General features: G+C 67.3%; 49 protein-coding genes (1 of these 49 only partly in view). 35 read left to right on the top strand and 14 right to left on the bottom strand.

Annotated elements, in window-relative coordinates; all coding sequences use genetic code 11:
- The 9 genes from BLW48_RS31585 to cydX all read left to right on the top strand — a co-directional run.
- A partial coding sequence (locus BLW48_RS31585; protein ID WP_093179556.1) for an electron transfer flavoprotein subunit alpha/FixB family protein occupies positions 1-834 on the top strand: 834 nt, incomplete at its 5' end.
- A gap of 74 nt (positions 835-908) precedes the next feature.
- Entirely contained in the window at positions 909-2,699 is a 1,791-nt protein-coding gene (locus BLW48_RS31580) for an acyl-CoA dehydrogenase (protein ID WP_093179555.1), read from the top strand.
- Between the two features lie 79 nt (positions 2,700-2,778).
- Positions 2,779-3,741, top strand: coding sequence for an NAD(P)H-dependent flavin oxidoreductase (locus tag BLW48_RS31575; protein WP_093050722.1), 963 nt, complete (start codon positions 2,779-2,781; stop codon positions 3,739-3,741).
- 59 nt (positions 3,742-3,800) lie between these two features.
- Positions 3,801-4,913 (top strand): acyltransferase family protein, encoded by a 1,113-nt coding sequence (locus BLW48_RS31570; protein WP_093080249.1) that lies wholly within the window; start codon positions 3,801-3,803, stop codon positions 4,911-4,913.
- 156 nt (positions 4,914-5,069) lie between these two features.
- A complete protein-coding gene (gene cydD, locus BLW48_RS31565) occupies positions 5,070-6,758 on the top strand; it encodes a thiol reductant ABC exporter subunit CydD (RefSeq protein WP_093179553.1) in 1,689 nt (562 codons plus the stop codon).
- Entirely contained in the window at positions 6,755-8,467 is a 1,713-nt protein-coding gene (gene cydC, locus BLW48_RS31560) for a thiol reductant ABC exporter subunit CydC (RefSeq protein ID WP_093179552.1), read from the top strand. Before cydD ends, cydC begins: the two co-directional genes overlap by 4 nt.
- Positions 8,468-8,510: 43 nt before the next feature.
- The gene (locus BLW48_RS31555; RefSeq protein ID WP_093050710.1) at positions 8,511-10,130 is read left to right on the top strand and encodes a cytochrome ubiquinol oxidase subunit I; all 1,620 of its coding nucleotides are present in this window, start codon (positions 8,511-8,513) and stop codon (positions 10,128-10,130) included.
- Positions 10,127-11,281 carry a cytochrome d ubiquinol oxidase subunit II gene (gene cydB, locus BLW48_RS31550; RefSeq protein ID WP_093050707.1) on the top strand — a complete coding sequence of 385 codons (1,155 nt, stop codon included), beginning with the start codon at positions 10,127-10,129 and terminating at the stop codon, positions 11,279-11,281. The genes BLW48_RS31555 and cydB overlap by 4 nt, the downstream gene beginning before the upstream one ends.
- Before the next feature lie 20 nt (positions 11,282-11,301).
- A complete protein-coding gene (gene cydX / locus BLW48_RS31545) occupies positions 11,302-11,451 on the top strand; it encodes a cytochrome bd-I oxidase subunit CydX (protein ID WP_093050704.1) in 150 nt (49 codons plus the stop codon).
- 11 nt (positions 11,452-11,462) lie between these two features.
- Here cydX and BLW48_RS31540 read toward each other — a convergent pair whose 3' ends face one another.
- Complete coding sequence (locus tag BLW48_RS31540; RefSeq protein WP_093050701.1) at positions 11,463-12,044, bottom strand: GbsR/MarR family transcriptional regulator; 582 nt, start codon at positions 12,042-12,044, stop codon at positions 11,463-11,465.
- Positions 12,045-12,093: 49 nt separating this feature from the next.
- On the bottom strand, positions 12,094-13,119 hold the full coding sequence (locus BLW48_RS31535; protein ID WP_093179550.1) for an AraC family transcriptional regulator: 1,026 nt from the start codon (positions 13,117-13,119) through the stop codon (positions 12,094-12,096).
- A 111-nt stretch (positions 13,120-13,230) separates the two neighbouring features.
- Between BLW48_RS31535 and BLW48_RS31530 the strand changes: the two genes are divergently transcribed.
- The 7 genes from BLW48_RS31530 to BLW48_RS31500 all read left to right on the top strand — a co-directional run bounded on the left by BLW48_RS31530 (position 13,231) and on the right by BLW48_RS31500 (position 19,592).
- Entirely contained in the window at positions 13,231-14,790 is a 1,560-nt protein-coding gene (locus BLW48_RS31530; protein WP_093179549.1) for a long-chain-fatty-acid--CoA ligase, read from the top strand.
- 40 nt (positions 14,791-14,830) lie between these two features.
- Positions 14,831-16,015 carry a lipid-transfer protein gene (locus BLW48_RS31525; protein WP_093179547.1) on the top strand — a complete coding sequence of 395 codons (1,185 nt, stop codon included), beginning with the start codon at positions 14,831-14,833 and terminating at the stop codon, positions 16,013-16,015.
- A gap of 13 nt (positions 16,016-16,028) precedes the next feature.
- Positions 16,029-16,469 carry a MaoC family dehydratase N-terminal domain-containing protein gene (locus tag BLW48_RS31520; protein WP_093179545.1) on the top strand — a complete coding sequence of 147 codons (441 nt, stop codon included), beginning with the start codon at positions 16,029-16,031 and terminating at the stop codon, positions 16,467-16,469.
- A gap of 14 nt (positions 16,470-16,483) precedes the next feature.
- Positions 16,484-16,903, top strand: a complete 420-nt coding sequence (locus BLW48_RS31515) for a MaoC family dehydratase (RefSeq protein WP_093179544.1) — start codon at positions 16,484-16,486, stop codon at positions 16,901-16,903.
- Positions 16,904-16,928: 25 nt separating this feature from the next.
- Positions 16,929-17,759, top strand: coding sequence for an SDR family NAD(P)-dependent oxidoreductase (locus tag BLW48_RS31510; protein ID WP_093179542.1), 831 nt, complete (start codon positions 16,929-16,931; stop codon positions 17,757-17,759).
- A gap of 2 nt (positions 17,760-17,761) precedes the next feature.
- Complete coding sequence (locus tag BLW48_RS31505; RefSeq protein ID WP_093179541.1) at positions 17,762-18,550, top strand: enoyl-CoA hydratase-related protein; 789 nt, start codon at positions 17,762-17,764, stop codon at positions 18,548-18,550.
- 100 nt (positions 18,551-18,650) lie between these two features.
- Positions 18,651-19,592, top strand: coding sequence for a LysR family transcriptional regulator (locus BLW48_RS31500; RefSeq protein WP_176928711.1), 942 nt, complete (start codon positions 18,651-18,653; stop codon positions 19,590-19,592).
- Positions 19,593-19,604: 12 nt separating this feature from the next.
- Here BLW48_RS31500 and BLW48_RS31495 read toward each other — a convergent pair whose 3' ends face one another.
- From BLW48_RS31495 to BLW48_RS31470, 6 genes are all read right to left on the bottom strand, one after another.
- Positions 19,605-20,609 (bottom strand): isopenicillin N synthase family dioxygenase, encoded by a 1,005-nt coding sequence (locus BLW48_RS31495; RefSeq protein ID WP_093050676.1) that lies wholly within the window; start codon positions 20,607-20,609, stop codon positions 19,605-19,607.
- A 34-nt stretch (positions 20,610-20,643) separates the two neighbouring features.
- Positions 20,644-21,474, bottom strand: coding sequence for an ABC transporter permease (locus BLW48_RS31490; protein ID WP_093050673.1), 831 nt, complete (start codon positions 21,472-21,474; stop codon positions 20,644-20,646).
- Positions 21,471-22,304, bottom strand: coding sequence for an ABC transporter ATP-binding protein (locus tag BLW48_RS31485; protein ID WP_093051796.1), 834 nt, complete (start codon positions 22,302-22,304; stop codon positions 21,471-21,473). Before BLW48_RS31485 ends, BLW48_RS31490 begins: the two co-directional genes overlap by 4 nt.
- The gene (locus tag BLW48_RS31480; protein WP_093179537.1) at positions 22,301-23,329 is read right to left on the bottom strand and encodes an adenosine deaminase; all 1,029 of its coding nucleotides are present in this window, start codon (positions 23,327-23,329) and stop codon (positions 22,301-22,303) included. Before BLW48_RS31480 ends, BLW48_RS31485 begins: the two co-directional genes overlap by 4 nt.
- Before the next feature lies 1 nt (position 23,330).
- A complete protein-coding gene (locus BLW48_RS31475; RefSeq protein ID WP_256331032.1) occupies positions 23,331-24,461 on the bottom strand; it encodes an ABC transporter substrate-binding protein in 1,131 nt (376 codons plus the stop codon).
- A 179-nt stretch (positions 24,462-24,640) separates the two neighbouring features.
- Positions 24,641-25,573: a DUF2167 domain-containing protein gene (locus BLW48_RS31470; RefSeq protein ID WP_093050667.1), complete on the bottom strand. Its 933-nt coding sequence runs from the start codon at positions 25,571-25,573 to the stop codon at positions 24,641-24,643.
- Between the two features lie 174 nt (positions 25,574-25,747).
- On the opposite strand from BLW48_RS31470, the gene BLW48_RS31465 reads away from it, so the two are divergent.
- Both BLW48_RS31465 and map read left to right on the top strand, forming a co-directional pair.
- Positions 25,748-26,002 carry a ParD-like family protein gene (locus BLW48_RS31465; RefSeq protein ID WP_093080223.1) on the top strand — a complete coding sequence of 85 codons (255 nt, stop codon included), beginning with the start codon at positions 25,748-25,750 and terminating at the stop codon, positions 26,000-26,002.
- Positions 26,002-26,793: a type I methionyl aminopeptidase gene (gene map / locus BLW48_RS31460; protein WP_093179536.1), complete on the top strand. Its 792-nt coding sequence runs from the start codon at positions 26,002-26,004 to the stop codon at positions 26,791-26,793. Before BLW48_RS31465 ends, map begins: the two co-directional genes overlap by 1 nt.
- Before the next feature lie 130 nt (positions 26,794-26,923).
- Here map and BLW48_RS31455 read toward each other — a convergent pair whose 3' ends face one another.
- Positions 26,924-27,334, bottom strand: coding sequence for a nuclear transport factor 2 family protein (locus BLW48_RS31455; protein ID WP_093179534.1), 411 nt, complete (start codon positions 27,332-27,334; stop codon positions 26,924-26,926).
- Positions 27,331-28,959, bottom strand: a complete 1,629-nt coding sequence (locus tag BLW48_RS31450) for a bifunctional 3-(3-hydroxy-phenyl)propionate/3-hydroxycinnamic acid hydroxylase (protein WP_177142475.1) — start codon at positions 28,957-28,959, stop codon at positions 27,331-27,333. The genes BLW48_RS31455 and BLW48_RS31450 overlap by 4 nt, the downstream gene beginning before the upstream one ends.
- Before the next feature lie 149 nt (positions 28,960-29,108).
- Here BLW48_RS31450 and BLW48_RS31445 point away from each other — a divergent pair, with 149 nt between their 5' ends.
- From BLW48_RS31445 to BLW48_RS31410, 8 genes are all read left to right on the top strand, one after another.
- Positions 29,109-30,218 carry an alcohol dehydrogenase catalytic domain-containing protein gene (locus BLW48_RS31445; protein WP_093179531.1) on the top strand — a complete coding sequence of 370 codons (1,110 nt, stop codon included), beginning with the start codon at positions 29,109-29,111 and terminating at the stop codon, positions 30,216-30,218.
- Positions 30,219-30,227: 9 nt separating this feature from the next.
- Complete coding sequence (locus tag BLW48_RS31440) at positions 30,228-30,779, top strand: cupin domain-containing protein (protein WP_093081572.1); 552 nt, start codon at positions 30,228-30,230, stop codon at positions 30,777-30,779.
- Positions 30,780-30,785: 6 nt separating this feature from the next.
- Positions 30,786-31,505 (top strand): FCD domain-containing protein, encoded by a 720-nt coding sequence (locus BLW48_RS31435; protein WP_093179530.1) that lies wholly within the window; start codon positions 30,786-30,788, stop codon positions 31,503-31,505.
- A gap of 32 nt (positions 31,506-31,537) precedes the next feature.
- Positions 31,538-32,095, top strand: a complete 558-nt coding sequence (locus BLW48_RS31430; RefSeq protein WP_093179528.1) for a VOC family protein — start codon at positions 31,538-31,540, stop codon at positions 32,093-32,095.
- Between the two features lie 43 nt (positions 32,096-32,138).
- Positions 32,139-33,002, top strand: a complete 864-nt coding sequence (locus BLW48_RS31425; RefSeq protein ID WP_093179527.1) for a fumarylacetoacetate hydrolase family protein — start codon at positions 32,139-32,141, stop codon at positions 33,000-33,002.
- Between the two features lie 67 nt (positions 33,003-33,069).
- A complete protein-coding gene (locus BLW48_RS31420; protein ID WP_256331031.1) occupies positions 33,070-34,041 on the top strand; it encodes a tripartite tricarboxylate transporter substrate binding protein in 972 nt (323 codons plus the stop codon).
- A 10-nt stretch (positions 34,042-34,051) separates the two neighbouring features.
- The gene (locus tag BLW48_RS31415; RefSeq protein WP_093179525.1) at positions 34,052-34,630 is read left to right on the top strand and encodes an amino acid synthesis family protein; all 579 of its coding nucleotides are present in this window, start codon (positions 34,052-34,054) and stop codon (positions 34,628-34,630) included.
- Positions 34,630-35,646 carry a zinc-dependent alcohol dehydrogenase family protein gene (locus BLW48_RS31410; protein WP_093179524.1) on the top strand — a complete coding sequence of 339 codons (1,017 nt, stop codon included), beginning with the start codon at positions 34,630-34,632 and terminating at the stop codon, positions 35,644-35,646. The genes BLW48_RS31415 and BLW48_RS31410 overlap by 1 nt, the downstream gene beginning before the upstream one ends.
- A gap of 217 nt (positions 35,647-35,863) precedes the next feature.
- On the opposite strand, the gene BLW48_RS31405 is transcribed toward BLW48_RS31410, so the two are convergent.
- Together BLW48_RS31405 and BLW48_RS31400 are read right to left on the bottom strand one after the other, a co-directional pair.
- Positions 35,864-36,550: a Fe2+-dependent dioxygenase gene (locus tag BLW48_RS31405; RefSeq protein ID WP_093050628.1), complete on the bottom strand. Its 687-nt coding sequence runs from the start codon at positions 36,548-36,550 to the stop codon at positions 35,864-35,866.
- Positions 36,551-36,576: 26 nt separating this feature from the next.
- Positions 36,577-38,877 (bottom strand): TonB-dependent receptor, encoded by a 2,301-nt coding sequence (locus BLW48_RS31400; protein WP_093179564.1) that lies wholly within the window; start codon positions 38,875-38,877, stop codon positions 36,577-36,579.
- A 265-nt stretch (positions 38,878-39,142) separates the two neighbouring features.
- Here BLW48_RS31400 and BLW48_RS31395 point away from each other — a divergent pair, with 265 nt between their 5' ends.
- Genes BLW48_RS31395 through BLW48_RS31380 form a run of 4 tightly spaced genes read left to right on the top strand, consistent with a single transcriptional unit; the run spans position 39,143 to position 45,495 of the window.
- Positions 39,143-40,273 carry an AAA family ATPase gene (locus BLW48_RS31395; protein WP_093179522.1) on the top strand — a complete coding sequence of 377 codons (1,131 nt, stop codon included), beginning with the start codon at positions 39,143-39,145 and terminating at the stop codon, positions 40,271-40,273.
- Positions 40,270-40,722, top strand: a complete 453-nt coding sequence (locus tag BLW48_RS31390; protein WP_093179521.1) for a bpX5 domain-containing protein — start codon at positions 40,270-40,272, stop codon at positions 40,720-40,722. The genes BLW48_RS31395 and BLW48_RS31390 overlap by 4 nt, the downstream gene beginning before the upstream one ends.
- Entirely contained in the window at positions 40,719-42,578 is a 1,860-nt protein-coding gene (locus tag BLW48_RS31385) for a hypothetical protein (protein ID WP_093179519.1), read from the top strand. Before BLW48_RS31390 ends, BLW48_RS31385 begins: the two co-directional genes overlap by 4 nt.
- A complete protein-coding gene (locus BLW48_RS31380; RefSeq protein WP_093179518.1) occupies positions 42,562-45,495 on the top strand; it encodes a bpX6 domain-containing protein in 2,934 nt (977 codons plus the stop codon). Before BLW48_RS31385 ends, BLW48_RS31380 begins: the two co-directional genes overlap by 17 nt.
- A 1-nt stretch (position 45,496) precedes the next feature.
- Here the strand turns inward: BLW48_RS31380 and BLW48_RS31375 are convergent, their stop codons facing one another.
- The gene (locus tag BLW48_RS31375) at positions 45,497-45,919 is read right to left on the bottom strand and encodes a cupin domain-containing protein (RefSeq protein ID WP_093081559.1); all 423 of its coding nucleotides are present in this window, start codon (positions 45,917-45,919) and stop codon (positions 45,497-45,499) included.
- A gap of 80 nt (positions 45,920-45,999) precedes the next feature.
- Positions 46,000-46,953, bottom strand: a complete 954-nt coding sequence (gene pip / locus BLW48_RS31370; RefSeq protein ID WP_093179516.1) for a prolyl aminopeptidase — start codon at positions 46,951-46,953, stop codon at positions 46,000-46,002.
- Between the two features lie 105 nt (positions 46,954-47,058).
- Here pip and BLW48_RS31365 point away from each other — a divergent pair, with 105 nt between their 5' ends.
- The 5 genes in view from BLW48_RS31365 to aroC are tightly spaced (at most 47 nt apart) and all read left to right on the top strand, a layout consistent with a single transcriptional unit that may run on beyond the window.
- The gene (locus tag BLW48_RS31365; RefSeq protein ID WP_093179562.1) at positions 47,059-47,517 is read left to right on the top strand and encodes an ArsR/SmtB family transcription factor; all 459 of its coding nucleotides are present in this window, start codon (positions 47,059-47,061) and stop codon (positions 47,515-47,517) included.
- Positions 47,406-47,867 (top strand): SRPBCC family protein, encoded by a 462-nt coding sequence (locus BLW48_RS31360; protein WP_093179515.1) that lies wholly within the window; start codon positions 47,406-47,408, stop codon positions 47,865-47,867. The genes BLW48_RS31365 and BLW48_RS31360 overlap by 112 nt, the downstream gene beginning before the upstream one ends.
- Positions 47,860-49,431 carry an MFS transporter gene (locus tag BLW48_RS31355; RefSeq protein WP_371127581.1) on the top strand — a complete coding sequence of 524 codons (1,572 nt, stop codon included), beginning with the start codon at positions 47,860-47,862 and terminating at the stop codon, positions 49,429-49,431. Before BLW48_RS31360 ends, BLW48_RS31355 begins: the two co-directional genes overlap by 8 nt.
- Before the next feature lie 47 nt (positions 49,432-49,478).
- The gene (locus tag BLW48_RS31350) at positions 49,479-49,664 is read left to right on the top strand and encodes a hypothetical protein (RefSeq protein ID WP_093050601.1); all 186 of its coding nucleotides are present in this window, start codon (positions 49,479-49,481) and stop codon (positions 49,662-49,664) included.
- A gap of 32 nt (positions 49,665-49,696) precedes the next feature.
- Positions 49,697-49,931, top strand: the beginning of a protein-coding gene (gene aroC, locus BLW48_RS31345) for a chorismate synthase (protein WP_093050598.1). The gene runs 878 nt beyond the window's last position; the window shows 235 of its 1,113 coding nt (coding positions 1-235); its start codon is at positions 49,697-49,699; its stop codon lies off the right edge, out of view.

The raw sequence follows: 49,931 nt of genomic DNA, 5'->3' as shown, positions 1-49,931 counted from the left end.
GTGCTGGTGGCCGGTGCCAATGCAGCCGAAGCCGGCAAGGCCGCCGCACAGATCGCCGGAGTCTCCAAAGTCATCGTGGCCGACAGCCCCAGCCTGGCTGAGAACCTCGCCGAGAACGTCGCAGCTCAAGTCCTGGCCATCGCCGGCAACTACAGCCACATCCTGTTCCCCTCGACCGCCAACGGCAAGAACGTCGCGCCGCGCGTGGCTGCCAAGCTCGATGTGGCCCAGATCAGCGACATCACCAAGGTCGACAGCCCCGACACCTTCGAGCGCCCGATCTATGCCGGCAACGCTATTGCCACCGTGCAGAGCAGTGACGCGACCAAGGTGATCACCGTGCGTACGACCGGCTTCGACGCCGCAGCAGCCACGGGTGGCAGCGCAGCAGTTGAAACGGCCGAAGGCGTCGCAGACAGCGGCAAGAGCAGCTTCGTGGGCCGTGAAGTCACGAAGAGCGAACGCCCCGAGCTGACCGCCGCCAAGATCATCGTCTCGGGTGGCCGTGCCTTGGGCAGCGCCGAGAAGTTCACCGAAGTGATGGCCCCTCTGGCCGACAAGCTCAACGCAGGCCTTGGCGCCAGCCGCGCAGCCGTCGACGCAGGCTACGCCCCGAACGACTGGCAAGTGGGCCAGACCGGCAAGATCGTCGCGCCGCAGCTGTACATCGCAGCAGGCATCTCGGGTGCCATCCAGCACTTGGCCGGCATGAAGGATTCCAAGGTGATCGTGGCGATCAACAAGGACGAAGAAGCCCCGATCTTCTCGGTGGCCGACTACGGCCTCGTGGCCGACCTGTTCACGGCCGTGCCGGAACTGGTGAAGGCGCTCTGATCGCATTGCTGCACTGAGCCAGAGGGCATCGTTCGCGATGCCCTTTTCGTATCCGCTGTATCTGGAGACAAGACATGAGCTACACCGCCCCCATCAAGGACATGCTGTTCGACATCGAGCACCTGGCCAACATAGGCGAGATCGCGAAGCTGCCGGGCTTCGAAGACGCCGGCCTCGAAACCGCGCAGGCCGTCCTCGAGGAATGCGCGCGCTTCAACCAGGACGTGGTCGCGCCGCTGAACGTGGCGGGCGACCGCAATCCCTCGTCGTTCAAGGACGGCGTCGTCACCACCACGCCGGGCTTCAAGGAGGCCTTTGCGCAGTACGTGTCGGGTGGCTGGCAGGGCCTGCAGCATCCGGCGGACTTCGGCGGCCAGGGCCTGCCCAAGACCATCGGCGCGGCTTGCGGCGAGATGCTCAACTCGGCCAACATGAGCTTCGCTCTGTGCCCGCTGCTGAGCGACGGCGCCATCGAGGCGCTGCTCACGGCCGGCTCCGACGAGCTCAAGGCGGTGTACCTCGAAAAGCTCGTGAGCGGCCAGTGGACCGGCACGATGAACCTCACCGAGCCGCAGGCCGGCAGCGACCTCGCCATGGTGCGCAGCCGCGCCGAGCCGCAGCCTGACGGCACCTACAAGGTGTTCGGCACCAAGATCTTCATCACCTACGGTGAGCACGACATGGCCGAGAACATCGTGCACCTCGTGCTGGCCCGCGTGACCGGTGCGCCCGAGGGCGTGAAGGGCATCAGCCTGTTCGTGGTGCCGAAGTTCCTCGTCGGCAAGGACGGCTCGCTGGGCGAACGCAACGACGTGCACTGCGTGAGCATCGAGCACAAGATGGGCATCAAGGCCTCGCCCACTGCCGTGCTGCAGTACGGTGACCACGGCGGCGCAGTGGGCTACATCGTCGGCCAGGAGAATCGCGGCCTCGAATACATGTTCATCATGATGAACTCGGCCCGCTATGCGGTGGGCATGCAGGGCATCGCGATTGCCGAGCGCGCCTACCAGCACGCCGTGGCCTACGCAAAAGACCGCGTGCAGAGCCGCCCGGTCGATGGCTCCATCAATGCCAGCGCGCCCATCATTCATCACCCCGACGTCAAGCGCATGCTGATGACGATGCGCGCCTACACCGAAGGCTGCCGCGCGATGGCCAGCGTGGCCGCTGCCGCCTACGACGCCGCGCATCATCATCCCGACGCGGACGCGCGCAAGCAGAACCAGGCCTTCTACGAATTCATGGTGCCGCTGGTCAAGGGCTACAGCACCGAGATGAGCCTCGAAGTGGCCTCGCTCGGCGTGCAGGTGCACGGCGGCATGGGCTTCATCGAGGAAACCGGCGCGGCGCAGTACTACCGCGACGCCAAGATCCTGACGATCTACGAAGGCACCACCGCCATCCAGGCCAACGATCTCGTGGGCCGCAAGACCGCACGCGACGGTGGCCAGACCGCAAAGGCGATTGCCGCGCAGATCGAGAAGACCGAAGCCGAACTCGCCAAGAGCGACAGCCCCGCGGCGGCTGCCGTGCTCAAGCGCCTGCAGGCCGCGCGCCTTGCGTTCATCGACGTGGTCGATTTCGTGGCCGGCCAGACCAAGGCGTCGCCCAATGCAGTGTTCGCCGGCAGCGTGCCCTACCTGATGCTCGCGGGCAACCTCGTGGCAGGCTGGCAGCTCGCGCGTTCGCTGATCATTGCGCAGGACCTCGCCTCGCGCAGCTTCGACACCGACTTCATGCTGGCGAAGATTGCCACCGCGCGCTTCTACGCCGAACACATCCTCAACAAGGTGCCGGGCATCCGCGACAGCATCGTCGACGGCTCCGAGAGCGTCACGGCAATGGCGCTCGACGCCTTCTGACGCACCGCCGCTGTCGCCCATCTGACGGGCGATGGCGGCTTCTCTCTCTTATAAAACCGAACCCATCTCCGGAGACGACATGTCCAAGCTGCCCCCCGTACTCGCGAACCTGCCGCTGCCGATCATCGGCTCGCCGCTGTTCATCATCAGCAACCCGAAGCTCGTGATTGCGCAATGCAAGGCGGGCGTGGTCGGCTCGATGCCGGCGCTCAACGCACGCCCCGCGGCGCAGCTCGAAGAGTGGCTGATCGAGATCACCGAAGAGCTCGCGGCCTACAACAAGGCCAACCCCGACAAGCCTGCCGCCCCGTTCGCCATCAACCAGATCGTGCACAAGAGCAATGACCGGCTCGAGCACGACATGGAAATGGTCGTGAAGTACAAGGTGCCGATCGTCATCACCTCGCTGGGCGCGCGCACCGACGTGAACGACGCGGTGCACAGCTACGGCGGCGTGACGCTGCACGACATCATCAACAACAAGTTCGCGCAGAAGGCGATCGAGAAGGGCGCTGACGGCATCATCGCCGTGGCGGCCGGCGCTGGCGGCCACGCGGGCGTGAAGAGCCCGTTCGCGCTGGTGCAGGAGATTCGCCAGTGGTTCGACGGCCCCATCGCGCTGTCGGGCTCCATTGCCACCGGCGGTGCGGTGCTTGCCGCGCAGGCCATGGGCGCCGACTTTGCCTACATCGGCACGGCCTTCATCGCGACCGAGGAAGCGCGCGCGAGCGACGATTACAAGCAGGCCATCGTCGACGGTAGTTCGGACGACATCGTCTATTCGAGCCTCTTCACCGGCGTGCACGGCAACTACCTCGCGCCCAGCATCGTCAAGGCCGGCATGGACCCGGCCAACCTGCCCGAGGGCGACGTGAAGACCATGAACTTCGGCGGCGGCGAAGGCAGCAAGGCCAAGGCCTGGAAGGACATCTGGGGCTCGGGCCAGGGCATTGGCGCCGTGACCGAAGTGGCCAGCGCCGCGGCCTTCATCGAAAAGCTCAAGCGCGAATACCAGGAAGCAAGGCAACGGCTCGCGCTTTGACTGCCACTGCGAACGGCGCCGCGCCTGCTGCCGGCGCGCCGCCGTCATCGCTGGGGCGCATGCCGCTGCTCGACGCGGCGAAGGGCATCGCCTGTGCGGTGATCGTTGGACATCATCTCTCGCGCTATGGCCCGATGCCGGCAGGCGCGTACGCGCTCGCGCCTGACTTTTTCTCGTGGCTAGCCAACGAAGGCCGGCTGGCGGTGCAGGTGTTTCTCGTCATCGCCGGCTTTCTAGCGGCCGCCAGCCTTGCGCCCGACGGCATGCTGCGCGTGGAGCGGCCGGTGACGCGCATCCTGCAGCGCTATGGGCGGCTGGTCATGCCGTACCTCGCCGCGCTCACTGTGTGCGTGCTGGTCGCGGCGGTGGTGCGGCCGTGGCTCGATGAAGAGGTTGTGCCTGCGTCGCCGACCTTCGGGCAACTGGTCGCCCATGGATTGCTGCTGCAGGACCTGCTGGGCTACGAGTCGCTGTCGACGGGCGTCTGGTACGTGGCCATCGACTTCCAGCTGTTCGCGCTGGCGCTGGCACTGGTGGGCCTGCCCACGATGCTGCAGCGCTCCAGCGGCTCGCCGCCGCTGAGCGCACAGGCGCGCTGGATGCCCGTGGCGCTGGTGCTCGGGCTGGCCGTGGCTTCGCTGGCGCTCTTCAATCGCAATGCCGGGCTGGACGACACAGCCTTCTATTTCTTCGGCACCTACGGTGTGGGCATGCTGGTGTTCTGGATCGGGCGCGCCACGCGGTCCAGCACCTGGCAGAGCGCGATCGCACTGCTGGCGCTGGTGGGGGCGGGCGCGCTGGCTATCGACTGGCGCAGCCGTATCGCCACCGCGCTGTTCACGGCGCTGCTGATTGCCATTGCGCAGCGCCGCAACTGGCTGTCGCCTAAGCACTGGCCTGCCGTGGCCCTGCCTTTGTTGCGGCTGGGGCGTATGTCGTACTCGCTGTTCCTGATCCACTTTCCGGTGCTGCTTGCCATGAATGCGGCGGTTGCGAATTCCGGGCCGCACGGTGCGTGGTTCGACGCGGTCGGCCTCGTGGCGACCTTCGGCCTGTCGGTAGCTGCGGCGGCGCTGCTGTACCGCTGGGTGGAGGCGCGCCCGGCCTCGTGGCGCGCGGTGTTCACGCTTTTTGCTGCGCTGCTGGTTACCGGGCTAGTCGTTTCTCATTAAGGACAGGGGCGCCCGCGCAGGCGCACTGGCCGAATCTTCCTGAACCCGGTTGCGCTCGAGCGCCGGAGCGTGCAGTCTGCGGGCTCGTCAGCCGCTCGCATCTTCGGTATGATTGTGGAGATTTCAGTAATTACTGAAAATACACGAAACCAAGGAATGACCAAGCACTCGCCATCCCGATCGCCGCTGCGGGCTTTCGCGTCGCCTGACGTCGGCGGGGTGGTGCAGGGTGCCGCGGCGCTGTTCTGGCTGCCGCAGGCGGCGCTGCTGGCGATGGCGGTGCAGGGACTGGCTTCCGGGCGCGGTTTCGCGGCCGTGATCTGGCCCGCCGGCGCGATCCTGCTGCTTGGGCTGCTGCGGGCGGGTTGCGAGGCCTGGGGCGCTCGCCGGACCTTTGCTCGTGCACGTGCACAACTCACGGCGCTGCGCGAGCAAACGGCCACGGCGCTGGCCGGCAGCTCGCCGCTGGACCGCAGCCGCGCGCCTTCCGGCCTCGCAGCCAGCGTGCTCGCCGAGCAGGCCGAGGCTCTGGTGCCGTACCTCGTGCGCTACCAGCCCGCGCGTTGGCGCGCGACGGTGGTGCCGATCTTCATCCTGTGCGCGGTGGCCGCCTTTTCATGGGTGGCCGCGCTGGTGCTGCTGTTCGCGGCGCCGCTCATTCCGGTCTTCATGGCCATCGTCGGCTGGCGCGCCAAGGCTGCGAGCGAAGCGCAGATGGTGGAGATGGGCGGCATGAACGCCTTCCTGCTCGACCGGCTTCGCGGGCTGGCGACACTGCGTGCGCTCGATGCGGTGGAGACCACGGCGCAGCGGCTGGGCGATGCAGCGCACTCCCTGCGCCGGCGGACGATGGCGGTGCTGCGCATCGCGTTTCTCTCGTCAGCCGTGCTGGAGCTTTTCTCGGCGCTGGGCGTGGCGATGGTGGCCGCGTACGTCGGCTTTCACCTGCTGGGCTCCCTCGGCTTCGGCGCTTGGGGCCGGACGCTGAGCCTGGGCGAGGGGCTGTTCGTGCTGCTGCTGGCACCGGCGTTCTTCGAGCCGCTGAGGGAGCTGTCGGCGGTCTGGCATGACCGGGCTGCGGGCGAAGCGGCGCTGGAGGCGCTCGACCGCTTGCAGTGCAACGACCTGCCGCTGCCTGGTGCGAGCGCCTCGCTGACGCGCGCCGCGACGAGCGTGCCAGGCGGCGCGCCGACCATTGTCATCCACAACCTGCATTTCTCCTGGCCCGGCGAGCAGCAAGAGGTCTTCGAAGGCTACGAGCTTCGCATCGCGGCAGGTGAACACATTGCGCTGATGGGCCCCAGCGGCTCTGGCAAGACTGCATTGCTCTCAATACTCGCAGGCCTCGTGCCCGCCACGCGCGGCGAGATCTCGATCGGCGGCGTGGCGCTCACGGACCACACCGTGGCGGCGCTGCGCCAGCGCATGGCGTGGATGGGCCAGGCGCCGCACGTCTTCGCCGGCTCGGTCGAAACCAACGTCGCATTGGGGCGCGTGGGCGTGGACACCCCACAGGTCGCCGAAGCCATGCGCTTCGCATCGCTCGAAGCCGTGACGCAGGCGCATCCCGGCGTGACGCTAGGCGAGGGTGGCCATGGCCTGTCTGGTGGAGAAGCCGTGCGACTTGCCCTCGCGCGCGTCGCGGTGCACCCGCACGCCGACCTGCTGCTGGTAGACGAACCGACAGCGCACCTCGACACCGAAACCGCTGAGCGCGTCGCCGACGCTCTGGTGGCACTGGCGCGCGGCAAGACCCTCGTCGTCGCCACGCACGACCCGGTGCTGGCGGCTCGCATGGACCGCGCGGTGAACCTCGGCGCAGAAGCGCTGGAGAAGGCCGCATGAAGGCGACGCCAATCCACGCCACAAATTGGCGCGATCTGCGCCTGGTCCTGCGCCCCTTCCTTGCCGCGCAGCCACGTCCTCTTCTGCTCGGCTGCCTGCTCGCCGCAGTCACCGTGCTCGCAGGAATGGCGCTACTCGGCCTCTCGGGCTGGTTCATCACCGCGACCGCATTGGCCGGCCTGCACGCGGCCACCGCCTTCACCTTCGACGTGTTCATGCCCTCCGCCGGCATCCGCCTGCTGGCACTCGGTCGTACGGCATCGCGCTATGGCGAGCGACTTGTGACGCACGACGCGACCTTCGCCGTGCTCGCAGCGCTGCGCGTTCGCCTGTTCCGTGGTTGGGCAAAGGCGGAGGCGGCGCGCGAGTTGCTGATGCGCCCGGCCCGCCTGCTGTTCCGTTTGACGGCGGACATCGACGCGCTGGAATCGCTCTACCTTCGCCTGCTCGTGCCAGCCGCCGCAGCGCTCGGCGCGGCATTGCTGGCCGGCGTGGTGCTCGGCTTCATGCATGTCGCCATGGGCCTCGCGCTGATGCTCTGGCTCGTGACCGTCGGCTGGGGCATCGCGTTCGTCGTCGCAAGGCGAGCACGCCGGCCGGCCGTGCAGCGGGCGCATGCCGTCGAGGCGCTGCGCGCACGCGCAGTCGATCTCGTGGCGGGGCAGACCGATCTGGTGATGGCCGGCCGCATCGGCGCGCAGCGCCAGGCGTTGATGAACGCCGACATGCATCTCGCAAAGGCCGACCTGGCATTGAACAAGCTCGAAGCGGCGGCCGGCTTCGCCTATGGCAGCGCGGGCACCCTGACCCTCGTCGGCGTGCTGCTTGCCGTCGGCCTGCTGGTGGGCGAGGGCGTCATCGGCGCGCCGGCGGCGGCACTGGCGCTGCTGGTGGCGCTCACTGCCACCGAGCCCTTCGCGGCCTTGCGCCGCGGTGCGCTCGATGCGGGCCGCACGTGGCTGGCGGTGCGGCGTCTTGCACCGCGCATGAGCGAGGAGTCCGCCTCAACGTCAACGGCGAACGAACCCGATGCGACGCTCGCATTGCAACTGAAGCGCGTCACCGTGGTCCACGATGGCAGCCGCACACCCGTCCTGAGCGACGTGACCTTGACCCTGAACGCAGGCGAGCGCGTCGCATTGATCGGCGCGAGCGGCGCAGGCAAGTCGACGCTGCTCGCCGCCATTGCAGGCGAAATCACGCCGCAGTCCGGCAGCAAGAGCGCACAGCCCGCATGCCTTCTGACCCAACGCACCGAACTCTTCCAGGACAGCCTGCGCGACAACCTCCGCCTCGCCGCGCCCAACGCCACTGACGCCCAACTGCATGCCGTACTGCACGCAGCAGGCCTCGAAGACGAAGTGCGCTCATTGGCCACGGGCCTCGACACCCGGCTCGGCGAAGGCGGCCTGGGCCTCTCCGGCGGCCAGTCGCGCCGCCTCGCGCTGGCCCGCCTGCTGCTGCGCCCGGTGCCCCTCTGGCTGCTCGACGAACCCACCGAAGCGCTCGACGCCGCCACCGCACACGACGTGCTGCAACGCCTCGCCCGGCACGCAGGCCCACGCACCTTGCTGATCGCCACTCACCTGCGCCGCGAAGCCGCGCTCGCCGACCGCCTCGTGTGCATGCGCCAGGGCCGCATCGTCGCCGACCTGCGGCGCGGCACTGAAGCCTTCGACGCCGCACTGCGCAGCCTGCGCCCCGACTGAACACTTACAAAGAAAAACAGGCAACCCAAAAGGAAGAACCCCCATGGACCTCGACATCGTCGCGCTATCGCGCCTGCAGTTCGCCGTCACGGCGCTGTATCACTTCCTGTTCGTGCCGCTGACGCTCGGGCTTTCGATCATCCTCGCCATCATGGAGACGGTCTACGTGATGACCGGCCGCGTGATCTGGCGCGACATGACGAAATTCTGGGGCGTGCTGTTCGGCATCAACTTCGCGATGGGCGTGGCCACCGGCATCGTGATGGAGTTCCAGTTCGGCATGAACTGGAGCTACTACAGCCACTACGTCGGCGACATCTTCGGCGCGCCGCTGGCCATCGAGGGGCTGATGGCCTTCTTCATGGAGGCCACCTTCGTCGGGCTGTTCTTCTTCGGCTGGGACAAGCTCTCCAAGGTGGGCCACCTGATCTCGACATGGGCCGTGGCCATCGGCTCCAACTTCTCGGCGCTGTGGATCCTCATTGCCAACGGCTGGATGCAGAACCCCGTGGGCGCGGCCTTCAACCCGCAGACCATGCGCATGGAAGTGACCGACTTCTTCGCGGTGCTGACCAACCCGGTGGCGCAGGCCAAGTTCGTGCACACCGTGTCGGCAGGCTATGTGTGCGCCGCCGTGTTCGTGCTCGGCGTGTCGGCCTGGTATGTGCTCAAGGGCCGTCACCTCGAACTGGCCAAGCGCTCGATGACGGTCGCGGCCTCGTTCGGCCTGGCCGCCGCGCTGTCGGTGGCCGTGCTCGGCGACGAGAGCGGCTATCTTTCGGGCGAGCACCAGAAGATGAAGCTGGCCGCCATCGAAGCCATGTGGGAAACGCAACCCGCGCCTGCCGCCTTCACCGTCATCGGCTTCCCCGATCAGGAAGCGCGCGAGACGCACTACGCCATCCACATCCCCGCGGTGATGGGCCTGATCGGCACGCGCTCGCTCAACACAGTGATGCCCGGCATCGACGAGCTCGTGAAGCGCGCTGAAGCCCGCATCCGAGAAGGCCTCAAGGCGTACGACGCGCTGCAGAAGATCCGCGAGGCAGGCGGCACCGGCAAGGTGACGCAGGGCGTGCGCGGGGACTTCGAGGACAACGGCATCAACATGGGCTACGCGCTGCTGCTCAAGCGCTACGTGGACGATCCGCGCACAGCGACGGACGAGCAGATCACCAAGGCCGCATGGGACACCGTGCCGCAGGTGGCGCCGCTGTTCTGGCTGTTCCGCGTGATGGTGGGCATCGGCATGCTGCTGATCCTGCTGACGGGGACCTTCTTCGTGCTCTCTGCGCGCCGCAAGCTCGACAGCTACCGCTGGCTGCTGAAGCTCGCCGTGTTCGCGATTCCGCTGCCGTGGATCGCCATCGAGTCGGGCTGGCTGGTTGCTGAGTTCGGCCGCCAGCCGTGGGTGATCGAAGGCGTGCTGCCGACGGCTGTAGCTGTGTCGAACCTCGGCGTGAAGACGCTGCTGCTCACGCTCGCTGGCTTCATCGCGATCTACACCACGCTGCTCATCATCGAGATGAAGCTGATGCTCAAGGCCATCCGCAAGGGGCCTGAAGCCGAGCATGCACCGGACGAGGGCGACACGCTCTCGCACATTCCGCCGGCCCACGCAGGCGCGGCCATTCCTTCTCCTTCCACCGGGAGCGCAGCATGATCCTCCACACACTCCTCGACTACGACACCCTGCGCATCATCTGGTGGCTGCTGATCGGCGTGCTGCTGGTGGGCTTCGCCGTGACCGACGGCTTCGACCTGGGCAGCGGCATGCTGCTGCCCTTTGCCGCGCGCAACGACATCGAACGCCGCGTCGTCATCAACAGCGTGGGCCCGGTGTGGGAAGGCAACCAGGTGTGGCTGATCCTCGGCGGCGGCGCGATCTTCGCGGCGTGGCCGCAGTTGTACGCCGTGTCTTTCTCGGGCTTCTACCTTGCGATGTTCGTGATTCTCACGGCGCTGATCCTGCGGCCCGTGGCCTTCAAGTTCCGCAGCAAGCGCGAGTCGCCGCAGTGGCGCGCGCGCTGGGACTGGGTGCTGTTCTTCAGCGGCTTCGTGCCAGCGCTGATCTGCGGCGTGGCCGTGGGCAACGTGCTGCAGGGCGTGCCGTTCCGCTTCAGTGCCGACATGCACATCTTCTACGACGGCAGTTTCTTCGGCCTGCTGAATCCGTTCGCGATCCTGTGCGGGCTGGTGTCGGTGGCGATGCTCGTGATGCACGGCGCGGCATGGCTGTTGCTGAAGACTGCCGGGCCGGTGGCCGAGCGTGCACGCACCTACGGCATGGTTGCCGCCGTGCTCACCATCGCGCTGTACGCGCTGGCCGGTGTGCTGCTGGCAACGAGCATCGGTGGCTACCGCATCAGCAGCGTGGTCGATGCGGTGGGGCCGTCGAACCCGATGCTGAAGACCGTCGAGCTGCACGCCGGCGCGTGGACCGTCAACTACGCGGCGCACTCGTGGACGCTCGCCGCACCGGCGGCCGGCTTCGTCGGCGCGCTGGGTGCTTTGCTCGGGCTCGCGCTGCGCCGCCCGGTGCTCGCGCTGCTGACTGCGGCGCTCGGCATCGCCGGCATCATCCTCAGCGTGGGAGCGTCGATGTTCCCGTTCATCCTGCCGTCGTCGATCGATCCGCGCGCCAGCCTCACGGTGTGGGACTCGTCGTCGAGCCACCTCACGCTGTTCATCATGCTGGTGGTCACGGCCTTCTTCATTCCGCTGATCGTGGCCTACACCAGCTGGGTCTATCACGTGCTGTGGGGCAAGGTCGACGAGCAGGCCATCCGCGACGAGAGCGGCCACGCCTACTGAACGAAAAGAGGAGAAAAAAGATGTGGTACTTCGCCTGGATCCTCGGCCTGCCGCTGGCAGCCGCTTTCGCCGTACTCAATGCGATGTGGTACGAACTCATGGACGACGAGGCCGTGCGCAAGGCCAAGCTCGGAACGCCCGAGCCGCCGGCGGGGCAGGAGCGGCTCTAGAGGCTCCAGGCCTATTCGGCGGCCTTCTTCTTCGACGCTGCGCCGCCGGTGATGCGGTCCTTGAGCGTCAGCACCTTCGTCACGGTCGCGCCCATGCCCATGAGCTTCATGGCGGTTTCGGGCGCGAGCCGCTGCACGTCGTCGAACCATTTCATCAGCCGGTCGATCAGGTCGTGCATTTCGCGCATGCGCTCCTGCGCGTGGCGCTCGGCGTCGCTCGTGGGCGATTCGAGCAGGGCGTTGCGCAGCATCGAGAGCGTGGGCTCGATCTCGCGGCGGCGGCGCTCCTCGGCCAGCACGCGGAAGATTTCCCACACGTCCGAAGGCGCCTCGAAGTATTCGCGCCGGTCGCCCGGGTGATGCCGCAGGTGCACCAGTCGCCAGGCCTGCAACTCCTTCAGGCCCATGCTGACGTTCGAGCGCGAGAACTCGAGCAGCTCGGCGATCTCGTCGGCGTTGAGCGCGCGCTCCGACAAAAAGATCAGCGCGTAGATCTGCCCGACGGTGCGGTTGATGCCCCACTTGCTGCCCATCTCGCCGAAATGGGCGACGAACTGGCGGTTGAGGGGAGGGAGATCGGAGGAAGTTGCCATGCGCCGGATTGTCGCGCGGATGGCTGTAATTTCGGAAAGTCCTGAAAACTCAATCCACTGGCGCGCGCCTCCGGTACGACCCAGGTGCACCACCAGTCCATGCCTTGAAGGCCCGCTGGAACGCCGCGCTGTCGGCAAAGCCCAGCTCCTCCGCCAGCACCGCGAGCGGCACGGTGCTGGTGTTGAGCCGCACGATGGCGAGGTCGCGTCGCAACTGGTCTTTCAGCGCCTGGAACGAGGTGCCCTCGGTCGCCAGGTGCCGCTGCAGCGTGCTGACCGACATGTGCAGCACGCTCGCCGTGGTCGCGAGGTCGGCCCATGCCGGGCGGTGCTGCTGCAGCACCGCCCGCACCCGCGCGCTCACGGCCTGCTCGGCGAGTCGGGGCAGGATCACGTTGGCCGGCGCGGCCGCCAGAAAAACCTGCATCTCCTGTGCGTCGCGGTGCACCGGCGTGTCGAGCGCGCTGGCGTCGAACCACACGGCCGACAGCGGCTGGCCGAACTGCAGCGGCCCCGGGAACACCTTGGCGTAGCCGTCCGCATAGGGCGGCAGCTCGAAGCCGAAGTCGAAGCGGCGCGCCACCAGCCGGCCGCCGTGCAGCCATGCGAAGAGCCGCCAGTACACCCGCAGCATCAGCTCGTGCAGAAAGTTCTGGTGCGTGGCGGGCTGGATGTTCAGCCTCACGCCGAAGCCCGCGAGCGGGCCTTCGTGCAGCAGCACCAGCGAGAGGTCGTCCTGCAGCAGGCTGAAGGTGTGGGCCACGCGGCGCAGCGCCACCTCGAAGGTGCGCGCGCCCAGCGTGGAGCGCGTCATCAGCGCAAAGCTGCCGCGGCGCAGGCGCCGGGTGAGAAAGCCCAGTGCCTCGTCGTCCATCCGGTCCATCAGCAGTGCGAACAGCGCAACGTACTGTTCGGCCGTGATGCGCGCGCCGGTCTCGTCGAGCAGGGCGGGGGCGATGCCCGCGTCTTCCAGTGCCGTGTCGATATCGACCAGCGCCTCGCCGCCGCGCGCACGAATGCCCGACAGCATGCCGTGGACGAAGGCGATCGGAATGGTGACGGGCGGTTGCAGCATGAGTCCTGTCGATTGACGTTTTCTGCCATGCGATCGAAGCGAAGTGCAATCGCCGGGCAGCCGCCGGATTTCTACCATGCGGCTACACAAGAACGAGACGGAGACAAACCCATGTACCTCACCCAGGGCCTTCACCGGGCCGTGCAGCAGCGCCCCGATGCCATTGCCGTGCGCTTTGCCGGCCGTGCACGGAGCTTCCGCGACTTTGCCGAACGGGTCGCACGCCTGGCCGGTGCGCTGCAGCGGCTGGGCATGCAGGCGGGCGACCGCGTTGCCATGCTGTCGCTCAACTCCGACCGCTATCTCGAATACCAGATGGCCGTACCCTGGGGCGGCGGGGTACTCAACCCCTGCAACATCCGCTGGTCGGCTGCCGAGATTCTTTACTCGTTGGAAGACTCGGGATCCAGCATCCTGCTGGTCGACGAGACCTTCCGGCCGGTGGTCGAGCAGATGCGCGGCCAATCGAAGAGCCTGCGCGAAGTCGTCTACTGCGGTGACGGCCCGGTGCCGCCCGGCATGCACAGCTATGAAGGCCTGATCGACGCCGCCCAGCCGGTGCCCGATGCCGTGCGCCGCGGCGAAGACCTGGCCGGCATCTTCTACACCGGCGGTACCACCGGTTTCCCCAAGGGCGTGATGCTGAGCCACACCAACATCTGCAGCTCGGCGCTCGCGGCGCAGGCAGAAGGGCTGGCCCCGGCGGGCGGCTGCTACCTGCATGCCGCGCCGATGTTCCACCTGGCTGACATGGGCCTGGCCACGCCGCACTGGTTTGCGGGCAACACGCACGCGATCATTCCGATGTTCACGCCCGAGGGCGTGCTCAACGCCATCGAGCGCGACCACGTCACCAGCCTGCTGCTGGTGCCCACCATGATCCAGATGCTGGTGGACCACCCCGCCATGCGGGAGCCGCGCGACCTGAGCAGCCTGAAGAACATCACCTACGGTGCCTCGCCAATCTCCGAAGCCGTGCTGAACCGCGCGATGGAGGCCTTTCCGGGTGTCGGGTTCGTGCAGGCCTACGGCATGACCGAGCTGTCGCCCATCGCCACGCTCAACCCCGCGTACTTCCACACGGCCGAAGGCCGCAAGCACGGCAAGCTGCGCTCGGCGGGCCGCGCTGCCGTGTGCATGGAAGTGCGCGTGGTCGATGCCGACGACAAGGAGGTGCCGCGCGGCACCGTCGGCGAAGTGGCCGTGCGCGGCCCCAACGTGATGCAGGGCTACTGGAACAAGCCCGAGCAGACGGCCGCCGCGCTGTGCGACGGCTGGATGCATACCGGCGACGGCGCCTACATGGACGACGACGGCTTCATCTTCGTGGTCGACCGGCTGAAGGACATGATCATCAGCGGCGGCGAGAACGTCTATTCGGCCGAGGTAGAGAACGCCATCAACCAGCATCCCGCGGTGGCAGCCTGCGCCGTCATCGGCATCCCGAGCGAGGAGTGGGGCGAGGCGGTGCATGCCGCGCTGGTGCTCAAGCCGGGGCAGGCAATCAAGCCCGAGGAGCTGATCGCGCACTGCAAGACGCTGATTGCCAACTACAAGTGCCCGCGCAGCGTGGCCATTCTCGACGCGCTGCCGCTGTCGGGCGCCGGCAAGGTGCTGAAGACAAAGCTGCGCGAACCCTTTTGGCAAGACCGCCAGCGAGGCGTAGCCTGAGCCTGTCTGTTTTCTTATTCGAACCTCCAAGGAGCCTCTCATGAGTCAGGACGTCTATGTCGTCGGGGTCGGCATGATCCCGTTCACCAAGCCGGGCGCGAACCAGCCCTATCCGCAGATGGCCGCCCATGCCACGAATGCGGCGCTGAAAGACGCCGGCATCGGCTACGAGCTGGTGCAGCAGGCCTACGTGGGCTACGTGTACGGCGACTCCACCGCCGGGCAGCGCGCACTGTATGAAGTGGGCATGACGGGCATTCCGGTCGTCAACGTCAACAACAACTGCTCCACCGGCTCGACCGCGCTGTTCCTCGCGCGCCAGGCCGTGGCCAGCGGTGCCGCCGACTGCGTGCTGGCGCTCGGCTTCGAGCACATGAGCCCCGGCGCGCTCGGCGCGGTGTTCAACGACCGGCCCAGCCCCTTCGACCATTTCGAAAGCATCACCGACGAGCTGGTCGGCAACGAGCAGGTGCCGCTCGCGCTGCGCTACTTCGGCGGTGCAGGGCTCGCGCACATGCAGCAGTACGGCACGCAGATGTCGACCTTCGCGAAGATCCGCGCCAAGGCCAGCCGCCATGCGTCGAACAACCCGGTGGCGCTGTTCCGCACCGTCGTCACCGAAGATGAAGTGATGGCCGCGCCCGTCATGTGGCCCGGCGTGATGACGCGGCTGATGGCCTGCCCGCCCACCTGCGGCGCAGCCGCGGCCATCGTGTGCTCGGCCCGCTTTGCCGAACGCCACGGGCTGGACCGCAGCGTGCGTATCAAGGCGCAGGCCATGACCACCGACCGGCCCATCACCTTCGAGAGCCGCGACATGCGCGAGGTGGTCGGCTTCAGCATGGCGCAGGAGGCCGCGCAGAAGGTGTATGACGCGGCCGGCGTCGGCCCGCAAGACGTGGACGTGGTCGAGCTGCACGACTGCTTCGCGCACAACGAACTCATCAGCTACGAGGCGCTGGGCCTGTGCCCGGTGGGCGGCGCCGAGAAGTTCGTGGTCGATGGCGAAAACACCTATGGCGGCAAGGTGGTGACCAATCCGTCGGGCGGGCTGCTGTCGAAGGGGCATCCGCTCGGGGCCACGGGGCTGGCGCAATGCACGGAGCTGGTCCAGCAGCTTCGAGGCACAGCCGACAAACGGCAGGTCGAGGGCGCGCGGATGGCGCTGCAGCACAACCTCGGGCTGGGCGGCGCCTGCGTGGTGACGCTCTACGAGCGCGTCTGAGAAAGGCCACCCGATGATCGACAAGAAATGGATCGGCCACGAGCTGCCGTCTTCGGTGCTGCCCATCGAGCGCAGTCGCCTGCAATTCTTCGCCAAGGCCATCGGCGAGACCGACCCCGTCTACACCGATGCCGCCGCCGCGCGCGATGCCGGCTACCCCGACCTGCCCGCACCGCCGACCTTCCTGTTCGCGGCCGAGCTCGACTCGGGTGCGTCCGACAGGTTGCTGGCCGACCTGCAGATTCCGCTGTCGAAGCTGCTGCACGGCGAGCAGGGCTTCAGCTATCACCGGCCGACCTGCGTGGGCGACACGGTGACGGTGCGCTCCACCATCACCGACATCTACGACAAGAAGAACGGTGCGCTCGAATTCGTCATCAAGACATCGCGCGCCACCAACCAGCGCGACGAACTGGTGGCCGAGCTGCGCACGGTGATCGTCTGCCGCCACTGAAGGAGCCCGCACCGATGAATGCCCTGACCTACGACGCCGTGAACATCGGCGACGAGCTGCCTTCGCTGCAGCTACCGCCTGTGAACCGCACCACGCTCGCGCTGTTCGCCGGCGCCTCGGGGGACCACAACCCCATTCACATCGACACCGATTTCGCGCGCAAGGCCGGCATGCCCGACGTGTTCGCGCAGGGCATGCTGGGAATGGCCTGGCTCGGGCGCCTGCTCACGCAGTGGGCGCCGCAATCGCAGCTTCGGCGCTTCGACGTGCGCTTCCAGGGCATCACGCACCTGGGGCATGCGGTGCAGTGCAGTGGGCGCGTGGTCGAGAAGCTCGAGCACAACGGCGAGCGCTGCGTGCGCGTCGAGGTGCTCAGCGCCAACCAGTATGGGCAGACGCGCATTGCGGGCGAGGCGCTCGTCGCGCTGCGCTGACATCAACCGAAGAAAGAACAGAGACATGACACTCAAGCTCGACGGCAAGGTCGCCCTCATCACAGGTTCGGGTCGTGGCATCGGCCAGGCCATCGCGCTCAAGCTCGCATCCGAAGGTGCGCGCATCGTCGTCAACGACCTCGATGCCGGGCCGGCTGAAGAGACCGTACAGGCCATCCGTGCTGCCGGCGGAGAAGCGGTGGCGTGCGTCGGCAGCGTGGCCGCACCGGACTTTGCCGAGCGCTTCGTCGGCACGGCGGTGAACGAATTCAAGGGCCTCGACATCATCGTCAACAACGCCGGCTACACCTGGGACAGCGTGGTGCAGAAGATGACCGATGAGCAGTGGTACGCCATGATCGACGTGCACCTCACGGCACCGTTCCGCATCCTGCGCGCAGCGCAGCCGGTGATCCGCGCGCTGTCGAAGTCCGAGACCGAGGCGGGCCGGCGCGTTGTGCGCAAGGTGGTCAACATCTCGTCGGTGGCGGGGCTGTTCGGCAACGCGGGGCAGGCCAACTATTCGGCGGCCAAGGCCGGCATCGTCGGCATGACGCAGACACTGGCCAAGGAGTGGGGCCGCATGAACGTCACCGTCAACTGCGTGGCCTTCGGCTTCATCCAGACGCGGCTGACCGCGAGCACCGCCGAGGCCACCACCGCGAACATCGAGGGCCGCGAGATCAAGGTGGGCATCAACCCGGGGCTGCTGGCGATGATGGAGCAGTCCATTCCGCTGGGACGCGGCGGCACGCCTGAAGAAGCCGCAGGCGCGGTGTACTTGCTGTGCGTGCCCGAGTCCGACTACGTGAGCGGGCAGACGCTGATGTGCACCGGCGGGCTCACGGGGGTCTGAGCATGAACATCAGCGAAGGCATTGCCTGGGACGTGGAGGAGGGCATCGGCCGCATCGTGCTGAAGCGGCCCGAGCGCGCGAATGCCCTTGGCTTGGCGAACGGGCGCGCGCTGGTGCGGGCCATCGACGAAGTGCTGGCGCAGAAGCCGCGCGTCATCCTGCTGACCGGCGAGGGCAGGGTGTTCTGCGCCGGCGGCGCCATCGATGAATTCGTGGCGGCCGGCGAGGCGTTGCCCGAGCTGGTGAGCGAGATGCTGGACAGCCTGCATCCGGCATTGCTGCGCCTGTCGAACAACCCGGCGCCGCTGGTCGTGGCGGTGAACGGAGCGGTGGGCGGCGCCGGCGTGGGGCTCGCGCTGTGCGGCGACTTCGTGCTCGCCGCCGAATCGATGAAGCTGCGCACGGGCTACGCGGCCATCGGGCTGTCGCCGGATGCGGGCGCCTCGTACTTCCTCGCGCGTCGCGTGGGGCCCGTGCGTGCGCAGCAATTGCTGATGCTGAGCGATGCCGTCGACAGCCAGCGCTGCCTGGCGTGGGGCGCCGTCGATGCGCTCTACGCGGATGCCGAACTCGCAGCCGCCGCCGAAGCACTCGTCACGCGGCTCGTCCATGGCGCGAGCGGATCGTTCGCGGCAATCAAGACCCTGTGCGCCGGTGTGCCGGGCCGGCCTTTCGATGAGCACCTGGCGCTGGAGCAGAAGCTGCTGCGCGAACGTGCCGGCAGCGCCGATGCGCGCGAGGGCGTGGCGGCGTTCGTAGCCAAGCGTGCGCCGCGCTTCACCGGTCGCTGAGGCACGGCGCCTGCATCGCATTCGCCGCGCCAGGCGGGCGGGATGCGTGCAAGAATCTCCGCGGCGCTCTTGCTTTGCGCCCAGCCCACGGAGTTTCTTCTTGAGTCTTGTCTCCACGACCTCGCTTCGGTACTTCGCCGAAGTCGTTCGCACCGGTTCGATCAGGGCGGCTTCCGAGAACCTGTACGTCGCGGCATCCGCCATCAGCAGGCAACTCGCCATGCTCGAGGACTCACTGGGCGCACCTTTGCTGGAGCGGCGCCAGGGGCGCGGCAAGGTCAAGCTCACGGCGGCCGGCGAGATCTTGATGCGCTATCACAAGAACGTCGTCAAGGAGTCCGGGCGGCTGCATTCCGAGATCGAGGCATTGCAGGGCCTCAAGCGGGGCCACGTCAATTTCGGCATGCCCGAATCGTTGACGCGCGACTTCATGCCGCAGTTCTTCTCCGGCTTTGCCAAGCGCTACCCGGGCATCTCGTTCAGCGTGAAGGTCAGCGGCAGTCCCACGCTGGCGGAGATGCTGCTCGAAGACGACCTCGACGCCTGCTTCACCTTCGGGGACATCGCGTTCCAGGATCTTTCGATGGTCTATACGCGGTTGCTGCCGCTCTACGTGCTGGTGCCCACCGGGCATCCGCTCGAGGGCTACAAGTCGCTGCGGCTTTCGGATTGCGCCGAGTACAGCCTGTCGTCGCTCGACTCGTCGCTGTGGGCCAAGCAGCAGTACGACGAGATGCTCGCGAAGGCGAAGATCCGGCCGCGCATCGCGCTGGAGACCAACTCTTACGAGCTCATGCGCAACGTGGCGGCAGAGGGCATGTGCCTCACGTTCACGACCACGCCGCTGGAAGACCCGTTCGGGCGTCCCAGGGCCGGCTCCTATGTGCCGCTGAAAGACCCGCGCGCCAGGCCGCAGCGCCTGGCGCTGTGCGTACACAAGGGCCGCAGCCTGCCGATACCGGTGGCTGCATTTCTCTCGGAACTCACGGTTGCGCTGGAAGAGGCGGAGCAGCGTGCCGAACAGGGCCGCCCCGCCGCTTGAGGCCCTGAAGCCTTACCCCGCGGCCAACTCCGCAGGCGTCCTGTACTTCTGCACGGCCGCGAACCGTCGCACCAGGTAGTCGCCCGACTTGATGGGCGCATGGCTGGGCTCGCCTTCGCCGGGCGCGAACTCGGGCAGGCAGGCCACGGGCGTGTCGTAGTCGAGGTTGAAGAATGTGGGAATCGAGTAGCGCTCCTTGCCCGTGCGGTTCGCGACGCGGTGCCTGTTGGACACGTAGACGTCGTTGGTCCACACCTTCACCAGGTCGCCCAGGTTGATGACCAGCGTTCCTTCAACGTAGGGCGCGGCCACCCATTCCCCACCGCGTGTGCACAGTTCGAGGCCGCCGATAGGGTCTTGCGCCAGCACGGTCAGCATGCCGTAGTCGGTGTGCGCGGCGGCACCGAGTTCCAGGTTGGTGAACGACTCCTGCGGCGGGTAGTGAAAGAGCCGCGACTGCACCATCGGCTTGGTGGCGTACTGCAGGAAGAAGCCTTCGTCCTTGCCGACGGCCGAGGCGAAGATCTTCAGCAGATTGCGGCCGAGCTCGATGGTGGCGTTGAAGTACGCCATGGCCGCGGGCTCGAGCCAGGGCTTGTCGGCGGGCCAGCGGTTGGGACCGTGCAGCGGCCGCCCGTTTGCCACGTCGGGGTCCGTCAGCGGCAGGTCCATGCCGAGTTCGTAGCTCTCCTTCAGGTCCGGCTTGTGGCCCGGATGCTGCGTGACGCCCATGGGCATGAAGCCGCGCCGGAAGCGCTCGTCGATGCGGTCTTTCAGTCGCTCCTCCATCGGCAGCGACATGTAGCGGCGGGTGGCGTCGAACACGGTGTCGATCACGGCCTGCGGCACCCCGTGGTTCCTGACATAGAAGAAACCGGTGTTGGTGCATGCGGCCTTGAACTGCTCGACCACCGGCCCGATCGGGCCGCCGGCCAGCCACGGGCCCAGGTCGAGAATCGGCATTTCCTGCGCGGAGGCCCTGCGGGGTGCCTCGAGCTTCTGTTCGTCTTGGATCATTGCGTTGCTCCTTTGTAGGGGTTGTGTTGTTGCTTCATGTGCCGCGAGACAGGTCGGTGAACGCGTCCGCCCAGAACACCACGCGCCGCGCAATCGCCTTCATCAGGCCGTGCAGCACGATGCCGATGGCCGAGAGAACGATGAGGATCGCGAACATGCCCGCCGCGTCCATCGAGAAGTTGCGCTGCAGGATGAGATAGCCCAGCCCGGCCTGGGCGCCAACGAACTCGCCCACGATCGCGCCGATCACGGCCAGCACGATGCCGATGTCCAGCCCCGCGAACACATACGGCAGCGCGTGCGGCAGCCGGACCATGCGGAACACATGCCAGGAAGACGCCGTGAATGCGCGCATCAGGTCGATCTGATCCCTGGGCGCCGAGCGAAGCCCCACGATCGTGTTGGCGAGCACCGGAAAGAACACGATGGTCGCGGTGATCACGACCTTCGACGTTGTGTCGAAGCCGAACCACAGCACGAACAGCGGCGCCACGGCCACCTTGGGCACGGTCTGGAACGCGACAACGTACGGGTAGAGCACCAGTTCGAGCAGCGCGCTCTGGCCGATCAGCGCGCCGAGCAGGAAACCCGCGAACGCGCCGAGCGCGAAGCCCGCAAGAATCTCGTAGAGCGTCACCCACAGGTGCGGCCACACCTCGCCCGACTGGAAGACGTCATAGATGGAGCGGGCCACGCCCGCGGGCCCCGGGAAGATCAGGTGCGAGATGCCCAGCGCGCTCACCACGAGCTGCCATGCGGCAATCACGGCCACGAAGACGGCCACGATCAGCGCCTTGCGCCGTGCGGGGGTGAGCCACGGCGCGGGCGGCTCGAAGTCGATGTTCTCGGTGTTCGCGGTGCTCATCCGTCGAGCCCTCCACTGGCGTTCAGGTTGGTCCGGATGTCGCGGACATGGCTGCCGAATCTCTCGGTGTTGATGAGCTCCAGCGTGCGGGCGGCTGGCAGGTCGACGTCGATGACCTTCGTGACGCGCCCGGGCCGCGGCGACATGACGATCACGCGGTCGCCGAGGAACACGGCTTCCGGAATGCTGTGCGTCACGAGCATGATCGTGGCGCCGGTGCGTTCGCGCAGCTTCAGCAGCTCGACGTTCATGGTCTCGCGCGTCATGGCATCGAGCGCGCCGAAGGGCTCGTCCATCAGCAGCAGCATCGGGTCGTTGACCAGCGCCCGCGCAATGCCCACGCGCTGCTGCATGCCGCCGGAGAGTTCGCCGGGGTACTTGGTCTCGAAGCCGGCCAGCCCCACCAGATGCAGGTAGTGGAGGGCACGTTCGCGCGCGACCTTGGGGTCGCGTCCCTGGATCTGCGCGGGCACCAGCACGTTGTCGAGGATGTTGCGCCACGGCAGCAGCACGGGCGCCTGGAACACCACGCCCACATCGCGGCTCGGCCCGGTGTGGCGCCGCCCGCCGAGCTCGACCGTGCCGCGGCTCGCGCGCTCGAGGCCGGCCAGGATGCGCAGCAAGGTGCTCTTGCCGCAGCCGCTCGGGCCGACCACAGTGACGAACTCGCCGCGTTCGACGCTGAAGCTCACGTCGTGCAGCGCGACCACATCCGCGCCATCCTTAGATCGGAAGGTCTTGTGCAGGCCTTCGAAGCGGAACGCCGGTACGGCGCCCGATGCTTCCTGCAGCGTCGTCCGTCTCGGCGGAAATTGAACGATTGCGTTCATGCCGGTGCCTGCCCCGCGCCGTGGGCCACCCATGCATCGATGGCGCGAAGCGCGGCGGAGCGCTGCTGCTGCGTGATGAAGGCAGCCTCGAAGCTGTTGCGCGCCAGGCTCACCATGTCGTCGCGCCCGAGGCCGAGCGCCTGTTGGCACGCGAGGTAGTTGTCGTTGACGTAGCCGCCGAAGTAGGAGGGGTCGTCCGAGTTGACGGTCACGCACAGGCCTGCGTCCATGAGCCTGCGCAGCGGGTGCGCGGCCATCGAAGGCACCAGCTGCAGCTTGAGGTTGGACAGCGGGTACACCGTGAGCGGAATGCGCTGCTGCGCGAGTTGTGCGACGAGCGCAGGGTCGTCGAGACAGGCGTTGCCATGGTCCAGGCGCTGCACCTGCAGCAGTTCGATCGCTTCGCGCACATAGGCGGCCGGGCCTTCCTCGCCCGCATGCGCCACCACCTTGAAGCCGCGTTCGCGGCAGCGGCGGAAGAACTCGGCGAACTTCGAGGGCGGGTTGCCCACCTCCGCACCGCCAAGGCCGAAGCCCAGCAGCCGGTCGTACCAGGGGCGCAGGTCGTCGAGAAGGGTGAGCGCCTCGTCTTCGCTGCGGTGGCGCTGCACGACGACGATCAGGCCCGAGCTGATGCCGTCTTCGGCCTGCGCGGCTGCCATGGCGCCGAGCACGCCTTCCATCACCACGGCCAGCGGCACTGCGCGGCTGGTGTGGCCTTGCACGCCCAGGAACATTTCCGCATGCAGCACGCGGTCGGCATGCGCGCGGCGCAGGTAGTCGCGCGTCACGTCGTGGAAGTCCTGCGGCTGGACGAGCACACGGCAGCCGTCGTAGTACAGGTTCAGAAAGTCCTGCAGGTCGGTGAAGCGGTAGGCGGCGCGCAGCTCTTCTTCCGTCTGCCAGCGGATGTCCACGCCGTTGCGCCGGGCCAGCCGCAGGAAAAGCTCGGGCTCGATCGAGCCTTCGATGTGCATGTGCAGTTCGGCCTTGGGCAGGCCCGCGACGAATTGTTCGGGCGTCATGTCACAGCCCCTTGCAGGCCTTGGCGGCCTCGATGACGGCGTTGCGGTCGAAGCGGTTGATGGCCTCGACGAAGCCGGGTTTCAGGTAGAGCATCGACTCGGGCGGCAGCGTGCGCTTGATCAGGCCGTCCTTGAGCATCGCGTCCTGCATTCGGCCGTAGGCGGCCGGGCTCATCGAGCCGATCAGCTTGCCGCCGTTCATGGTCTGTGCGTCGGCCATCGTCTGGAGTTGCGTCTGCAGGAGCGCAAGGTCCCACTTGGCGAGCGTGGCCTCGTCAGCACCCGTGGGCTTGGCGCCGGGAAAGTGCTTCCAGTGGATCTGGCGGGCGCACTCGGGATCGGTCTGTGCGAACAGCGTCGCCTTGGCCGCGCCGCGCGCGATGGCCTCGACCATGGCCGGGTCGGCGTCGATGGTCTTCTGCATCGTGGCGAAGGTGAAGTCGGGCAGCGAGCGCCACGTCGGATCGAACAATATGCGCATGTTCGCGCCCGCGTTCTGGAAGCCGGTGAGCGCGGAGCCCCAGAACATCAGCGCCTGCACGCGGCCAGCGCGCATCGCCTCCAGCGCCGGCGCGCCGGCACCGGTGGCAATGATCTGCACGTCGGTGTCGGGGTTGACGCCGTTGGCGCGCAGGTAGCCCTTGAGCAGCGGCATGCCACCCGTGCCCAGGCTGAAGATGCCGATTTTCTTGCCCTTGAGGTCCGCCACCGTCTTCACGGGGCTGTCCTGCGGCACGCCCACGCCCCAGTCGATCACGCCCGTGCCCATGAGCCCGCGCACGGCGACGTTGTTCTCGGTGTTGGCCTGGATCAGCCCGGTGGAGTTGATCTGCGCGAAATCGACGCCGCCGGCCACCATCTGCTGGATGCCCTGCAGCGAGCCTCCGGTGGTGACGATCTTCACGTCGTAGCCCTCGTCCTTCCAGTAGCCCAGCGCGATGGGCAGCGTCAGCCAGGGGTAGGTGACGTTGACGACCTGGGTGCCCAGCGCGATGGTCACGGGCTTCAGCGGCTTGTTCTGGGCCTGCGCCACGGTGGCAGACAGCAGGAGGACCAGGGCGGCGAGCGCGGCCGCAGCCCGTGCGGCAAAGCGTGCGGAGTGGGCGAAGGCGAGTTTCAGGTGGGGGGGCATGAACGATCCTGTGTTGGTCGGATCGTTGCGAGATTAGCCCTGGGAACCAATCGCTGTGGATCAATATTCCGTCAGCATTGTTCTGATTTTTCGCACATTGAATCGCCCGGTTCGCGTGCTGTTCCGGTGCGGCGTGCAGCGCCTCGTGCGGAGGCTCGTCCGCACGAGGCTGCTGTTTGCTAGTTGCTGTTGCGCTTGAACAGCTTCGCGATGCCCCAGAGCGCCGCGCCGCCCGCCACCACGGCCAGCTTGGCGAATTTGGCCAGGAAGGCCAGGGCGATGGCGAAGAGGCCCAGCTTCTTCACTGCCACGCCTGCCACCAGCGCGGCCAGGCCATAGGCGGCGACCTTGTCGGTCGAGGAGTTGAAGTCTGCGTACTTCTTGCCGTCGTCGTACTGGATCGCGCCGAGCAGCTTGCTCGCGTCGGGCTTGTACTTGTCGAGGTCCTTCGCGTTGGTGATGAGGTTCAGGCTCAGGTAGCCCTCGCGGCCCAGCGCGTAGGTGTTGTAGTTGACGCCCTGGTTGCCGTCGGTGCTGCCCTTGCGCTGGGACAGGGCCGACCACACGAGGCGGTGCGACGCAGCCTCGTACTGCGGCTTCTGCGCCCAGCCCGTGACCTCGATGGCGGGAATGCCGCGCTTGGCGCGCTCCTCGTTGGCGGCCTCGGTGCCCTCCTTCAGGCTCTTGAGCAGGTCGTCGGCGTTCCAGTCCTTCGCGTCGTCGTCCTTGATGTAGCCCTCCTTGACGAACTTCACGACGGCCATCCAGTCGGCGTCGTCGGCGGGGAAGACTACGCCGACGAAGGTGTCGTCGGTGCGGTTGCCCATGCTGCGCATCAACTGCGCGGCCGCGGGCGTCGGCACCCACACGTAGCCGGCAGGCAGCTGCAGGTGGGCCTGGTCGCGCAGCACGATGTCGGCGGGGCCGGCTTTCTGCACGGCCTTGGCGGCCTTGAATGCGGCGTCCTGTTCGGCTTCCAGTGAACTGGCGGTCGAAGCGGGGGCAGTGGTGGACGGGGTGGTTGGCGATGCGGCGTGAGCGGTGTTGTGCGCCACGAAAGCGGCGCACGCGAGCAGCACGCCGGCCGTCAGGCGGGCGGTTTGAATACGCAAGTTCTCTCTCCTCGGTTGTTGTCTGTTTGGCGAGCCGGGAGAGTTTAAGAGTTCAGGTATCGCTCCATTCATACGTCTGCTCGAGATGCCGGCGCTGGGTGGTGCTGTGCTCGATCAATTGCAGGGCCATACGAGACGTATATAATTCATATACGTTTCATATAGAGGTCGCCGATGGGCATCGTAAAAATTTCGGACTTGATGCACGAGAACCTGCGAGTGGCGGGGAACGCTCTCAGCAGGTCCATCAATGCACAGGCAGAGCACTGGATGCGGGTCGGCATGCTGACCGAGATGCACCCGGAGCTGGACTACCGGGAAGTCTGCCAACTGTTGATACAGGCTGAACTCGCGGGGGGGCTGGACATCGCTGCGGCTGTCACGACTCAACCCGGCAAGCCCCGCGCGTCCTCGAGCGGAAAACACTGATGGCTCACGGCGTTCCCATCAAGTCCGCCGAGGAGCTCGAAATGTCACGGCGTGCCGGCAGGCTTGCCGCAGAGGTTCTAGCCATGATCGAGCCCTACGTCGTGCCGGGGGTGAGCACGGAGACGCTCGACCGGATCTGCCACGACCACATCGTGAATGTCCAGGGCGCCATTCCAGCGAACGTGGGGTATCAGGGGTATCCGAAGACCGTTCTCACTTCCGTCAACCAGGTGGTTTGCCACGGCATCCCCTCGGCCGACAAGATTCTGAAGAAGGGCGACATCGTCAACATCGATGTCGCCGTCATCAAGGACGGCTGGTTCGGCGACACAAGTCGCATGTACTTCGTCGGAGCTCCCAGTGTGTTGGCTCGGCGCCTTGTGGAGGCGACGTACGAAGCAATGCTGGCCGGAATCCGGCAGGTCAAGCCCGGAGCGACTCTGGGCGATGTTGGCCATGCCATCCAGTCGGTTGCCCACCGGGAGCAATTCAGCGTGGTGCGCGAATACTGCGGGCACGGCATCGGCCAGATCTACCACGATGAGCCGCAGGTGCTGCACTATGGGCAGCGCGGGGGAGGGCTCAGGCTGGAGCCGGGGATGGTTTTCACCATCGAACCGATGCTCAACGCAGGCAAGCGCGAAACCAGGCAATTGCCTGACGGATGGACGGTGGTGACGAAGGATCGGTCTCTGTCCGCCCAGTGGGAGCACATGGTGGCTGTAACGTCCGAAGGCTATGAGGTGCTTACGCCCTGGCCTGGAGGCACAGGCGCCTACGCGCCGGTTTGATGCTGAGCCTGCTGCGCAGATCTTGAAGACCCGGTTCTCGTCAGCCAGCGGCCGAAGTGGAAACAGCCCAGCTACTCTCTCGGCGCACGCCTCTCGAAGTATTGATGCCGGTTGATCGGGCCCTCGTCAATCACGAGATGCTCATCTCCAGCGGCGTCGTCTGAAACGCCAACTGCCGCCAGCGATCACCCTCCTGGGCCCAGACCTGCATCACGCGCGAGTCGATGCGCACGGTGCCGCTGCCGTCCTTGCGCACGGCCACAAGCAACTGCCGACCCGTCATGAGGGCTGTGCTGCCCAGTACCTGGACCTTCAGTTCCGAGCGGTCGATCTGCCTGTAGTCGACGTGTGTGCCGCCCGAGCGGAAGTAGCTCTCGTAGCTGTCGGTCTGGCCCTTGGCGTGAACGTGAACAAGGTCTGGATGAAGAATCTCGCGCAGGCGCGCGAAGTCTGCGCGCTTCATGGCGTTGCATCGCTGTGCTTCGAGATCGAGCAACAGGCGTTCAGTGTCGCGGGACGGGGAAGAGGTGGCTTCGCTCATGTTGCGCTCCGGGCAGTGGGAGTTTTCGGATTCGCTCGAATTGGAGGCTGGATGCCGATGTCCCGGGAAGCTCGTTGCATCAGGACCCCGGCGTCCTCGACGCTGCATGCCACGCCATAGACCAGGTGATCCGGCCTCACCAGTGCGGCCTCGCATCCATGGCGTTCGAACCATGCGGCCAGAATGCCGTCGGCTTCGGCCAGCTTCACCACGCCCGGCGCCGTCGTCGCGGCATCGATGCACAGCAGCTGCGCGCCGAGGCTCGCCGCCGATGTCTTCAACGCCCGAAGCTCCGCCGGATCGGGCGCACGGCGCAGCACCAGCAGAAAGCCGGGCTGCAGCAGGTCGTCCATCATTTGCGGCGCAACGCCGGGCTCGATGCATCCCATGGCCTGAGGAAAGGGCGTGCCCGCGGGCAACTCGTCGCGTTCGATCAGTCCGTGGTGCACGCCGGGCAGCAGGCTCTGGCGCAGTTGCATCCGCACCTGTCCGCCTTGCTGTGCGCGCAGGCGAAGGTCGCGTTCGGCGGCGCGCACCGGGTCGCGTTCGCAGATGATCTGGCCCAGCCGCTTGACGGTCGCCGTCACGTCCTCCACCTGGGGTCCACGCTCGTCGCCATAGCTGTCCAGCAGGCTTTCGGGGGCGCGCTCCTCGAGCACCCATTGAAGCTTCCAGGCGAGATTGACGGCATCGCGCAAGCCCTGGCACATGCCCTGGGCCAGGAAGGGAGGCATCTGGTGCGCGCTGTCGCCCGCCAGCAGCACACGGCCGTTGCGCCATCGCTCGAGCACCACCGCATGAAAGCGGTAGGCCGCCGCGCGCCAGATGCGTGCGTCAGCGGGCGTGAGCCAGGGGGCGAGCAGCTGCCAGATGGCCTCGTGCGGCATCTCGCGCTGCTCGGCCTCGTCGGCAAGCAGCAGGAACTCCCAGCGCCGGTGGGTGCCCGGACCCACGACGTAGGTGCAAGGCCGTGACGGGTGGCAGTACTGGACGTTGGTGGCGGGCAGCCGGTCGAGCTTGTCTTCGTCGACATGCATGTCGACCACGATCCAGGGCTCGTCGAAGTCGAGGCTCTTGAGCGTCAGGCCCATCTGCTTGCGCGTGGGGCTGGTGCCGCCGTCGCAGCCCACGACGTAGCGAGCGCGCAGTTGTGCCTGCGTGCCGTCGGGCCTGCGAATGCCGAGCTGCGCATGGGTCTGCGACTGGCTCAGCTGCAGCACCTCGTGCCCGAGATGGATCGACACGCCGGGGAGCTTGCTGACCGCCTGGCGCAGCGAGGCTTCCAGCGCCGGCTGGTTGAAGGTGTACGACGGCGCCCACGCGAGCGGGTAGGGCGACGGCCCCATGTCGAAGTGCTGGATGGGTTCGCCGTCGCTGCCCTGGTAGATCGTCGGGCGGTAGGGCGTCATGTGCGGCGCCAGCGTGCCAGCGATGCCGATCTCCTGGAACACGCGCAGTGCTTCGTGGTCGAGCGCGAAGGCGCGCGGCAGCGGGTAGATCTGCTGCGACTTGTCGAAGACCGCGACGCGCAAGCCGCGTTGGCCGAGCAGCGCGGCGAGCGTTGCGCCGACGGGGCCGAAGCCGATGATCGCCACGTCGACGGGTTCCGGATTCTGTTGGAGCATGGCTTTGTTTGAATGCATGAATAATGGATTGTGCATAAAACATGATTTCACGCACAAAGGGTTATCACTGATGACGCTATGCCGCGTGGTCGAAAAGAATGCACAAAACACGATTTGTGCATCTAGACATCAATCAGCCAGGAGACACCATGACGACGATGAAAGCTGCCCGACTGCACCAGGTCGGCTCCCCGATGGAGGTCGAGCAACTTCCGATTCCCCAGCCCGCCGCCAACGATGTGCAGGTGCGGGTGCGCGCATGCGGCATCGTGCCCAACCTCGGCAACATCCTGGCCAACTGGACGACCTGGTTTCCGGAGCTGCCGCTGCCGCCGCTGCCCGCGGTCTTCGGGCTCGACCCGGCCGGCGAGGTAACGGCGGTCGGCTCCCACGTGCACACGTGGAAGCCGGGCGATCGCGTCTACGTGAACCCGAGCCTCTACTGCGGCGGCTGTCGCGCCTGCCGCAACGGCGACCTTATCAACTGCACGCACTACGCGTTCAGCGGCTACTTCGGCTTTTCGCAGAACTCGCTCAAGCTCTACAAGAACTATCCGTTCGGCGGCCTGTGCGAATACATGATCGCCCCGCAGTACGCGCTGGTGAAGCTGCCGGACAACGTGAGCTTCAACCAGGCGGCACGCTTCGGCTACCTCGGCACCATGTACTCCGCGATGCGCAAGGCGCAGGTCGGCCCCGGCAGGAGCGTGCTGATCAACGGCATCAGCGGCACGCTCGGCATCGGCGGCGCGCTCTTCGGCCTGGCCATGGGCGCCACGCGCATTCTGGGTACCGGGCGCAACCGGGAACTGCTGGAGCGCGTGAAGGCGCTGGCACCCGATCGCATCGAGGTCTTTTCCAGCGCCGACGGCGAGGCGATCGATGCGTGGGCCAAGGCGCGCACGGACGGACTGGGCGTGGACACCTTCATCGACGCGCTGGGCCCCGGCGCGCCGCACGGCACTTTCCAGCAGGGCGTGCGCGCCCTCAAGCGCGGTGGCCGGGCCTACAACATCGGCGCCATCGCAGGCATGGTGGGCATGGACCTGCACACCATGATGGACGAGCAGCAGAGCATCGAGGGCTCGGCCTGGTTCACTGCCGGCGAGGGGCAGGACATGGCCGACATGGCGCAGGCCGGCACGCTCGATCTCTCGGTGTTCGAGCACGTGTGCTATCCGCTGGATCGCATCAACGAAGCGATCTCGGGCATTGCGAGCCGCAACGGCGGCTTCAGCAATTTCGTCATCAATCCCTGAAAGCGCGCCATGAAGATCAGACGGGTAGTGGCGGGCACGGGTGCCGATGGCAAGGCGAAGTTTCTTTCGGATGGCGCGGCGCCGCGCAGCGCCCTGTTCACGACCGTGCCCGGCTTTGCCGCGGCGCTGCTGTGGGCCACCGATGCTTCAGACAGCGTGGGCACCGGTGCCGTGGGCGACCGCACGGGCGAGGCGGGCTTCGTGCCTGAGAGCGGCGGCACCCGGCTCATGATGGTCACGTTCCCGCCCGACGCGGTGATGATGCGCGCCGACTTCGACGGTGCCGCCTTCGGCGCCGAGTTCGGCCGCCTGGTTCCCGGCCTGGCCGAGACCTTCGAGCCCGACCACCCCGGCATGCACACCACCGACAGCATCGACTACGACATCGTGCTCGAAGGCGAGATCACGCTCGAGCTGGACGACGGCGCGCAGGTGCTGCTGCGCCGGCACGAGGTGGCCGTGCAGCACGGCAACCGGCATGCATGGCGCAACCTCGGCGACAAGCCCGCGACCATGCTGTTCGTGCTCGTGGGCGCGAAGCGGGCGGGAGGCCGGGGATGAAAGACCATGCATAAAATTAATTCCATGCACAAACAAGAAACCTCCCCCGCCTACGAGCCGCCGCTGGTCGAACAGGCCTTCACCCGCTTGCGGCAAGACGTTCTGGCCGGCACGTTCGAAGCCGGCGCCAAGCTCAAGCTCGACGAACTCCAGTCCGCCTACGGCTATTCGAGCAGCCCGCTGCGCGAGGCGCTCAGCCGGCTGGCGCAGGAAGGGCTGATTCGCGCCGACGAGCGCCGCGGCTTCCGCGTGGCGCCGATCTCCGAAGACGATCTGGCCGACATCACGCGCATGCGCGTCATGCTCGACGTGCCTGCGCTGCGGGAAGCCATTGCCCATGGCGACGACGCCTGGGAGGCAGACATCCTTGCTGCGTACCACCGCCTGGAGAAGGTCGAGTCCCGCCTGAGCGACGGACCCGTCATTCTCGACAACGACTGGTCGCAGCTGCACCGTGCCTTTCATCTTGCGCTGGTGGCCGCGTGCCCATCCGTGCGCCAGCGCGTATGGGGTGCGAGCCTGTTCGACCAGGCGGAGCGCTACCGGCGTTTTTCCGCCCGCCACCGGAAGACCGCGCGCCGCAAGTCGAACGAGCACAAGAAGATCATGGACGCCACCTTGCGCCGCGACGCCGATACGGCCTGCGTCCTGCTCGAAGAGCACATCCTGAGCACGCAACGCAACGTGCTGGCCGCGCTCAAGGCAGCGCAGGCCGCGCAATCGTAGGGGCACGGCCCCTTCAACAGGAGACAGCAAGCATGCTCAAGGTCGCCCGACCCACGCCTTCGCATTTCGGAATCTTCGTCACCGACCTGGACCGGATGGTGGCCTTCTACACCGAGACCTTCGACCTCACGATCACCGATCGCGGCGAAGGCCGCACCTTCAGGAACCAGCTGGTGTTCACCAGCGCCAGTCCGGACCAGCATCACCAGCTGGTGCTGGCCTCGGGCCGGCCGGCCGAGGCGAAGTTCAGCACCGTGATGCAGATCTCCTTCGTGGTGCCGAGCATCCAGTACCTGCGCGATATTTCCGCACGCGCCGAGGCCCGGGGCGCCACCAGCATCCGTGGCCTCAATCACGGCAATGCGCTCTCGGTCTACATGCTCGACCCGGAGGGCAACACGGTGGAGATCTACGTCGACACGCCGTTCTACGTGGCGCAGCCGCACGGCGATCCGCTCGATCTTTCGAAGGACGACGGGACGCTCATGCGCGAGACCGAGGAGGCGTGCCGCAAGGACCCCACCTTCATGCCGCTTGCGCAATGGCAGGCGCAGTTCGAGTCGCGTTCGCCCGCTGCGCCTGCCGCCTGACGCATTCCGTCTTTTCCGCACACCCCTTTCAACCGGAGTTCCCATGAAGCTTTTGTCATTTGTCCATCAAGGCCGCGAAACCTGGGGCGCCGTCGTCGGCGACGGCGTCGTCGACCTCGGAAAAGCGCGGCCCCGGCATGCAGGCCTGGCCGACTACATCGCCTCCGGCGAGTACCTGCAGGCGGCGCAGCACGTCGAAGGCCTGCCGGTGGCGGCCAAGCTGGCCGACATCACCTTCCTGCCGGTGATCCCGCGCTCCGAGAAGATCGTGTGCGCCGTGCGCAACTACATGGACCATCACCAGGAGGTGCTGGCCGCCGGCATGCATCGCGAGCTGTCGGAGCAGCCGCCGATCTTTCTGCGCGTATGGCGTTCGCAGTGCGCGCACAACCAGCCGATCGTGCGGCCGCACGTGTCGGAATCGCTGGACTGGGAAGGCGAGCTCGCCGTCATCATCGGCAAGGGCGGGCGCAATATTACGGAGGCCGACGCCTTCGCCCATGTGGCGGGCTACTCTTGCTACAACGACGGCAGCATTCGCGAGTGGCAGTTCCATGCCAAGCAGATCGCCTCGGGCAAGAACTTCGAATCGACTGGCGGCTTCGGTCCCTGGATGGTGACGGCCGACGAGATCGCGCCCGGCCGCGAGCTCAAGCTCGAGACCCGGCTCAACGGCGAAGTCGTGCAGAGCAGCCACACGGGCCACATGATCTTCAGCATTCCGAAGCTCATCAGCTATGCCTCGACGATCTTCACGCTCACACCCGGCGACGTGATCGCCACCGGCACGCCGGCAGGCGTGGGCTGGAGCAAGAAGCCGCCGCGCTTCATGAAGCCGGGTGACGTGTGCGAGGTCGAGATCGAAGGCATCGGCGTGCTGCGCAACCCGATCGTGCAGCAGGACTGAAGCCCTTCGCCCGGGCCTCGGCACGATAAGCCGCAGCCTTCCTACAAGAACCATCGGAGACAAATTCATGCGGCGCAGACGATTGCTCGTCGCCGCAGGCCTTGCCATGGCCTGCGCGGCACCCCTTGACGGCATGGCCCAGGGCTATCCGGACAAGCCGATCAAGGTCTACCAGGGCTTTGCGGCCGGCGGCAACGCCGACACCATCGCGCGCGTGGTCGGCGCGGAGATGACGAAGGGGCTGGCGCAGCCCTTCGTGGTCGAGGCACAGGCCGGGGCAGGGGGCACCATCGCCGCGGCAACGGTGGCGCGTGCCAAGCCCGACGGGTACACGCTGCTGCTGGCCACGGGCGGCCATGCCGTGGCCGGCGCCCTCTACAACAAGCTCGGCTACCAGACGGTGTCGGACTTCCAGATGGTCTCGACGATCACCTACTTCCCGTTCCTGCTGGTGGTGCGGGCCGACTCCCCATACCGCGGGCTTGCCGAAGTGCTGGCCGCGGCACGTGCCGACGCGCGCAGCGTGTCGTACGGATCGGCGGGCATCGGCTCCACGCACCACCTTGCCGGCGAGCTGCTTGTGAAGAGCGCCAAGGCCGAGATGCTGCACATCCCCTATCGTGGGGATGCGGCAGCAGTCACAGCGCTGCTCGGCGGCGAAGTGCCGATGATCATCGCGCCGCCCACGGCCGTCATGGCCAACATCAAGGCCGGCAAGCTGCGGGCGCTGGCCACCACCGGCGCGCAGCGATGGAGCCAGATGCCGGAGCTGCCGACCGTGGCCGAGCAAGGCGTGCCCGGCTACGACGTGCGCTCCTGGGCCGGCCTCATGGCGCCAGCCGGCACGCCGCGCCCGATCGTCGATCGCCTGCAGGCCGAGACGCTCAAGGCCCTGCAGGCGCCGGGCGTGCGTGCGCGGCTGGAAGAGATGGGCGGCGAAGCGCGCGGCAGCACACCGGAAGAAATGACCACGATGGTGGCCGCCGAGCTGAAGCGGTGGACCGCCGTCGTGAACGACGCACACATTCCCAAGCAATGAGGTCAATTCCATGTCACTGATCGAGATCCGCAAGCGCAGTCTTTCCATCGAAACGATCTACCACGAGGGCGGTCCGCCGGCCGCGACGCCGCTCAGGCTGGCGGCTGCCTGCGCGGTCATCCACAACCCCTACGCGGGACGGTACGAGCCGGACCTGATGCCCTTCATGGCCGAGCTGCGCTCGCTCGGCACGTTGCTTGCCACTGAGTTGGTCGAGGTGCTCGGGCAGGACAAGATCGAGGTCTACAGCAAGGCCGCGATCGTCGGCGTGAACGGAGAGCTGGAGCACGGCGCGGTCTGGCACGAGGCCGGGGGATGGGCCATGCGCAGCATCCTGGGCGAGCCGAAGGCGATCGTCCCCTCGGCCAAGGCGGTGGCCACCACCGGCTACCGGCTCATGGTGCCGCTGCACTACATCCATGCCGCGTACGTGCGCAGCCACTACAACTCGATGGAGGTGGGCATCCAGGACGCACCGCGCCCGAACGAGATCCTGTTCGCGCTGGTGATGGGCACGGGAGGGCGGGTGCATGCACGCCTGGGCGGGCTCACCAAGGAGCAGGTGGCCGTGCACGACGGGCAGCGGTGATGCACACCATGAAGGCGATCCAGCTCGAGGCCCCCGGCGGCCCGGAGGTTCTGCAACTGGTGGAGCTTCCTCTGCCGCAGCCGCAGGCGGGCGAAGTGCGCGTCAAGGCGATGGCCATCGGCGCCGGCGGCCCCGACGTGCTGATCCGCAACGGCACCTACAAGTGGATGCCGCCCATGCCGGCGATTCCCGGCAACGAGATGGCCGGCGTGGTCGATGCGGTCGGATCCGGCGTCACGGCCCTACGGGTTGGCCAGCGCGTGTTCGTGAGCGCGCGGGAACTGAAGCAGCGCGGCGGCTGCTATGCCGAAGCCATCTGCGTGCCCGAGGCCGCGCCGTTCGTTCTCCCCGATGCGATCCGCTTCGAGGATGCTGTCAGTCTTGGAAACTTCCAGCTCGCACTGGCCATGCTGTCGAGCAACGGCAATTCGCCTGCGACCTCCATCCTGATTCCCGGCGCGGCGGGTGGCGTTGCCACGGCGTTGGTGCAGGTGGCGCGCGATCGCGGCCTGCATGTGATCGGGACGGCCTCGACGCCGGAAAAGAAAGACTTCGCGCTGGCCAATGGCGCGCACGAAGTCGTCGAGAGCGATCCTCAGGGACTGACCGAGAAGGTCATGCAGCTTACCGGCGGGCGCGGCGTCGACCTGGCCTTCGACCATCTCGGAGGCGCGCACTTCATCGCCTGCCTGCGCGCCCTGGCGCCGTTCGGAATGGCGGTTTCCTACAACATCGTCACCGGCCCGCCGGCGGGTGATGTGTTCGAGGAGCTTCGCAAGTTGCTGGGCAAGAGCCTGGCGGTACGCACTTTTTCGATTCACTCCATCGACGCCGATGCCACTCAACGGCGCGGGCTGATGGAGTCGGCCATTGCCCTCATGGCCGCGGGCCGCGTGCGTGCGCCCAAGGCTGCGCTTTTTGCGCTTGAAGACGCGCGCCGCGTGCACGAGTTGCTCGACAGCGGAGGCATGCTGGGCAAGAGCGTGTTGCTCCCTGCGGCAATACGGGGGCGCTGATTCTGGGCAGACTGTTCCTGCGATGGAAGAGCACGACCGAGGTTCATCAATCGCTGGAAGGCGCGCATGAGCACGCCGTCGCGGTGTGTGTGGCGCAGCGAGTTTCGACGCCCCTGTGCGGTGTGCGGCCCGCCTCGATCTGCGTCAGATCCAGCAGGCCCGTCAACAGCCGATCGGCGTCGAGATCGGCGCGATTAGCCGGGAGGGTTCAAGGAACTCAGGTATCGCTCCATTTGCGAAGCAGGTTGTGATACGTGCCCACCAGCGTGCGGCGCGCCGATTCATCGGCGCCGCTCTGGTTGAGGCGCTGGATCGCGTTGTCCATGTCGAACAGCAATGCGCGGTCGCCTGCGTCGCGCACGAGGCTCTGCACCCAGAAGAAACACGCGAGCCGCACGCCGCGCGTGATGGGCGTCACCTGGTGCAGGCTGGTTGCGGGGTAGAGCACCATGTCGCCGGCTGCGAGCTTCACGGTCTGCATGCCGTGCGTGTCTTCCATCTGCAGTTCGCCGCCGTCGTAGCTGTCGGCGTCCGACAGGAAGAGCGTGGCCGACAGGTCGGTGCGCAGCTTGCGGCCGGTGCGCGGGTCGATGCGCACGCCGCCGTCCACGTGCAGGCCGAAGCGCATGCCTTCGCTGTAGCGGTTGAACATCGGCGGGTACAGCAGGTTGGGCAGCGCCGCGCTGATGAAGGTCGGATGGCGTTCGAGCGCGCTCGCCACGATGGCCTGGCATTCGTGTGCCACCGCCGAGCCTTCGTCGATCTGCTGGTTGAACTTGACCGGCGCGCCCTGGTGTCCCGCGGTGACGCGGCCGTCGACCCAGGCGTCGCCAGCCGCATCGAGGCGCGCGCGAACTGCCGCGAGCGCTTCGCGGTCGAGGACGCCGGGAATGCAGACCAGCATGTTGTGTCGAATGCTCCTGGGGAAACTCAGAGCCGGTAGGTGAGCGACAGCGTGGCGGCGCGGCCCGAGCCCGGCACCGCACGGCCGCCGTCCGATGGGATCAGCGCGTCGTAGTAATGGCGATTGGCCAGGTTGAACAGGTTCAGCCGGATGTCGTACTTGGGCTGATGGTAAGCCACCATCGCGTCCAGCCGCGCATAGCCGCCGACCTGTACGAGGTCTGTGTTGTTGGCGAAGCGCCTGGCGCTGTAGGTGGTGCCGCCGCCGATCTCCCACTCGGGCGTGATCGCATAGGTGGCCCAGAGGCTGGCTGCGTCCTTCGGCGTGTTGGCGGGCACCTTGCCGAGCGTGCCGGGCGCGATGCCGTCGATGATGGTCGCGTCCAGGTGCGTGTAGGCGCCGAACAGCTGCAGCTTGTCGGTCACGCGGCCCGCGATGCCGGCACGTGCGCCGTTCACGCGTATCGTGCCGGTCGCGCTGTAGGTGCCGTCGCTGTTCTGCGAGCGCGCATTGGTCTGCGTGATCTGGAACGCGGCAGCGGTCAGCGAGAGGTTGCCGTCGTTCAGGTCCCACTTGCCGCCGACTTCATAGGCCTTGTTCTTCTGCGGCGGCAGCGGCTGCGTGCTGCCCGTGGTGGCCACCAGCTGTTCGAGCGAGGGGTTGAACGAGGTGCTGTACGACACGTAGTACGACTGCTCGGGCGTCGGCTGCCAGATGGCGCCGGCGCGCACGCTGGTGAAGTCGACGGTCTGGCTTTCGGAGGCGAGCGTGGTCGCGGTCGGAATGCTGTTGTAGATGCTCGCGCGGTAGTGATCTTGCCGCACGCCGGCCACCAGCTTCCACTGCGGGCTCAGCTCGATGGTGTCGTTCACGTAGCCCGCGACGGTCGTCGCGCTGGCGGTGGCCAGGTTGCCGGGCAGCGAGGGCGCGGTGCTCGGCGTGTTGCCCTGGTAAGGCGCGAGCAGCGGCGAGCAGGTGGCATAGCCACTGGTGCCGCCAGCCGGGTTCAGCGCCACGCCCGCGCAGGTGCCGTTGCGGTAGTAGGCCTGGTTGTCGTAGGTGTCGTGACCCAGCTCCAGGCCCGCGAGCAGCGTGTGCTTGATCGAGCCGGTGGTGAACTTGGTGTTGAGCTCGGTGAGGTTGAACAGCGACTTGTCGTGGATCGTGCGGTCATGGCTTTGCTGGCGCACCCACAGGCTGCTCAGCGGCAGCGACGAGAACGCGGCGGCCGGCACGGCCGTGGTGCCGGTGGAGAAGGGCGTGAACACGCCCTTGGCCGACAGCGTGCCGATGCTCTGCGGCGCGGTCTCGCGCGCATCGGTGGTCACGTCGTTGTACTGCGTCTGGTTGCGGATCGAGGTGTCGGGCGTGAGCTTGTGCTGCACCACCGCGCTGAAGGCCTGGATGTCGGAGATCGTGCGGTCGTCGCTGAAGCCGTAGGCCGTGTCGCGGTCGACCTTGGCCGGGTGGCCGTTGAGCGGCGGCACGCCGTAGTCGGGCTGGTCGCGGTTGTGCTGCACCAGCGCAGAGAGCGTGACCTGCGTCGGCGTGTTGATGCCGAACTTCAGCGAGGCGTCGAGGCCGAAGTCTTTCAGCTTGGTCTGCTCGCGCGTGCTGGCGTCGCCCTGCTGGCCCATGGCCGCGATGCGGAAGGCCGAGGTGTCGGACAGCGGGCGGTTGATGTCGATGGTCGAGCGCACGAGGCCCGTGGTGCTCGCCGACACCGAGACCTCGCCCGCGGGCGTGAGCGACGGTTTCTTCGTGACTTGGTTGATCACGCCACCGGTGGAGCCGCGGCCGAACAGCATCGACGACGGGCCCATCAGCACCTCGACCGATTCGAGCGCGAAGGTGTCGCGGTAGTACTGGGCGCGGTCGCGGGCGCCGTCCAGGTAGATGTCGGTGCGCGCCGAGAAGCCGTTGAGGTTGATGTTCGTGCCGATCTGCCCGCCCTCGGCGCCGCCGATCGTCAGGCCCGGCACGTTGCGCAGCGCGCTTGCGAGCGAGGTCGCGCCCTGGGACTGCATTACGGCCTGGTTGATGACGGTGACGGATTGCGGCGCATCGCGCAGGTCGGCCGGCAGGCGGTTCAGCGAAGACGGGTTGGCGCCGAAGCCGGTCTTGTCCTGTGCGCCCTGAACCTGCACTTCGCGCAGCGTGGCGGGGACGGAGGTGCCGGGGGCAGGCGCAGGCGCAGCGGAGGGCGAGGAAGCCGCGGGCTGCGCGGCTTGCTGGGCGAATGCGGTGGGGAGAGACGAGGCGCACAGGCCGATCAGGGCGAGTGCGATGGGCGTGCGGCGACGCATCGGGCGAGTGGAGCGGGTCATCGTGAGTGCCTTGGAGACGATGCAAACGAAAGCAGCATCGGCCGGCATTCTGGCTGCGAATGACTCTTGTTTGAAGTATTCCTCGCCGGGTGTTTGGCTGAGGAGACAGCCTCCTGTCTTTACGTGCGAGGTCAGGTGGAAGGCAGGTTTCTCTGGCCGCCATGGTTGCGTGAAATCAACGCCGGGCCTCGCGCCCGTTCTTTTTTGTAACGGCCCTGCGGCACACTGTCGGGCCGTAGATGTCCCGCAAACAGCTTCTTTTTCGATGACGACCTCCACCACCTCGCTCCAGATTTCCGCAGAACACGTGCGTAGCGCGATCCGCGCTGCCACCACCGGCCTCGTCGGCCGCGAGCAACTGGCGGAGCTGATCGTGCTCTCTGCCGTGGCACAGGAGCATCTGCTCGTGGTCGGCCCACCCGGCACCGCGAAGAGCGCGGTGGTACGGCGCGTGGCACAGAGCCTGGGTGGCCGCTATTTCGAATACCTGCTGGGCCGTTTCACCGAACCGTCCGAACTGTTCGGTCCGGTCGATCTGAACAAGCTGCGCGCCGGCACCGTCGAAACCGACGTGAGCGGCATGCTGCCCGAGGCAGACGTCGCCTTCCTCGACGAGGTGTTCCTTGGCTCCACCGCCATCCTCAACACGCTGCTGGGCGTACTCAACGAGCGGCGCTTCCGGCGCGGCCACACGCAGCTGCATTGCCCACTGCGCGTGTGCGTAGGCGCGGCCAATGCGCTGCCCGACGACGAAGGGCTCGCCGCCTTCGGCGATCGCTTTCTGCTGCACGTATTCATCGAGCCGCTGCCCGATCACCAGCTCGAAGCGATGCTGAGCGGCGGCTGGCGGTCGGACCACGCGCCCGTGGCCACCGGCGGCGCGCTGGCCGACCTCGACGTGCTGTGCCAGCAGCTCAGGCAGGTCGACCTGGGCGGCGTGCAGCCGGCGCTGGCCAATGCCATCCGCAAGCTGAGGCAGTCGGGCGTGCAACTGTCGGACCGGCGCATCGTCAAGTCGCAGCGCTTGCTGGCTGCGGCCGCCGTGCTGGCGGGCCGGCTCGAAACCACAGAGGCCGATCTCTGGCCATTGCTCTACGTGCTGCCAACGCAGGAGGCGCAACAGAGCGCGCGCGACGTGTTGCGCGACGCATTCGCCAACGCCACGCACCCTCATTTGCTGAGCGCGGTGGAAGAAGCCACGTTGCAGCCCATGTCGCGCGCCGTGCGGCTGGCCGAGACCGCACGCGCCTGCCTTGCGGCGGAGCCCGCGTCGGCACGCACCCAAGCCGAGAGCGTGCTGCGCGAGATCGACGCCAACTTCAGTAGCGAACTGCTGCCGGAATCCCTGACCGCGTTGCGCACACAGCTCGTCGTCCGTCTGGCTGCCGCCGCATGAGCGGTGGTGCCGTGAAGCCGCTCGAATGGCGTTGGCGCCCGCGAGCCGAGCCCTTGCCTGCGCAGGCAGCGGTGGCATGGGGTGCAGCCGCGCGCGGATTGCATGAACGGCTGCTGCAACTTCCGCAGGAACAGCAGGTCGGCCTGTCCGCCATGGCCGCACGCGACCTTCTTGTGGTGACAGGCGAGGCTGATGCTCTGCCCTGGGTCGATGGCATCGCCTACGCGGGCCCGACTCCCGAGGCCCCTGGCTTGTGGCTGCCCACGGTCGAAGCGCCCGACCTGCCCCTGGACCTGATCGCGCGGAGCCTGCAGCGCGAGCACCCGAAGCGCCAGCCCTTGCTGCTGTGGCCTCGGCCGGCGTTCGTGCTGCCGCTCGACCGGCTGTTGCCGCTGTCGGTCGAATTGCTCGCGCGCATCGGCACGCACTGGAGCGGCGCCCGCGCATGAGCACGACCACCGAACTTCCCGATGCCCTGAAGCCATGGAGCCCCTGGCTCGCCTGGTTCGCGCCCGAGATGGCTGCCGAGCTCGGTGCACTGGTGCAGCGCATGCAGCCGCTGCTGGGCCGCTTCCGTGGCCAGACGCGCGGCGGCGTACCCGAGCCCGACGGGCTCGACGACCTGCGCCGCCGCGGCCCCTACGAGCGCTTGCTTGCTACCGAGTGGTTGCTGGCCGACGAACTGCCCGACGAGTTTTTGCGTCGTGCCGCCTCCAGCGAGCACCTGTTCCTGGCGCCGCGCCCGCGGGCACGCGAGGCCGAGAAGAGCATCGTCGCGATCTTCGATGCCGGGCCGCGGCAGTTCGGTGCGCCGCGGCTCGGGCAGCTCGCGCTCTGGATCCTTCTGGCAAGGCGCGCGGAGCAGATCGGCGGCGTGTTCCAGTGGGGCGTGCTGCAGTTGCCGGGCGGCCTCGATGGCGCGGACGATGTTCGGCAACTGCGCTCGCTGCTCAAGGCGCGCGACTTCGACGTCGGCACCTCCGCGCACGTGAGCGCCTGGCGCGAGGTGCTGGCCGAAATGGAGCACGCACCGGGGGAAAGCTGGCTTGTTGGCTCGGCATCGGCGGAGCAAGCCGTGGATGAGCGCTGGACCAGCCACCGCGTGTGCCTGCAGCGCGCAGTGCTGGGCGACGTGCTCGATGTGTCGCTGAGCGACCGTGGCGGGCTGCGGCGTGCGCAACTGCCGCTGCCGTCAGCGAAGGTCGGCGTGCCTCTGCTGCGTGGCGAGTTCACGCAGAGGGCACCGGACACGTTGCACCGGCGTCATAGCGGCCGCATTTCGCTGCAGCGGCCACCGATCATTTCCCCGTCTGGCACGCACGTGGCGGTGCAACTGCTCGACGAACCCGGCCTGCTGGTGTTCGTCGTGCCAGGTGCGAAGCAGCGCAAGGCGGCCAAGCCCAAGTACCAGTACTGGGGACAGGCGCTCGTGCCGCTGGCGGTCATGCTCCTGGGCAAGCGCACGGGGGCGTTGCTGAGCCATGAACGCTCGATGTATTTCTGGCAGGTGCCCGGGCTCGGCAACTTCGCCGCGCCCGACGCCGAGGAGTTTCGCGCGCCGCCGGGGCTGGCAGTCTGGCTGCCCTCCGCATGGCTGCACGACAGGCAGCACCAGCGCGTTTGCATGATCGACCGAGACAGCAAGCTCGTGATCTGGAACATGACGCCGGGTGTCAGGCCGGACCCCGAGGCCGGCGCACCGACGTTGGTCGAGAGCAAGGTCGTCGGCATGCTGCAGTGGTCGGAACTCGGCGTGGTCTACGCAGCCGTCCATGACAACCAACTGGTGCTGCGGCGCTTGGGTGCGACAGACGGGCCGGAGTCGGTCCAGGTGATCTGCACCCCTGTCGCCGAAACGCGGGTGCTCTTTGCCAACGGCTGGCAGTGGCGAAGCGGCTTGGGCGGCATGGCCCTGCGCGTCGCGACAGAGCCCCACGACGTCTGGCGCATCCATCAACCCGATCCGGCATCCGTCGGCGGACAGCACGGCCGGTACCCACAGAAGTGGAAGACCTTCGAGATCCGCGCTCCGCGCGCCCTGGCGCTGATCGACGACAGCACGCACGGCCGTTACGCGCTGCTGAGCCTTTCGCCGTCGCTCGACGGGCTGGACCTGCATGCGCAGAACGGAACCGAAACCATCTACAAGGCGCCCGAGCGCATCGAGAAGATCAGCGTGTGCCCCTGCACGGGCCTGGCCGTCATGCTGACCGTGCACAAGAAAATCATCGTCTACGCGGTGCCCCAGCGGGCCCTGCGTGCGGTGCTGCATGGCGAAGGAGCGAGCGATGCCAGCGCAGCCTGAGTTCCTCGCGATGCCTGCTGCACAGGTGCGCCATCCGTTGCTCAAGGGACGGCAGCCGGTGGCAGGGCTCTGGTTTCCGTCGGACTGGTTCGACGAGGCCGCGCGCGCCCACCGCATCGTCGACGCATGGCGCGCAGGCGCGCAGGCGTTCCGCTTCGCCGAAGGGGATCTGCTGCGTTTCGCGGTCCCGGTTTCGCTCGACTGCGATCACGCCACAGGCTGGCCGTTGCGTCGGGAAGGGCAGGCGCTCTGCTCCGCCGAACTCGATCTTGCCGAGCGCACCGGGTTGCCGCCGGCCGACGTCTGGCTCGTGAACGGCGGCGAGGTTCTGGCTTTGCGGATTGCGCAGGCCGAGCCGCTCGATCCGTCACTGTGGCTGGCCCTCGGCCCGGCCCTGTTCGATACCTTCGATTGCCGCGAAACCTTGCCCGAACCCGTTGTGCTCGATGCCGACGGGCACACGCTGCGCGAGGTGCTCGGTGACGCCGTGCCGCCGGCCAGTGCGGCACAGGCCGAGTTCCTCAAGGCCATGACCGAGCGTGCGCAACGGGAGAAGGTCTTGAAGCAGGTCAATGCCGGGCCGGGTGCCACCCCCGGCAGCAGCCGTCGCGACGGTGGAATGGGCATGTCGATGCGCACGGTGGCGTGGCTGGCCGGCATTGCGGCGGCGTTGTTTTTCGCGCGTGCGTTGTTCAACGCGCTGGAAAGCCCGTCGACCCCGGCGGGGGCGCAGGCCAGGGCCCATGCGGCGACCTCGCAGGTCGATGCGTCTTCGCTGTGGGTGTCGTTGACCGTATTCGGGCTGGCGGTGTTGCTGGCGTGGTGGGGACTTCGCAAGAATATCGGCGACGCGGCACGCGCACCCAGTCGTACGCCGCGCCCGGGTGCTCGGTCGCCGAAATCGCTCAAGCAGCGCGGTACCGCGCAGCTGGGCCGTTCACGCTGGCGCGACTGGATGGCCCGTCTCGCGATCACGTCGCGTCTGTCGCGTCTGCTGGGCCGCCAGCAGGCCGCGTACCTGAGTCGCATGCTGAAGATGTTCGACGACGGCGACCTCGAACAGGCACTGCGCCACGCGATTCCGCTGGGCGGCGATGCGCAGTCGCTCGGGCAGGCCTTCGGCACGCCGGGGCCGCGCAACGACCTGTCGCTGAGCGGTTCGCTGGGGCAGAACTCCAGCATCAGCCTCGGCAACGACTTCGAGGCCCATCTGCGCCAACTCTATCGAAAGACCTACGAGAAACTGGATCGCGAAGGTCGCATCGACGAGGCCGTGTTCGTACTGGCCGAGTTGCTGCAGGCACGCCAGGAGGCCCTTGACTACCTCGAGAAGCACCAGCGCCATGCGCAGGCCGCCGAACTCGCTCTGGCCTGGGACTGGCTGCCCGCCGTCATCGTGCGCCTGCTGTGCCTGGCCGGCGACTGGCGCCGAGCTCTGGCCGTGGCGCGGCGCGACAACGCATTTGCCAGCGCCGTGCTGCAGATGCAGGAACGATGGCCCGACGCGGCCAACCGCCTGCGCGAGGAGTGGGGCCAGGCGCTGGCGCAGCAGGGCGAGTGGCTGAAAGCGGTTGACGCCGTATGGCCGGTGGCCGCATTGCGCGAGCAGGCCGCCGCCTGGCTGCTGGCCGCGGAGGCCGCGGGCGGACAGCTTGCGGCTCGTGCGTTGGTGCAGCGCGCACTGCTGCTGCCAGACACCCTGCAAGCCTGCGCGGCGCGACTGCGGTCACTGCGTGACGATCCGTCGCTGCACGGCGAACGTGCGGCGCTCGCTGTAGCGCTGAATGCGGCATCGGGACACACCGACGCCTCGCGCGGATTGGTGGCCGTGCTGATGCCCGCGTTGCTGGCCGATCAGTCTCAGGGGCTGGGCCGACTGGACAAGAAAGCGCTGCAGTCGCTGATGCGGCTGAATGCCGACACGCTGCTGCAGGCCGATCTTCCGGGTGGCGAGCTACCCGGCATCGAGGCCAAACCGCTCGCAAAGCAATCGACGATGCTGACGTTCGAGGCGCCTGCTGCGGGCGTGCATGCGGTACTCGATGCCGTGCTGCTGGACGAAGGCCGCTACCTCATCGCAACCGGCGAGGCCGGTGCGGTCATGACCGATAACACAGGCCGCGTGCTGGCGCGCTTTGCTGTGCCAGCGTACCGGCTGGTCGTGGCACACAGCGGACAGCTCGCGCTGGCGTTGGCGCAGCGCGACGGCCTGTGGCGCGTGAGCCGGATCGACCTCGTGCAGCGGCAGGTCAGCGACCTTGGGTTGAGCGAAATCGACCATTTCGCCGGCGAGTTCGACGGCATTGGCTGGACAGTGGCGCGCGGGCGGCGTATCCAGGTCATCGACACGGGCAGATCCCTGCAGGACGTGCTCTGGCAGGTGAGCGACCTGCCGGGCGTGGTGACGGATCTGTTGGTCACGCGCGAGGTGGAGCAGTTCGTTGTTGACGATGAAAGCCTGGGGCCATGCCTTTGGCGCTATCAGTGTCCGCAGCGTCGCCTGTTGAGCCGTGAGCCTCTGGCGATCTCGGCCAGGGAGTTGTCGCGGCGGCTGCTGCATCCGCAATCGATTCCGCTGAGCTTGAGCGGCGAGTACGTAGAAGACGGGCGCTTTGAATTGAACTGGTTGGGGCTGGGCGGGATGAACGGCCGTGTTCGCTTCTCGACCACGGACGCCAGCGAGTTGCAGTCGTGGATTGACCGCGACTGGCTGGTGTTGCGGCCGCCCGACGCTCCGCGCGACGTGCTGCTGTATCAACTGCGTGGCGGGAGCGTGGGGGCGTCGGTTGCTTGGCCTCTCGACGCGGCGGTGCACGCCCGTCCCGTCACCAACGGCTGGCTACTCTTCGACGATCAGGGCCGCGTGCTGCACCTCGATATCGAGCGCAGCACGACGGTGGGCTTCGCCATCCGCTGACCTACTTCCAGGGCGTAGGCGCCGGAATCTCGCACACCGGCTCCACGTCGATGCTCTTGAAGTCCGCCGGCGAGACGATTTCCAGGTACTCCATGTCGGGCGAATAGTCGAACAGGAAGTGCCGGATGCCCGGGCGCTGGTGCACAACGTCGCCGGCCTCGACCAGCGTTTCCTTGTCTTCGTACATGAAGCGGGCCCAGCCCTTGACCATGATCACGATCTGGAAGTCCGCCTCGTGGCGGTGCCAGCCGGTGCCCGTTTCCGGTGCCATGTTGGCCTTGACCAGATGCGCGATCACCTTGCCGTTGGTGGCCTCGGCGATGCCAAGGTCGCGATAGAGAAAAAAGTCACGCAAACCACCCGATACGAACTCTGTGTCGCCGGGCTTCACGTGGGAGAACTGGGTGGCGGTACGGTCCAGCATGGGGCGCTCCTTCGCAGGTGGTTGTGTGGTGCGGTGCAGCACGCATAAAGCGTTCCTGGGCCGTAGCGGCTGCGCGCGATTCAGCGGCTGGCAAAACCGTCGGTCGCGCGCAGCAGCCGGTCGAGGATGCCGGGCTCCGAGTAGGCATGCCCTGCGCCCTCGATCAGATGGAACTCGGCCTCGGGCCAGGCCTTGTGCAGCGCCCATGCGTAGCGCGCGGGGCAGGGCATGTCGTAGCGGCCGTGCACGATCACCCCGGGAATGCCGTGCAGCCGGTGCGCGTCGCGCAGCAACTGGCCCTCTTCGAGCCAGGCGTCGTGCACGAAGTAGTGGTTTTCCAGCCGTGCGAAGGCCAGCGCGAAATGATCTTCGCCATGCGCTTCGGCAATCGCCGGGCTCGGCAGCAGGGTGATGGTCTCGGCCTCCCACACGCTCCAGGCGCGCGCCGCCTCGATGCGTGCCACCGGGTCGTCGCCAGTGAGTCGCTTGCGGTAGGCGGCGATCATGTCGCCGCGCTCGGCCTCGGGAATGGGAGCCTGGAACTTCTCCCACTTGTCGGGGAACATCTCCGACACGCCGAACTGGTAGTACCACCGGAGTTCTGCCCGGGTCACGGTGTAGATGCCGCGCAGCACCAGTTCGCTTACGCGTTCGGGATGCTTCTGGGCGTAGGCGAGGGCGAGCGTCGAACCCCACGAGCCGCCGAACACCAGCCACTTGTCGACGCCCGCGCGCTCGCGCAGGCGCTCGATGTCGGCGACCAGATGCCATGTGGTGTTGGCCTCCAGGCCGGCGTGCGGCAGCGAGCGGCCGCAGCCGCGCTGGTCGAACAGCATCAGGTCGTAGCGTGCCGGGTCGAACAGCCGCCGGTGTTCGGGCGAGATGCCGCCGCCAGGGCCGCCATGCAGGAACACTGCGGGCTTGGCGCCGGGCGTGCCCGCGCGCTCGTAGTAGATCTGGTGGCCGTCGCCCACGTCGAGCATGCCGCTTTCGTACGGTTCGATCGGGGGATATGGTTGGCGCAGTTCGGTCATTGGAGGGGCCTTTGCCTGTCGATGATTCAGGATGAATGGTCGCACGAAGGGGCTTTTGGGAAGCGCCGCTTGACGGGCCTGCAGGCCTTCCAGATACTCAACCGCATGGTTCACTCAGCCGCTCATCCGGACACCGACGCCCTCGACGCAGTCTTCGCCGCGCTCTCCGATTCCACACGGCGCGCCGTGCTCGAAGCCCTGGGCGAGCGCAGCCTCAGCGTGACCGAGCTGGCCGGGCCGCACGACATGTCCCTCACCGGCTTCATGAAGCACCTGCGCGTGCTCGAAGACGCGGGCCTGATCTCTCGCACGAAAGAGGGCCGCATCGTGCGTTGCGAGCTGTCGCCCCGGCCCATGCAGGAGGCCGCCGTGTGGTTGTCCCGCTACGAGAAGTTCTGGACCGGGCGCCTCGATGCACTGGCGCGCTTTCTCTATCACCAGGAGGAGACCGAATGGCGAACCCTTCCACCGGCGACGCAGAGCGCCCCTCGCTCACCCTCAGGCGGCACTACCGCGTCTCGCCCGACAAAGTCTGGCGCGCGTGGACCGACCCGCAAGCGCTGAGGCTCTGGTTCGGGCCCGAGGAGATCGTCTCGGTGCCGATCGCCGAGGTCGACCTGCGCGTGGGCGGCCGCTTCCGCGTGGCCATGCTGGCCAACGACGGCGAGACGCACGACGTGAGCGGCACGTATCTCGAAGTGGTTCCGAACCGAAAACTGGTCTTCAGCTGGGCCTGGCGCAGCACGCCCGAGCGCGAGTCGCGCGTTACCGTTCGCATCGAGCCCGATGCCGAGGGCTGCGAGCTGGTGCTGCTGCACGAGCAGTTCTTCGACGAAGCCGCGCGCGATGCCCACAACCACGGCTGGAGCGGAGCGCTCGTCAAGCTGGAGGGCTGGCTAAGCCTCGCTGCCTGAAAGAATGAAGAACACACCAGCCCCGGCCCGCGCCACGATGCGCGAATGGATCGGCCTGGCGGTCATCGCGCTGCCATGCATGCTCTATTCGATGGACCTCACGGTGCTGAACCTCGCGATCCCGTCGATCAGCGAAGACCTCAAGCCCACGGCCTCGCAGTTGCTGTGGATCGTCGACATCTACGGCTTCTTCGTGGCCGGCCTGCTGGTCACCATGGGCACGCTGGGCGACCGCATCGGCCGGCGGCTGCTGCTGCTGATCGGCGCGGGGGCGTTCGGCATCGCCTCTGTGCTGGCGGCGTTCTCGACCAGCGCCAACATGCTCATCGCCACCCGGGCGCTGCTCGGCGTGGCGGGCGCGACGCTGGCGCCATCCACGCTCTCGCTGATCCGCAACATGTTTCTCGACCCGGGGCAGCGCACCGTGGCCATCGGCGTGTGGATCTCGAGCTACTCGGCGGGCGCCGTCATCGGCCCGGTGCTGGGCGGCGTGCTGCTGCAGTTCTTTCCGTGGGGCTCGGTGTTCCTGATCGGCGTGCCGGTGATGGTGCTGCTGCTGCTGCTCGGACCCTTGCTGCTGCCCGAGTACCGCGACCCCGACGCGGCCCGGCTCGACCTGGCCAGCGTGGCGTTGTCGCTGGGCGCGGTGCTGCCGGTGATCTACGGTGTCAAGCAGATCGCGGAGCACGGCATGCATGCGATGCCGGTGCTGTCGATCGTGCTCGGGCTGGTGCTCGGAGCGCTGTTCGTGCGCCGGCAGAAGCGGCTGGCCGACCCGATGATCGACCTGCGCCTGTTCAGCCTGCCGGCCTTCAGCGTTTCGCTCGGCTCCTACATGCTGGCCTGCTTCGTGATGTTCGGCATCTTTCTGTACAACGCCCAGTACCTGCAGCTGGTGCTCGGCCTGTCGCCGTTGCATGCGGGCCTGTGGAGCATGCCGGGCGCGGGCGCCTTCATCGTCGGCTCGATGGTCGTGCCGGCACTGGTGCGGCGCATGCGACCGGCCTTCGTGATGGGCGGCGGGCTGGCGGTGGCGGCGCTGGGTTTCGGCATGCTGGCCGTGTTGCCCGCGCAGGACGGGCTGGCCTGGATGGTGAGCAGCGCGGTCATCTCCTCGCTCGGGTTGGCGCCGGTGTTCACGCTGGCGACCGACCTGGTGGTGGGCAGTGCGCCACCGGAGCGCGCGGGCGTGGCCTCGGCGATCTCCGAAACCAGCTCGGAATTCGGCGGCGCGCTGGGCATCGCGATCCTCGGCAGCATCGGCGCGGCCATCTACCGCAACACCATGGCCGATGCCGTGCCGATGGGCCTTGCGGGCCCGGCCGAGGTGGAAGCCGCCCGCAGCACGCTGGGTGGCGCGGTCGTGCTGGCCGGGCAGCTTGGCGGGAGCGCGGGCGCCGAACTGCTCGACGCGGGCCGCGAGGCCTTGCTGCATGGCCTGCGCCTCACGGCCGGCATCTGCGCGGCGGTATTGCTGTTCGTGGGCGGGCTGGTGGCGGTCCGGCTGCGTGGGGCGGCGGTAGCACTCGAAACCCCGGGTGCCGCCGCATTGCCGGAGCGTTGACGAAACCCCATACTGGGGCTTCCACGACGCGATCACCGGAGCCTTCCATGAGCAACGAACTGCGCAAGAAGCTGCATGACCTGGCCGAACTCTGCGAAAACGCCCCCGACCCGCAGACCAAGGCCATCATCGAGGCGATCCGGCTCCAGACTGCGGTGCTGAACGAACGGCTGTTCTCCATCGAGCTGCAGGTGGGCGCGCTGACCAAGCGCCTGGAAAACACGACCGACTGAGGGGCGGCCGCTTTGTAGGGATAATCCCCGCCATGAGCGGCAACACCTTCGGAACACTCTTCGCGGTCACCAATTTCGGCGAGTCGCATGGCCCGGCCATCGGCTGCGTCATCGACGGCTGCCCCCCGGGCATGGAACTCAGCGAGGCCGACATCCAGGGCGACCTCGATCGCCGGCGCCCCGGCACCAGCCGCCACGTCACCCAGCGCAACGAGCCCGACGCGGTGCAGATCCTGTCGGGCGTGTACGAGGGCAAGACCACCGGCA

It is taken from the genome of Variovorax sp. YR266, from assembly GCF_900107295.1.
Taxonomy (GTDB): domain Bacteria; phylum Pseudomonadota; class Gammaproteobacteria; order Burkholderiales; family Burkholderiaceae_C; genus Variovorax.
The sequence above is the reverse complement of the archived record's forward strand: the minus strand, read 5'-3'. Positions and strand labels throughout refer to the sequence as shown.

What these genes read in the sequence shown, in the direction of transcription:
- BLW48_RS31580 (WP_093179555.1), top strand. Translation starts at nt 909, where the DNA reads ATGAGCTACACCGCCCCCATCAAGGACATGCTGTTCGACATCGAGCAC.
- BLW48_RS31575 (WP_093050722.1), top strand. Translation starts at nt 2,779, where the DNA reads ATGTCCAAGCTGCCCCCCGTACTCGCGAACCTGCCGCTGCCGATCATC.
- BLW48_RS31570 (WP_093080249.1), top strand. Translation starts at nt 3,801, where the DNA reads ATGCCGCTGCTCGACGCGGCGAAGGGCATCGCCTGTGCGGTGATCGTT.
- cydD (WP_093179553.1), top strand. Translation starts at nt 5,070, where the DNA reads ATGACCAAGCACTCGCCATCCCGATCGCCGCTGCGGGCTTTCGCGTCG.
- cydC (WP_093179552.1), top strand. Translation starts at nt 6,755, where the DNA reads ATGAAGGCGACGCCAATCCACGCCACAAATTGGCGCGATCTGCGCCTG.
- BLW48_RS31555 (WP_093050710.1), top strand. Translation starts at nt 8,511, where the DNA reads ATGGACCTCGACATCGTCGCGCTATCGCGCCTGCAGTTCGCCGTCACG.
- cydB (WP_093050707.1), top strand. Translation starts at nt 10,127, where the DNA reads ATGATCCTCCACACACTCCTCGACTACGACACCCTGCGCATCATCTGG.
- cydX (WP_093050704.1), top strand. Translation starts at nt 11,302, where the DNA reads ATGTGGTACTTCGCCTGGATCCTCGGCCTGCCGCTGGCAGCCGCTTTC.
- BLW48_RS31540 (WP_093050701.1), bottom strand. Translation starts at nt 12,044, where the DNA reads ATGGCAACTTCCTCCGATCTCCCTCCCCTCAACCGCCAGTTCGTCGCC.
- BLW48_RS31535 (WP_093179550.1), bottom strand. Translation starts at nt 13,119, where the DNA reads ATGCTGCAACCGCCCGTCACCATTCCGATCGCCTTCGTCCACGGCATG.
- BLW48_RS31530 (WP_093179549.1), top strand. Translation starts at nt 13,231, where the DNA reads ATGTACCTCACCCAGGGCCTTCACCGGGCCGTGCAGCAGCGCCCCGAT.
- BLW48_RS31525 (WP_093179547.1), top strand. Translation starts at nt 14,831, where the DNA reads ATGAGTCAGGACGTCTATGTCGTCGGGGTCGGCATGATCCCGTTCACC.
- BLW48_RS31520 (WP_093179545.1), top strand. Translation starts at nt 16,029, where the DNA reads ATGATCGACAAGAAATGGATCGGCCACGAGCTGCCGTCTTCGGTGCTG.
- BLW48_RS31515 (WP_093179544.1), top strand. Translation starts at nt 16,484, where the DNA reads ATGAATGCCCTGACCTACGACGCCGTGAACATCGGCGACGAGCTGCCT.
- BLW48_RS31510 (WP_093179542.1), top strand. Translation starts at nt 16,929, where the DNA reads ATGACACTCAAGCTCGACGGCAAGGTCGCCCTCATCACAGGTTCGGGT.
- BLW48_RS31505 (WP_093179541.1), top strand. Translation starts at nt 17,762, where the DNA reads ATGAACATCAGCGAAGGCATTGCCTGGGACGTGGAGGAGGGCATCGGC.
- BLW48_RS31495 (WP_093050676.1), bottom strand. Translation starts at nt 20,609, where the DNA reads ATGATCCAAGACGAACAGAAGCTCGAGGCACCCCGCAGGGCCTCCGCG.
- BLW48_RS31490 (WP_093050673.1), bottom strand. Translation starts at nt 21,474, where the DNA reads ATGAGCACCGCGAACACCGAGAACATCGACTTCGAGCCGCCCGCGCCG.
- BLW48_RS31485 (WP_093051796.1), bottom strand. Translation starts at nt 22,304, where the DNA reads ATGAACGCAATCGTTCAATTTCCGCCGAGACGGACGACGCTGCAGGAA.
- BLW48_RS31480 (WP_093179537.1), bottom strand. Translation starts at nt 23,329, where the DNA reads ATGACGCCCGAACAATTCGTCGCGGGCCTGCCCAAGGCCGAACTGCAC.
- BLW48_RS31475 (WP_256331032.1), bottom strand. Translation starts at nt 24,461, where the DNA reads ATGCCCCCCCACCTGAAACTCGCCTTCGCCCACTCCGCACGCTTTGCC.
- BLW48_RS31465 (WP_093080223.1), top strand. Translation starts at nt 25,748, where the DNA reads ATGGGCATCGTAAAAATTTCGGACTTGATGCACGAGAACCTGCGAGTG.
- map (WP_093179536.1), top strand. Translation starts at nt 26,002, where the DNA reads ATGGCTCACGGCGTTCCCATCAAGTCCGCCGAGGAGCTCGAAATGTCA.
- BLW48_RS31455 (WP_093179534.1), bottom strand. Translation starts at nt 27,334, where the DNA reads ATGAGCGAAGCCACCTCTTCCCCGTCCCGCGACACTGAACGCCTGTTG.
- BLW48_RS31450 (WP_177142475.1), bottom strand. Translation starts at nt 28,959, where the DNA reads ATGCTCCAACAGAATCCGGAACCCGTCGACGTGGCGATCATCGGCTTC.
- BLW48_RS31445 (WP_093179531.1), top strand. Translation starts at nt 29,109, where the DNA reads ATGACGACGATGAAAGCTGCCCGACTGCACCAGGTCGGCTCCCCGATG.
- BLW48_RS31440 (WP_093081572.1), top strand. Translation starts at nt 30,228, where the DNA reads ATGAAGATCAGACGGGTAGTGGCGGGCACGGGTGCCGATGGCAAGGCG.
- BLW48_RS31435 (WP_093179530.1), top strand. Translation starts at nt 30,786, where the DNA reads ATGCATAAAATTAATTCCATGCACAAACAAGAAACCTCCCCCGCCTAC.
- BLW48_RS31430 (WP_093179528.1), top strand. Translation starts at nt 31,538, where the DNA reads ATGCTCAAGGTCGCCCGACCCACGCCTTCGCATTTCGGAATCTTCGTC.
- BLW48_RS31425 (WP_093179527.1), top strand. Translation starts at nt 32,139, where the DNA reads ATGAAGCTTTTGTCATTTGTCCATCAAGGCCGCGAAACCTGGGGCGCC.
- BLW48_RS31420 (WP_256331031.1), top strand. Translation starts at nt 33,070, where the DNA reads ATGCGGCGCAGACGATTGCTCGTCGCCGCAGGCCTTGCCATGGCCTGC.
- BLW48_RS31415 (WP_093179525.1), top strand. Translation starts at nt 34,052, where the DNA reads ATGTCACTGATCGAGATCCGCAAGCGCAGTCTTTCCATCGAAACGATC.
- BLW48_RS31410 (WP_093179524.1), top strand. Translation starts at nt 34,630, where the DNA reads ATGCACACCATGAAGGCGATCCAGCTCGAGGCCCCCGGCGGCCCGGAG.
- BLW48_RS31405 (WP_093050628.1), bottom strand. Translation starts at nt 36,550, where the DNA reads ATGCTGGTCTGCATTCCCGGCGTCCTCGACCGCGAAGCGCTCGCGGCA.
- BLW48_RS31400 (WP_093179564.1), bottom strand. Translation starts at nt 38,877, where the DNA reads ATGACCCGCTCCACTCGCCCGATGCGTCGCCGCACGCCCATCGCACTC.
- BLW48_RS31395 (WP_093179522.1), top strand. Translation starts at nt 39,143, where the DNA reads ATGACGACCTCCACCACCTCGCTCCAGATTTCCGCAGAACACGTGCGT.
- BLW48_RS31390 (WP_093179521.1), top strand. Translation starts at nt 40,270, where the DNA reads ATGAGCGGTGGTGCCGTGAAGCCGCTCGAATGGCGTTGGCGCCCGCGA.
- BLW48_RS31385 (WP_093179519.1), top strand. Translation starts at nt 40,719, where the DNA reads ATGAGCACGACCACCGAACTTCCCGATGCCCTGAAGCCATGGAGCCCC.
- BLW48_RS31380 (WP_093179518.1), top strand. Translation starts at nt 42,562, where the DNA reads ATGCCAGCGCAGCCTGAGTTCCTCGCGATGCCTGCTGCACAGGTGCGC.
- BLW48_RS31375 (WP_093081559.1), bottom strand. Translation starts at nt 45,919, where the DNA reads ATGCTGGACCGTACCGCCACCCAGTTCTCCCACGTGAAGCCCGGCGAC.
- pip (WP_093179516.1), bottom strand. Translation starts at nt 46,953, where the DNA reads ATGACCGAACTGCGCCAACCATATCCCCCGATCGAACCGTACGAAAGC.
- BLW48_RS31365 (WP_093179562.1), top strand. Translation starts at nt 47,059, where the DNA reads ATGGTTCACTCAGCCGCTCATCCGGACACCGACGCCCTCGACGCAGTC.
- BLW48_RS31360 (WP_093179515.1), top strand. Translation starts at nt 47,406, where the DNA reads ATGGCGAACCCTTCCACCGGCGACGCAGAGCGCCCCTCGCTCACCCTC.
- BLW48_RS31350 (WP_093050601.1), top strand. Translation starts at nt 49,479, where the DNA reads ATGAGCAACGAACTGCGCAAGAAGCTGCATGACCTGGCCGAACTCTGC.